Source organism: Alkalibacterium olivapovliticus, assembly GCF_003003275.1.
Classification (GTDB): domain Bacteria; phylum Bacillota; class Bacilli; order Lactobacillales; family Carnobacteriaceae_A; genus Alkalibacterium; species Alkalibacterium olivapovliticum.
In genome coordinates this window covers 1-57,671 of sequence record NZ_PVTO01000014.1, presented here as the reverse complement: position 1 = coordinate 57,671, position 57,671 = coordinate 1, and the positions used below count along the sequence as shown (strand labels likewise).

Genomic DNA, 57,671 nt, shown 5'->3' with positions numbered 1-57,671 from the left:
CTTGTCCAGAACTGACGAAGGCTTCAAGGTTGCTTAATTTATTGGATGCCATGTCACCATCTTGTGTGAAGGCTTCCTGATCTAATAAGCCTTCTTCATTTAACATGGTAAAGTACTCGACCATGTCACGGTAGCCTTGCTGCTGAGGTGCATAAACAAATTCATCCTGTTCTTCGTCAAACATAACACCACCGCCGAATCCCCATCCACCGACTGTATCAAACGATGCGCCTACAAAGTTAAATAGTGCATCACCTTGCCACCACAACGTCATCGGTTCCTGACCCGTTTCGTCTCTTAAAACTTCTAGTGCAGAAGTTAGTTCATCCCACGTCTCAGGTTCCTCAAGTCCATATTCATCAAACACTGTTCTATTGTATTTGAGACTAAAGTCAAAGTGAACATCTTCATTAATACCTGGAAGCACGTAATACTTCCCATCGAGTTGACGAAGGTTATCAATCTGCTGGTCAAGATCCCAGTCTTCAATACGCTGCTGAAAGTGTGGCATTAAGTGAACATAATCAGATATTGGCAGAACAACACCTGAAGAAGTGAAATCACCTTCATCTCCAGGCCAAGTATCTGTTACATAATCAGGCATATCCCCCGCTGCTATCGTTACTGACCGTCTTTCCTCAAAATCTGATAGAGGAACACTCATAATTTCATATGAGACGTTATGCTCATTTTCAAGATGTTCAAAGAATAACCAGTCGTTCTCCAGTGGATAAGCTGGAAGATCTCTATATAATATACCCAACTCTAACGGTTCGGTGGCCACAAAGGTGTCCCCAAACTCAAAGTCATCCATAGATCCGACTGTTCCGATATCATCTTCTGTAATTTCTTCTCCAGAATCGTCTGCTCCATCACCGTTTCCGCAAGCGGCTAATAATAGTCCACCGCAGATCGTAAGACTTAATAGTGCATTCTTTTTGTTTTGTAAATACATGTATACCTCCGATTTTTATTTTCCTAGTAATTTTACTGCTCTAGACTAAATGAAGCCAGACTAGGTCTTCCATTTCCATTATAGGTGAAGTACAAAGATTGAAGTCCATCAGGAATTACAATCTCGCTCTCGTACTCTGTCCATACGTTGGTGAAACCAACTTCTATTTCTCCTAAGGGTTCACTGTTCCACTGAGTCTTCACTTCGAAAACCCCTTTACAGTAACCCCTAACTTTGATTTTGACACGTTTAATGTCCTGACAATCAAAGTACTTGAAGCCAGCTGTTGAAGAATGTGTCATATTCATGATATAACCAGGTTCCTGATCACCATCTTTTCCGTCTTGAGTGATCTTGGGAAAGTGACTGTCCATCCATAAGTCCCCCGTGTAAGGGTTCTCATCTTCATGCAATAAATTGCAGGCAATATAAGCTGGAAACTCGCCTGTACCTTTAAATGGTTTCCGGTTGGGTCCACAGGAAGTCATCTCCACCTGAGTAATGGTCCCATCGTCATTGATAATGATTTCTTCCAAACATCCCTGTCTGCTGAAATTAGAGCCATTGGTATGTCTGTGATAGAAAATAAACCAGTCATTTTGTATTTGAATAATACTTCCATGATTGTTCCCACCATAATACATCGGTTTATCATCAGGTTTGTAAGAGTCAATATGCATATCGTTGTTACTGATGATAACGCCCTGATAGACGAAATCTTTCGTTGGATAATCACTGGTCGCATAGCAAAGTTCATGCATGGAAATGGACGAGTAGATTAAATAATAGACCTGTCCTATTTTTCTGATTGAAGGAGCTTCAAAAAACTCATACCCTTCAAAACCAGTTCCTTCACTATTTGTATCACTTGGAAGAACAAATACGGTGTCTTCTATGATTGTCAGCATATCTTCTCCGAGAACAGTCGCCATAGCTCCACTTCTTGAAAGATCCCCCTTGCTGCAGAATCCAGTGTATAGGTATGTTTTGTTCCCTTCTCTCAAAACACCAGGATCGAACTGTGGTTCGTCACTATCTCGCTCGCCAAGCAACTCGCCGTTCTGGTCTTTAACGTACCCGTAAAATTCAAATTTACCAGCAGGTGTATCAGATACGGCTACAGATACAACTGGTACTTTGTCCAGGACATAGTATAAATAATATCGCCCGTCTGGACCTTCTGTAACATCTGGAGCGTACAAACACATGGATCCATCGGGATTTAAAGGATCATCCGTTTTCTCATAGATAACGCCTTCATATTTCCAGTCGGTTAAATCGTCGACTGGTGCTGACCACGTCACATAGTTGTTTAGACAATAGACATGCCCGTTAAACTTGTCATGTGAGCCGTAGACATAAACTCTATCATTAAATACGTAAGGTTCCGCATCAGGTATATACTCCCATGACGGAAGATACGGATTGAATCCGGTCTTGTTTATAATAATCATCTCCTGAATAAATAATAAAAAACTGAAATTTGATATCATCTTAGCTGGAAACGATACAAATTTCAGTTTTTATGGGTTCACTACCTGTAAAAAAATACATCATAGCGTCTATACATCGTCCGTATGTTTGCTATATAAATAGGTTAACATTTAAGAAACATACGGTCAAGTGAAAAGGCGGATTAATTTTATTTTAACTTTCATCTGTTTGACTTTCTAAAAGACGTTCTTTAATATGACAAAAACGATACACAGCCCACAGAATTAGACTATACTTTTGATAGAATTTAATCCCTTGTTAACGCTATTCATTTACTAACGCTATTTCACTCAGCTTCTTCTAGACTTGCCTGATGGTCACGGTACGCTTCATTCACAATATCCAAAAGATCCTGTGCTCCCTGACTTTCAAGTTCGTCCATGAACTCGTCCCATCTGTCTAAGGAGTATTGTCCAGTAACAAATCTAAATGTATATTGATCAACTGTATCAATTAGTGGCGTTGATAGTAACGTGGCTTGTTCCTGTTGTATTGCGTCCATAGGATACCTGGGAGCTGGGTAAATAATTTCTACTTCTTCAGCCATATAGTCCTGAACAGCATATTCACTTTCTGACATTATAGATAACGCAATTTCATCTGGATCTCCATAAGCAAACCCGGGATTATTAAAGCCATAGTCTTCCTGTAAACTTTCTTCTCCATCGGGATTAAAATGCTCAAATCTAATATGGTCCATTGGTTTATACCCGCCAACCAACTCATCGGTTTTTTCAAATGTGACTCCTTCTACTCCCCAGTTAGCAAACTCAGAAGCCTCATCACTGTAATAGAACCAGTCGAGAAACTGTAAAATGGCTAAAAAGTCATCTCTTTCAGCAATATCAGCATTGAGCATTTTACCATTATGGAAGTTGCTATCGTGCAATCTTCTACCTGCTGATCCTTCTAAAATTGGAATTCTATCAAACTCATACTCTCCTTCTCCATATATTTCATTCATAGAATCATTCACCATATTGATTGTTCCTACATTTCCTGAGCTTACAAATGCTTCATGATTAGCCAGTTTGTTTCTAGCTGACTGATCATCCTGCGTCAACGCCTCAATATCAAGAAGACCATCAGCAGTTAGCTCTGAAAAATAAGTAATCATTTCACGATAACCATCTTCCATTGGGCCAAATTCAAATTCGTCAGTTTCCTTGTTATATAACGCACCATCGCCAAGACCCCATCCACCTCTTGTGTTAAATGAGCCTCCTGAGAAACTAAATAAGGAACCCCCTTGCCACCATAACGTCATTGGCGTTGTTCCAGTCTCATCTCTTAGTACTTCGAGAGAATCTCTAAGTTCATCCCAAGTCTGAGGAACGTCTAGTCCATACTCTTCAAAGATTGTCTTGTTGTATTTTAATGTAAAGGGCATTTCCGGACTTTCTCTTAAACCAGGAAGTACATAATATTCACCGTCTGAATACCGTAAATTGTCTAACTGTTCTTCAATTCCTTCCCATTCGTCTACTCGAGATTGAAAATGAGGCATATATTCAGTGTATTTGGAAATTGGAAGAAGTTGTCCTCCCGCGATGTAGTCTGTCTCATCTCCAACATGTATGTCAGTAGAATAGTCTGGTAAGTCACCTGTTGCCATAGTAATAGATAAACGCTCATCCCAATCAGATAAAGGCACTGATATCACATCAAATGAAACATTATGTTCTTCTTCCAAAACCTCAAATAAGAGCCATTCAGGATTATACGGATAGTCTGGATAGTCTCTATAGAGAATCTCAAGTTCCAGTGGTTCAGTTGCAACAAAAGTATCACCCGCTTCGAAATTTTCCATTGAACCGACTGTCCCTATATTGTCATCAACCTCTTCATCTGAAGCTTGATCATTTCCATTACATCAAGCGAGGAGCAAAGCACTACCTATTGCAACCCCGGTCATCAATTTTCTAGTACCATGAGATTTCATTAACTATTCCTCCTTGTTCTTTATCTTCCTATTTCCACATTAAGTGGAACAAACTACAATAAAATGTATTCGCTTACTTTTTATAAAAAAGGTAGCCTTTTGTATTATGTCTATACGCCCTTTCATTCATTTCAGCAATTGGTACGTATATATTCCATGATTTAAACTTACCACTTATCTCAATGCTCTTCAACACTATAATTAGTTTTTGTTTATATTATACTGATTATTACTACTTTGACTAAAACTATTTTAATTAGCCTATCACTATAAGAGAGATAGCGGAGTTATACTTCAATTATTAAAATTAATTAGACATTTCATTCTATTGTTGTACGCACCTGTATAAAAGTGTATCCTTAAATGTAAACGCGTTCTTATGTTTTATATTACATTATACAGAACACTCAGAAAGGACTATTTATATGAATAAACTGTTTTATCACTCTCCTGCATCAATTTGGGAGGAAGGCCTTCCTATAGGAAACGGGAAGTTAGGCGCAATGATTTATGGAGATCCACTAAACTATACCCTACAATGCAATGAAGACAGCATCTGGCAGGGAGACTTTAACGATCGTAACCCTAAAATAAGTAAAGATACACTTAACACCATTCAGTCTTTAATCTTTAAGGGGAAAACGATCGAAGCTCAGGAAATGATGAAACGCCATTTAACGGCAATACCGGAATATCAGAGACAATATGAGCCTGCTGGTGATTTACACCTGTCATTTGATCAGTCAGCCTCTGTATCAGACTTCTACCGTGAACTTGACCTTTCCACTGCTTTATATAAAGAATCTTATCAAATTGATGAAGCTAACATTATTGTAGAAAGTTTTTCAAGTTATCCAAATAACATTATAGGATGGAAATTATCGTCAACCACATCTCTACCCTACACATTTACGGTCTGTCTGAATCGCTTAAGAGGGAATTATCAGACATTTCAAGACTTCTCTGAAGATCGGCAGAATAAGTTGGTAGGCATTTCCGGTCAGACAGCCAACGATGGTGTTCACTATGCTCAATGTATGAATGTAGAGTCAGATGGTATCCTAGCGATAAATGGGCAATATATCACAGTTTCAGGTTTTAAAGAGATTACCCTTTATACCACAGCCTCAACGACTTTCAGAGAAGAAAATCCCGTAAAGTACTGTTTGAACAAGTTAAAAGAAGTGAGAAAAAATAGCTGGGATGAGCTCAAACAGGATCACCTTATAGACTATCAGAAATTATTTAATCAGCTTTCATTCACTATAAGCGCACCCTCTGAAATTAAGGCAGTCCCCGATCTGCTGAACGAGATAGGTCAGGGAAAAACAAATAACTACCTTACTGAACTGATGTTTCAGTACGGCCGTTACCTTCTGATTTCAAGCAGCCGTCCTGGTTCATTACCGGCCAACCTGCAAGGGATCTGGAATAAAGACCTGGTCCCAGCATGGGATTCAAAATTTACGATCAATATTAATACAGAAATGAACTACTGGCCAGCAGAAAAAACTGGACTTTCAGAATGCCACCTCCCTCTATTCGATCATATTAAAAGAATGTATCCCAATGGGGTTAAGACAGCTAAGAGTGTGTACGGTATTGAGGGCTTCACCGCTCACCACAATACGTATATCTGGGGAGACACCGCTCCTCAAGATGCCTACTTGCCTGCTACCTATTGGCCGATGGGCGCATTGTGGCTGTCACTACATATTTGGGAACACTATGATTACACTCTGGATAAAGGTTTTTTAGAAGACCATTTTTACTTACTGGAAGAATCATTAAGGTTCATACTACACTACCTCGTTGAATCTCCAGAAGGATATTTGGTGACAAATCCCTCAGTTTCGCCTGAAAACAGCTTTTATACTAACACGGGAAAAATTGGGTACGTCAGTTACGGTACTACTATGGATAACCAGTTGATATGGGAAATCATTCAGTGCTACCTGAAAGCCGTCAAGTTGACTGCTCATGATAAAAAACTAGTAGAAAAAGCATTTAAAACACTTGAAAAGCTCCCTCCCCATCAGGTCGGTAATAAAGGACAACTGATGGAGTGGATACAGGATTACTCTGAAGAAGAGCCGGGTCACCGCCATTTTTCCCATTTATTCGGCATTTTCCCGGGACATAAGTTAAAGCATGAATCAGAAAGTGTAATCGATGCAGCTAGAAGATCACTAGAATTAAGACTGGAGAATGGAGGTGGACACACGGGATGGAGCGCAGCATGGCTGATCAACCTCTGGGCTCATTTCAAAAATAATCATCAATTTCACGAAGCCATTCTTAAACAATTAAATGAATCAACTCTCCCTAATTTACTGGATAACCATCCTCCTTTTCAAATAGACGGAAACTTCGGATTTACTTCAGGAGTAATTGAAGGATTGGTTCAATACGACAATGATCGACTCGATCTATTTCCTGCATTACCTAAGAAGTGGACCAAAGGTGAAATAAAAGGGATCCACTTGCCTAATAGAGTTCAAGTAGATATCAGCTGGAATAACCATGTGCTTGAAAACATAACATTTAAAGGAACACTTCCTGGGAATCCAAAACTATATATAAAGAATGAGTACTATGGTCAGCTGAATGCTTTATCAGAAAAGGATGACCGTTTCTTGATACTCACTTAACAGCATACAAAAAAGAGACAGTCCTGGAGAGTATTAATCCAGGACTGTCTCTTTTAGAGGGTTACTTTGAGTATTTGAAGTGACTAAATCGGCTTTTACCACCGATATCCCTGGTTGCATAACTAAATAGCCCGTATCGGCATCCAGTAAAATGATCCAGTTTAAAATATACTTTATGCGCAGGCCCCATCTGCTTGTAGGTATTATTATCTTTATAGTAAAATGTCACTTCATCCCTACCATCAGTGAAATCAGCCACCGCTTTCAACTCTACTTCAGCCTGTACCAGCTCGATTTCTTCCCACTTTCTTTCGGGTAAATACGCTTCTACATGCACAGGATCCTCAGACTGGCTAACAGAATTCATCGTCAAATAACACTTACCTTCTCTTTTAGTTACCGCAATAAACCCATAAGCACCCTGGAGTGCGCACAGGCCAGTTATATCACCATCTTTTAGCCTGCTGAAGTCTACCGTTACTTCGGCACTGCTCTTAGGATATAGCATCCGCTGTGTCAGGGTATTTTTCGACTGAAGAAGCGAGTCAACCAGGTAGTGATTCGTCATTTCATAGTAACCTTTAGTATGATTCAGTATAAAAGATTCTTCATCCGGTTCGTGGTTGAACTGCCAAAAAGGGTTCAAACCATAATAACTCTCAGTCGATTCTTTAAAATCATCACTTCCGACTAAAGGATTATACTTACGACTCTCTGGTACCTGAACTGAAAACGAGTCGGGTATTTTCTCATCTTCCCCAATTACCGGAAAGTTATTATCCCACTTAAATGGTACAAGTATCGGCAGCCTGCCGACAGCACCCATATCCTGAAAGAGAACTGTATACCAGTCTCCTTGAGGGGTATCTACTATTCCCCCCTGTGCGACTCCTTGACCAGTATAGCCTCTGTCATCACTTAAAATATCCCTTCCTTTGAACTCCCCTTCAATTGAGTCGGAGGTAAAACAGGACTGCACTCGCATCCATCTGTCTGGTAAGGAACGTATTAAAAATATATAATAACGGCCATTGATTTTGTAAAAATGAGCACCTTCATGTCCAAGCATCGGATTTTTCTCGTTTATAATCAGACGATGTAAACCGTTTTTCTTCGGTCCAGAAAGCTCACTATTTAATTCGGTTAGCCAAATTTCTGTGTTGCCATAGACAATAAAAACTCGGCCATCATCATCAAATAGTAAGGAAGCATCATGATAGAACCCTTCTAAATATCGCTTATTCCATGCCTTAGTCAGATCATTTGTAGTAAACAGATACGTTTTCTGGGTATCATTTGCAACGAACAACACATAGAAAGTCCCATTATGGTACCTCAAACTTGCAGCCCACATCCCTTTACCATATATATTTTTATTATCACTCAACTTTTGAGCGTCAGTACTGTCTAAATGACTGTAAACATAACAAGCATGTTCCCAATGAACAAGGTCGTTTGATTTTAAAATTTCACATCCAGGGAAAAAATACATAGTGGTCGATACCATGTAGTACATATCTCCCACTCTAATGATATCTGGATCTGGGTAGTCCAAAGGAATAATTGGATTTTTTACTGGAATTGATTCCATGATAGTCTCCTCTAATAGAAAACAAAACTAGTTCACTGATAATCACTGAACTTGTTTTGTTTAGATTATATTTTTTCATGTCTAACTGTTTAGTATGCTAAACGAATCATGTTCCATGATAATGGTTTGAGTTGACCTGAAACAGTTATGCCATCAACTTCTATTCGATCGTTTTTCTTAAGTTCCATTGCATCATGTTTTTCTTGAGTTGTTAATTTAGGATCATAATCTGCAAGTTCAGTAGCCTCTATGATAGAAAGGTTCTCAAATCCTTCCAAAACAGTATTGATTGTCAGCGAAGAATCTTCCGATCGGTTAACAGCAAATATGACCACTTCATTATTTTCTTCATTGTGAATGACTGTCGATTCTAGATAAGGAACATCTTTAAACTCTACTGAGTCATATGTTGGCCCTTCATTCATCGCGCTCAATACTTTGCCTCTTCCAAAATTCGATGCCTGCATGAACGGGTAAAATGTTGGCTGTTTCCATACTTCGCCATCTTTGACTGTCATAATCGGTGCAATAACATTGACCAATTGTGCAAGACAAGCAATTTTTACTCTGTCAGCATTATTTAAAAGAGTAATCAATCCACATCCGACAAGCAAAGCATCTTCAAAATTGTAAATGTCTTCCAGCAACGGCGGAGCAATATCCCAAGGTTCGCGTTTTGCATCCGCATCTTTAGAGTGATACCAGACATTCCATTCATCAAAGGATAAATTGATTTGTTTGTCTGATCCTTTTTTAGCTTTCACTGAGTCGCAGATTGCTGCAACGTCTTTAATGAAGCGGTCCATTTCAACTGATTTTGCCAAGTAATTAGGAAGGTCATTTTCGAAATTTTCCCAATAAAGGTGCAATGAGAGGAAGTCAACTGATTCATATGAGTGATCTAAAACAGTATATTCCCATTCACCGAATGTTGGCATTTTACTTGATGAACTTCCGCACACAACGACTTCAATTGAATCATCGACTAATTTCATCACTTTAGCCGTTTCTTCTGCAAGACGGCCATATTCATCAGCAGTTTTGGCGCCAATTTGCCAAGGACCATCCATCTCATTACCCAAGCACCACGTTTTAATATTAAAAGGCGCTTCATCACCATTTTCTTTTCTCAAATCACTCCAGTAGGTACCCCCCGGGTGATTACAATATTCAAGCAGATTACGTGCTGCATCGATTCCTCTAGTTCCAAGGTTAACAGCCATATTGACCTCTGTATTGGATTCTCTTGACCATTCCATAAATTCATGTAGCCCTACTTCATTAGTTTCAATCGACTTCCATGCTAGTTCAAGACGTTTTGGACGCTCTTCTCTGGGTCCAATACTATCTTCCCATTTAAATCCAGATACAAAGTTTCCTCCAGGATATCTGACTAATGGAACATTTAGTTCGGTAATAACATCGATAACGTCTTGTCTGAATCCTTGTTCATTAGCAGTCGGATGACCTGGTTCATAGATTCCTTCATAAACCGCTCGTCCCAAGTGCTCAATAAATGATCCATATATTCTTGGATCTATTTTTGATACAGTTTGATTTTTATGTGTACTGATTTTAGCTTTCATTATTGACCCCCTGTGTAATTGTACGTACCACTAAGAATAATATAGCATGCCTTGTACCATGCTGCAAGCGTTTCCTTGAGTCGTTTAAACTATTCATACTTACCAGTTTGAAGAAACCTTTAGTTTCCGGGCTTTTTACCTTGCTATATATTATTCAAGTGGTAAAATTCTTCATGTACTTATTTTTTAGAACAACTAAGGATGATGAAAATTATGATAAAAGGAATTACTCTGGAGAACCCTTCTTCTGCCAGACGCTACATGTTTATGATCACTTGGCCAATATTTATAGAGGTATTTCTTCAGATGCTGATGAAGATGACGGATGTCTTTATGCTTAGTTTTGTATCCGATCAGGCAGTTGCTGCTATAGGAGTCGTTAATCAGCTGATGACGTTCATGTTCGTCATGTTCAATTTTACGGCTATGGGCGCTGGAGTGGTGGTCTCCCAATATGTTGGGGCCGGAGATAAAGATGGGGTCAGAAAAACAATTGCCAGTGCTATTTCAATCAACCTCCTTTTCGGATTGGCAGTGAGTCTGTTTGTCGGCTTTAACCGGCATTTCCTACTGAATCTGTTTGCTTTGGAGGCTGAATTATTTGCTTATGCAAACAGTTATGCCATGATCGTCGGATTCGCATTGTTCGCTCAAGCCTTAATCTTAACTGTCTCTTCTATTCTTCAAGCCATGGGATACACCAAAGATGTCATGATTTCAGTCTTGATAATGAATGTACTAAATGTATTCGGTAATTACGTCTTCATTTTTGGAGCATTGGGATTTCCTCGCATAGGAGTTACAGGAGTGGCTCTTTCCACGGCCGTCGTTAGAATTATTATTATGATAGGGATGCTGATGCTGTTGTTCAAGCGAATGCCTGTTAAAATACCGCTTAAGTCGTTCTTTAATCTGAAGAAAAAATATGCAGCAAAAATTCTGGGGATCGGTATTCCCTCAGCTGGTGAGCAATTATCCTATAATGTTAGTCAGATTGTATTAACTATCATGATTACGACGCTGGGTGCAACAGCCCTGGCCACTAGAGTCTATTCAAACACTTTCCTATCCGTGCTCGTGATATTTTCCATGTCGATCGCAAAAGGCATGCAGATTTTTATCGGTCAGCTCGTGGGGGCACGCAAACAGGATGAAGCTTATCACTATATGTTTACCGGTTTGAAGTTCGCTGTTATTGTGACGATTATAATTGGTAGTCTGTTCGCCATATTCGGTAGACAAATTTTCGGTTTCTTTTCTGACGATCCTGGCATCATTGCCTTAGGATCCTCCATTTTGTTTATTGAGCTGCTGCTTCAACCTGCCCGTACAGGTAATCTAGTCATCATCAGTGCGTTAAGAGCCGCTGGTGATGCAAAATTCCCAGTCATGATCGGCGTAACGGTCATGTGGGCTGTTATGGTCCCTCTCGCTTACCTCTTCGGTATAGTACTCGGTTTGGGTCTTCCTGGCATCTGGTGTGCCATGCTTATTGATGAGTGGATCAGAAGTCTTTTGATGTTCTTCAGATGGAAACAAAAACGCTGGATGAATAAGCGCCTTGTCAGTCCTTCATTATAAGCAAAAAAACCACTCGCATAGTTATCTGACACTAATTGTCTTTTAACTAACCGAGTGGTTTTTTCTATTCTATTTTATTCCATCACAGAATTATTCAGTTGCGGATTCTACAGCTTCCTGATAATCAGCGTAAGCTTCGTTCACTAATTCCATGAAAGCATCAACGTTCTGAGCTTCAAGTTCTTCCATGAATTCATCCCATCGGTCCATAGAATATTGTCCTGTAACAAATCTGAATGTATATTGGTCTACAGTATCTAGTAACGGTGTAGATAGCAATGAAGCCTGTTCCTGATCAGCCGGTGACATTGGACGTGGCGGATCCGGTAAAAGGATTTCAACTTCTTCATTCATGCGAGTCTGATAGTTGAATTCTTTTTCTTCCATGATTGATTGACGAATGTGTGCTGGTCCGGCGTAAGCAAAAGCTGCATTACCGAAACCATAATCTTCTTGCAACGATTCTGGAGCTCCAACATTCAAACGTTCATAACGGATTCCATCTACCGGTTTGTATCCACCGACTAAATCGTCAGTGTATTCAAATGTTTCACCTTCAACACCCCAGTGAGCGAATTCAGTTCCTTCGTCACTGTAGTACTGCCAGTCAATGTATTGTAGTAGTGCTAAGAAGTCATCTCTTTCAGCAACATCAGCACTGAGCATGATACCACTGTTCGTGTTTCCTCCACGCATAACCTGTCCGTTTGGTCCAGCCAGGATCGGTAATCTTGAAAATTCAAATTCACCTTCGCCATACTGATCATCAAGTCCTTCATTAACATCAGTAATTGTCCCAATGTTACCGGAACTGACAAACGCTTCCTGGTTGATCAATTTACCTCTAGCCATCTGATCATCTTGAGTCAATGCTTCTGGATCCATTAATCCATCTTCAGTTAAGCCAGCGAAGTATTCAATCATGTCTTTGTAGCCTTGTTGCATTGGAGCATAAACAAATTCTTCTGTATCAGGATCATACATAGCCCCATCCATTGAACCCCATCCACCTATAGTATCAAAGGATCCTCCACCAAAGTTGAACGTGGCATTTCCCTGCCACCATAGAGTAAGTGGAGTTGTTCCAGTTTCATCTCTTAGTATGACTAGTGCGTCTCTTAACTCATCCCAAGATTGAGGTTCTTCAATACCATATTCTTCAAATACAGTCTGGTTGTATTTCATACTGAAGTCAAATTGAATATTTTCATTGATTCCAGGTAATACATAGTATTTTCCGTCTAACTGACGCATGTTTTCAATCTGCTCATTAACACCTTCCCAATCTTCTAAACGCTGCTGGAAGTGAGGCATCAAGTGAGTATAGTCAGAGATAGGCAGTACAGTACCTGAAGGAACGTATGGCGTTTCGTGACCAGACCAGATATCTGTAGAGTAATCAGGTAAATCACCTGCACCCATCGTTACATTAAGTCTTTCTTCCCAATCTGATAGAGGGACACTAGTTATGTCAAAAGTAACATTATTGTTTTCTTCTAGCTCCTGAAAGAACATCCAGTCTGTTTCCAGTGGATAAGCAGGAAGATCTCTGTATAGAATACCAATATCTAATGGTTCTGTAGCCACAAAGGTATCGCCAACTTCAAAACTTTCCATTGCCCCAACTGACCCAATGTCGTCTTCAGTGATTTCCTCTTCGGATTCACTTCCAGTAGCATCTCCGTTACAAGCCGCCAGCAGTAAAGCGCCACATAAAGTTGCACTAGTCAGTAAATATTTTTTTGATAAAGATCTCATTAATTTCCTCCATTTTAATCATTAGAATGATTATAGTATTTTAGTGTTTAATTAGTTTGAAAAAACTGATTGATTCCGCTTACAATAGCAAGTTTTAATTGAGTAGAAATTTAATATGATAATCTGTATTCAAGCATCATCAATTAGAGATAATAATTCATGGTATAAATACACTGCACAAGGATTAATGTTTAGTAATCTGTGCAGTGCTTTATAATCATTATTTCATTTTAATAATTAAACGGTCTGTTACCCTTGAGCAATTGTCGTAACTAAATACTGATTCAAGATAGACTTGATGACTTCTACATTACCAGATTCGTTTTCAACTTTGTCCAGTTTAAGAGCGTAGTCCTGTAATTTTTTGAAGTCTGTTTTTCCGTCAACGATCTCTTTACCAATACCCTGATTGAACGAGCTGTAACGTTTTTCAACAATTGACTCAAGTGCTTTGTCATCAATTAAACGTTGAGCTACTTTAGCGCCAAGTGCAAAGCTGTCCATTCCTACGATATGAGCTTTGAATAAGTCTTCCGGTTTGAATGATGTACGACGAACTTTAGCATCAAAGTTCAATCCACCTTTTTCAAGTCCACCATTTTTCAGAATTTCATACATTGCTAGTGTTGTAGCGTATAAATCTGATGGGAATTCGTCTGTATCCCAGCCTAATTGAGGGTGACCCTGGTTGGCATCTACAGAACCCAGCATGCCGTTAATGCGTGCATAGTGTAATTCATGTTCGAAACTGTGTCCTGCAAGAGTTGCATGGTTAGCTTCAATATTGAATTTGAATACATCCTGTAAGTTATATTTCTGCAGGAATGCAAAACCGTGAGCCACATCAAAGTCATATTGGTGAGTTGTTGGTTCTTTTGGTTTAGGTTCGATCAGGAATTGAGCATCGAAGCCGATTTCTTTCGCATAGTCATTAGCCATGTGGAAGAAACGTGCCAGGTTGTCCAGTTCAAGACCCATATTAGTGTTAAGTAAGCTTTCATATCCTTCACGTCCGCCCCAGAATACGTAACTTTCTGATCCTAAACGTTTCCCAACTTCCAGGCCTTTTTTCACTTTTGCAGCTGCATATGCAAATACATCAGCATTGCTTGAAGTTGAAGCTCCGTGTACGAACATTGGATTAGTAAAGTTATTTACTGTATTCCAAAGCAGTTTCACTTTGCTGTCTTTCATGTAGTCTTCCATCATATCAACGATGACATCTTGGTTAGCTAATGTTTCTTTTAAGTTGCTTCCTTCAGGTGCGATATCAAAGTCATGGAAACAGAAATATGGAACGCCTAATTTATCAAAGAATTCAAAACTTGCATCAACGCGAGCTTTTGCTCTATCCATTGGATCTGAGTATTTGTCCCATGGACGTTCTGCAGTTCCAACACCAAATGGGTCAGATAGATCTTCCATGAATGTGTGCCAGTAAGCCACACCAAATTTCAGTGTTTCCTCCATTGATTTTCCGTTGATTTGTTCTTCAGGGTTGTAAAATTTAAATGCTAATGGATCTTTAGATTGTGGTCCATCAAATTTAATTTTACTAATATTATCAAAATATGCCATATAAGCTATTTCTCCTCTCATTTTATATATAAGTGTTAGTTGGTTTAACTTACTAACTAACAATACCCTATTCTGTAAACGGTGTCAATAACTTTTTCTGAATTATTTTAACTATTTCAATTTCTATTTGCAGTAAGCAGTATGAAAGCGTTATTGAACTCATTGTGATATACTGTTTTTATAAATTTAAGGGAGTTGATTAGTTTATGCAAAATGATCCGTCAATGTCAGGAAACCCTTCTCTTCCAGTAGATGCAGAGGCAGCTAAAAAGACTAAAAAGGAATTAGCTGATGGTGAAGTTGAAAAATCTGATGAAGAAAAAGAAAAAGAATCTCATCCAGATGATGCTAAACCATTTAATGTAGATAAAGTAGATGAGTTGGAAAAATCCAAGGATGAAAATAACAAAGAGTAACCTTATCACCCTGCTACTCTTTTTAGTGTAGGTTTCAATTGAAAAAGGGTCCGCACTGGTTTATAGCCACTTCCAGGTCGGACTCTTTTTATATCAATGGTTTGAAATTAAACTTAACCGCTCTTGTAGTACAAAACTATACCCTTAGAGCATTTTGTTAGCGCTGTCTATTTAAATATGATAGGCTGACTTTAATAATTGAAAGGAGTTTGCCCCTATGCAGAATGGACCTGTTCAATCGGGTAGTCAGTTTATGCCCATTGATATTGCTAAAGATATTAAAGAGGAAGACAACTCTACTGAAGAGAACAAAAAGGCTAAAGAAGCTGCCACAGAGGATGAAAAACCATTTAATCTCGATAAAGTAGACGATTTAGAAAATACTAAGCAGGAAAAAAAGAATAATGACTAGTGTTTACTAATCTATAATTGATGTAGTGAAAAATTAAAACGTCTGATTCGGCTTATAATCACCGAATCAGACGTTTTATTGTGCTTAAATTAGAGGACATGTAAAAGGTAAAAGAGGTAAATCAGATTCCGAATCATATAGATACCCTTTAGGATCATTACGCCATCCATACCTCACGCCGGTAATCGCATCTCTAACTGAATCTTCAACAAGTAGTTCAACCGCATTTGCTTTTATAGAAAATTCACTTTGCAGAACCCAAGCACCACTGATCTCTATTTCAATTTCAGGTGAAAGCGCAGATTGAATCAGATTCCCAGTCAGATTTTTGATGGTCAAGCGTATAAGATTTCCTTCATGAGAAATAGTAGATATTTCAATATTTTCATAGGGCTGGCCAGTTCCATAGTCTCTATATAAAGAAACGTGAGCTAATCGATGTGCTAACGTTTTTTTATCATGTGGATGAAGTTCATAAGAAATGCCACAATCATAAGCCGGCACCATTTCCACCTTGTCATTTTCGAAGCGGACACGGTCCTGTTCATATCTTAGAACCGCCCACTGGTGGTCATCACCATCTCCAGCAGGGTCAATATAATTAGCCAGCTGAACATAATAAAATGGGACGTCATCTTTAAAGAGTTCACGCCAGTCAGCAATCATCAGTTTCATCAAATCTTTGTATCCATTAGGTTGTCCCGTGTTGGACTCGCCCTGATAGAACAAAAATCCACGAACGGACACATTTCTTAACGGATGAAGTATCGCATTGTAGAGTACTGACGGTTTATAGTGGAGGAACAGCATAGGTTCGATCTTTTCCTTACGGTAGCCGATTTTATAAGACCAGCGCCCTTCCAGATCAATCGTTTTATGCCCTAATTCGATTTCGTAAGGAAAAGTGGGGATAAATCCACCATTTCCTGCATCGATCGACAGACGAACGACAAGAGTGTTCATTCCTGATTTCAAATCTAATGATTTTATAGGGTATTTACGCGGCGGATAGCGGTAGCCCGTCTCCCCTATTTTCTTTCCGTTTAAATAGGTCTCATCTCCGTTGATCAGTGAGCCTAGTCTGATCCTGAACGAATCAGATATCAAATCGTCTTCTGTCACAAAAAACGTTTTCCTGAACCAGACAACTCCAGAGAAGCTATACAAGTCCTCCACATCTTTAAACATAAATGGAACCGAAACAGCTCTCCAGGATTGATCATCCAAAGTCTCTTCATACCATTTGACCTCTTCGGTGTAGCCTAAATCGTTCTGATTCAAGTCATCATACCAGGTTTTTGTTATATCAGCATCTTTTATAATTTCTGCTTCAACATTGTTTGGATCTTTCCAGTAGTCCAGTTCGGCGTCATAACTGCCAAGGGAGCGCAGCGTCTCTTCTTTCATCCACGCTTCGACCGGTGTTCCCCCAACAGCTGTGTGAATAATGCCTACTGGTATATTTAGCTCTTCGTGTAACTTTTTCGCATAAAAGAATCCGAGTGAAGAGAAATCCTGAATGTTTTCCTGAACAGCTGACTTCCATTCTCCCTGTTCCATTACGTCTTTAGGTCCTTCAAAAGCCAGATCCGTTTCAACATGAAACTGGCGAATCAGAGGATAATGAGCTGCGTCTATCTCTTCTTTAAACTCATCGTACGTCCGGTTGATTGGCAATTCCATATTCGACTGCCCACCGATTAGCCATACTTCGCCAAGATACACATCAGAGATAATTTTTTCACTTGACCCTGATACTGTTACAGTAAAGGGGCCTCCAGCTTCCATAGATGGAAAAGATAGAGTCCAGTTCCCATGTTCATCCACAATGGTCAGTTCTTTAAGTCCATTAAACTCGACTGACAGCGTTAGACCAGCTTTATCTTTTCCTGAAAAATAAATCGGTTTCTGTTGCTGAATAATCATGCCATCGCTTAACGTATTCGGTAATCTGAGCTGATCTGTTATACTCATGCAGTTTCCTTCTTTTCATAAGATAATAGGTACTATAATTTTTTTCGTTGATTAGTTTTTCCTTGATTTCGTTTGCCTTTCATTCCTTGACGATCCATCAGCTCTTTCTCAAAGTCATCATAAGGATCTTCTACCGCAGGATGAGCTATAAACTGGTAAAAAGCTTGTTTTGATACCATCTTGTAAGGTTCGATGTATAGAGAAAACAAGAGTAGAACGAGTCCGATAATCAGAAGAAAGGCCAGTACAACTCCAAAAATCAGTTCTGCTCCTTCTTGTCCCATTTCCAGTCCCACTTGAAGTTCACTTCGGTTACTCCAGACGAAAAATGCGAACAGTCCAATCGGGACCACATACCACGGAGCGAAAACACCTTGGAGAATCGCATATTTGTAGCTGTTCCCTTTCATCAACTCTTCAGACTTCTTCAAAGCATCCATCGAACTTAATGTCGGATCGTCTTTCAGACAATTTGCTGCCTGACTGTAGAGATAAGCCTTCCAGATTCCTGGCAGGACAAATAGTAACGTCCACCCCAGCACAATCACTCCTCTTAGCGCGATCAGTGAAAACAGCTTTTTACCATTCTCTTTCTGGAAGCCTTGAAAGACTCTTTTGACGTCCAGTTCTTTGCCCATTAACAGATCCAGCCCAAACCAGCGGTAGCTCATGTGGAGCATATCGCCTAGTAAAAACAGAATAATAAGAAGAACAGGTAATAACAGATGAGTCCATGAAAAATTGTTCCATCCTTCAACGAAAAGATCAATTATAGAAAAGGCTCGGTCAAATCCAAAAATAGTAATGAAGATTTGAGCAGTCAACGTCCATGTTACCAATGATAGAACATAACCTACCATTAGAATTAATCGGTTTCCTTTCATTTCCGTTGAAGCGTGTCCTCTAAGCATTGCTATTGTCATGTTCTTCTTCCTTCCTTAATACCCGGTTGATTATTTAAAAGAGACGACTTTGTTAAAGCTCTCTTTCGGTTGATTGTTGACATCAAATAACATCGGCCAGTTCTTGCGTCCACGTACTGGGAAATCATCCAGCCAGTTGTAGCGATCACTTGCAGCCCATAACGTTACGGAGTCGATATGTTCGCTGTATTCTCTGAATAATGAGAAAAAGGCATCGTAACGTTCAGCTTGTTTCTCCATCATCTCATCGGTTGGTGAAGTCAAATCTGTACGCTTATCACCAAAGTTGAAGACAGACACGTCCATTTCAGTGACCTGCAGTTTTAAACCAAGTGATGCGTATTTTTCGATTGCGGCTCTGATATTATCCAGGCTAGGATCTTCAAGACCCCAGTGAGCCTGCAGTCCAACACCATCAATTGGTGTTCCCTTATCCATCATATCTTTAATCATAGAATAAATTTTATCTCTTTTAGCAGGATGAGATTCATTGTAGTCATTATAATACAAAGCGACATCAGGATTTGCTTGTCTTGCAAATTCGAAAGCCTTCTGTACGTAGTCGTCTCCAATTATAGAACGCCACGGCGATTCACGCAACAGGTCATTTCCTTCATCAGCAATCACTTCATTGATGACATCCCATGCATAGAAGGGTGTTTTAAAGTGATTCATCACCACATCTATGTGTTTCTTCATACGGTCCAGGGCTAGTTCACGGCTGGCAGCTTTATCTCCGTCTTTAAATACCCATTCAGGAGTCTGATTGTGCCAGACCAGAGTGTGTCCTCGCATCATCATATCATTGGCTTTAGCAAAGTCAACGATACTGTCAGCTTTATCAAATGTAAAAGTGCCTTCTTCGGGTTGTACTTCCTCAGGTTTCATGACATTCTCAGCTGTTAAGCTGTTAAACTGCTTGATGATCAGGTCCCCGTCTCTCTCAAGTGTTTCCGGACTAACGGCTACTCCTACTTTGAAGTAATCTTTATACGCATCTTTTAAAGTCAATAATTGCTTAGTCATTTTGTCATTTCTCCTTTAGTCTGTTTCATTAGTTTAAGGTCATTAACATATTAAACGTTCTAATCTGTCCAGTTCATCCGGTAGCGTCTACTCAGTGCTAATACTGTGAAAAAGTACAACCCGTTATCATAATAACGTCGGTTACCTTCTCGAGGAGCCGTATTGAAAAACTGTTTGACGATTCGGTCAGTCAGTTCTGAATGATTTAAAGCCAATGCTCCCATTGCATTAGCTGAAAGCAGTCCGATCGGATGAAGAGACGGTTCACTTGTTTCGGTTCCATCAATGACATATTTCTGATAGTCGTCCAGTTCCTTACCATCGAAAAAGGTGAGCAGATTTTCAATGATCGTACCATAATCTTCACGCTTACCAAACCATTCAGCATCCAAGCCTACGTTTGCCGCAAGTCTGTAAGCATCACTGTAAAAATCGCCATGGTCATTGACCGGATTAGGTGTACCGTCGTAATAAGAATATTCTGGATTCATTCCTGTTTCAGGGTGAGTTGATGTCGGTATAAACGCACGACTCGCTGCTGCAGCTTTACGCCAGAAGTCACGGTCTTCTTTATTCGCCCATTCTGAGAAACACTCATAAAAATGAGGCAGATGATAAGACGGGTCAGTAAATTCCCAGTCTGGAACAAACTTGATCAGATAATTCTCAGGGTTCCACATCGGATCTCCTTCTTCATCATTTTCCCCTTTGTGTATGCAGACAGATAATAGTTCTCTGGCTTGTTCGCTATAGTTGAAGGGTGTTTCAGTTTTATCTCCCCATCTTTTTGAGGCGAGAAATAAAGCCATGGCGAAAAATTCTTCTCCATCTGGTGCAGGTCCTTCACTCATTTTTTCTCCGTCTAAGGTTGCGTGCCAGCCAAAGTATCCTTTATATGGGCCATCGTGATTACGCATAAACGTATCTGTCCATTTCCAGATGCGGTCGAAAATATCCTGACGATCCATCTGAACAGCCATCATCATACCGTAAGACTGCCCTTCTGTCCTGACATCTGTATTTCCGGTATCAACCATGTAGCCCATGTCTTCACCGACATTAAAATAAAATTTTGTTTCAGGTTCAACAAATATCGCCTTCCAAGTTAACTGGATTTTATCTTCGATTTCCTGATCTGTGTATCCTGCTTCTTTAAATCGATTTCTGTAGGTTGTTTTCTCCAACTTTGTCATCTGCTTGTCTCCTCAATTAAAACTATTTAATGGTTGACTGATTGTGCGTGTGTTACCTTCATACTCTAGTTCTATAGTTAACCGTTCCGGTAGCGAGGCAGGATCGATGTCTTTAACAAAATTAACAAGGCGCTGCTCATCAGATTTTAAAGTGCCCCTTGAAGCCGCGATAAAAATCTGTCGATTCTCACTTAATAATGAAACAGTCAGTTTATACTCAATAGCTGACTCTCCCTGATTATGAAGCATTAAATCCACTATTATCTCATCGGCTTTTCCTCTGTGAATCCTGGAAACAGCTGCAAGCGAACTTTCCTTTTCAAGTACCATCTTATAAGATCCAGTTTCTGGAGATACTTCAAAGTCATGATACCCAGTGGTCAGATAGATTAAGTCAGATGAATCAGTGGGTTCTCCATCAATAGTCAGTGTTGATTTTTCCTTTGTCTCTGATACAAATGTATAAAAACCAGAGGTTGTCACATAGCCGATGCGAGTAATCAGTTCTCCTGGAACAAACGAATAGTCCTGCAGGCTAGCTGGTAAAGTGACTGAGTAGTTTTCCAGATAATCAGCATGCGGCGTAGCTTGAGGCCCAAGGTAAGTCGGTTTAAGACCACCGCAGTCAATAATGATTTTCTGTATGACGACTTGAGGATCAGCTAACGTCACATGAAGGGTATGTTCCCCAGCTTCGACTTGTTTAAACGCTTTCCTGTAATGGTGACAGTTGTAGATGACGCTCTTTTGCCAGTCTGGTGAATCATGTTCCCCGTTTTGCGTCAAATCACCCGGATGTAAAATCTCTGGCTTAAGTTCGTCTATAGATAAACCAAGACGCATTCCTCTGTCAGGATCAAACGGGAGGGAAGGTGCTGTGACAATGATCACCTCGATATCACTGGATTCAGGTAACATGATGTCATAGGATAGTTTAGGGCTTTCCTCTAAAGTATAGTCGTGTTGACCGTTGACTGGGTATATAGCCATAGATGATTGTGTTAGCCCATAATCAGGAAGAACTGTCCATTTGTGATCCTTGGTTTCCTGTTTACCTGTAAAATCCTCAGCTTCTATAGCAATTTTTCCATCTATCGGGATATATCCGCCTGAAAGAGGAACCTCAGGATTATCAACAGAAAATGTGACTGATTCTGTTTGATAGTCCGACCCTATGAAGGTAATCTTAACATCAGCGATTCCTTTCGGTGCCTTCTCCCAATCAATTTTTATCTGCAGGCGTCTTTGAACAGATAGTATAAAGGCTGAACACTCAACATCGGCCCATTCTTTGTCAGATACAACTTTTATATCAACAGATCTCAGACCTTTGTTGTAAATATCAACAGTTAGCGGGGTCTTTGTGTAGTAGTCGGTTTGATCTGATCCAACGACCTTAACGCCAAACTCCTCTTCTAACATATCGTCTCTGGAAAGTGTTGCAACTTCCGGCATAATCAGTTCATCTGGCTGCTGCCAATAGGTATACCCAATATGAAGCTGATCCATCATATGGTCCCATTTCCCATTTGATATCCTCTTGTTGTATTCAAATGTCAGCAGTTTATCTTCTTCAAACAAACGTTTTGCTTCGAGTGCAGCTGAATTGGCAGCTACTCGACCTTCTGATTTATACAGTTTGCTCAAGTTGGCCATCAGCTGTAACTTCAAGACTGTAAACGAGGCTTTTGCCGGGTAGTAGCCCACCTGATAAAATACATCTTTTAAATTGTCAGGTAACCTGTTCATGATCGATTCAGCGAGATCAATACTCGCGCTGAACTCTTCAAGTATACGCTCAGCTTCATATTCATTTTCCCAGCTGTACTGTTCTACAAGATTATTGACTTCGGGTTTTATACGCCCATTAAATTTCACGTAATCTCTTATGACCTGAGCTATATCATCACCGTATTCTTCTCCAAATGTATAATCTGCCCATTCTTTGCTGTAAATGTCCAGATTATCTGGTGTGAATGCATTGACATCCCAGGCTAATCGAAGGAAGAATTCAGTTTGGAATTCCATCGGCTTTAAATCACCGACATTCACAATCCACAGTTTTTTTGCATCGTAAGCATAGGCTTTCTGCATCTGTTCATAAGTTTTCTGTATAGGAACGGTATTGACCCACTTATACGAACGCGGTCCACCGACGTAATCAAAGTGATAGTATATACCAGCCCCACCTGTTCTGGATCGTTCTTTGCTAGTAGGTAATCGTCTGATATTCCCAAAGTTGTCATCCCCCCACAAAAGGGTGACATCATCAGGTATAGCCATTCCTGAGTCATAATACTCTTTGACTTCTTTATAAAGCGCCCACATCTGAGGGACGGCTTCTACAGGACTGTCCATCGTTTCCTGTATGATCTGACGTTGATCAGCAATAATTGTTTCCATCAACTCGATTTTTTCCTGGAAAGACAGATCCCCGCCCATTGGCTCATCTCCATCTCCACGCATCCCCAAATTGATAATCGTTTCAAATGGTTTAGACCGTTCTATGCCTTGCGCCCAGAATTCCTGTAAGTAGTCTTTATTCGTTGCATAGTCCCACGGCCCTTTTTTGTGAGCTTTCCAGTCTCCATGCGGTCGATTCATCGGTTCATGATGGGAAGTTCCAATGACTACACCGTATAAATCAGCTGTTTCGATATTTTTCTCGTCATCTTCATAAAATGTACTGTCCCACATAGCCGGCCAGTGGTAATTAGCTTTCAGACGTAAGGTCAATTCAAATATTTTTTCATAAAATTCGTGAGTGAAGTCTGGAAAATGGCTCCTGACCCAAGTCATTAGGGAGGGCCCCTCATCATTTAAAAAGAATCCTCTGTACTCCACACTGGGTTCTCCCTTCACGATTCTTCCTTCTTTGAGATATAATGCATCATGGGTCTTAACAGGTACATCCATCCACCAATGCCATGGTGAGACCCCTATTTTCTCGGTAAGGTCATACACGCCGTAAATAGCTCCTCGATTGTCACTTCCCAGTATCAGGATACTCGGCTCTGACTGATCGGGTAAAATGAGTGTTTGAATGAGAAAGCTTTCCCACTTCCCTTTTAGTTCCTCCACATCCACATCAAGAGTGTTGAGCAAATCGTCATTATCAACTGTACCCACGATAATAGAAGGCGTATTAAGGCGTTCAGTGTTGAATGCAGGCTTATGTCCAGTGACTCTTTCAATATCGTTCTGCAGATCGCCCGCTGCTCTTTTAACACTTTTATGCTCAGTGTCCAGTACTACTACCGGCAATGTCTGAGTGGTATCTGCAATCGTGACCGTATGGATATCTTTATCGAATGTTATATAATCTGATTCAAAAAACATAGAGTCCTCCAACTTATCCGTTTTCTATTTTTAAAGAGTGGAAATCTAAAGATCCTTTTCCTGCAAATTCGAATTTAAGCGCAAACGGTGATCCGTGCTCGCTCAGTGGACAACTCAGTTCCAGCCAATCTTCAGAATACAAATCGATTGGTATGATGGTTTGAGTCGTCTGCCCTCCTGTTTGAGACACAAGCAATTCTCCCGAAGCCTCACCACGTAAACTGAGAGTAAGATTGACTGTTTGGTCGAATTCAAAGTACTTGTATTCTACAATCGAACTGTCTTTTACTGATTTTATAATGGAGACTGCAGTATCATCTCCCTGATGTTGTGTAACATATGGTGGGTTCGTTGGGTCAAGAGTATTAATCAGTTTGCAGGCCATTCCAGCCGGGTAGATTCCTTGCTCATTAAATGGCTTTCCTCTTAATCCCTGACTGGTGTATTCTGTTTCCTTAAACAGGCCGTTTTCTTTTCTTTCAACCACATCTCCTACAACTTGTCTTGAAAAATGACTGCGGTTAGTATGTCTATGATTAAAGACAAAATAGTGATCGTTGATTTTTTCGAGACAGCCATGATTATTTTCAATAAAGTGATCTCCATCAGAGTGAATCGATCCGTTTAGGACATAAGGGCTAGTTGAATGGAGTCTTCCTTTATACTCAAACTCTTTGTCTGGATAGTGACTCATTGCATAATGCAACCCAGTTAAATCTGTGGACATATAGACCAGCACGAACCACTCGTCAAATTGTCTGATTGACGCGCCTTCAAAAAAGTTAGGAGCTGATCTGTCGTCATCTGCCGGCATCAGAATCTTTGGGCAAGTTTTTGTTGTCAGCATATCCGGTTCCAGTTCTCTGACGAACAAACCCACGACAGGATGACCATTCTTTTCATTTGTTTTCTGACCAGATCCTGAATACAGATAAATAGAACTCTCTGTCACAATAACAGCAGGATCAAATTCGAAGTAATCGTTTAGAGATTCTCCATAAACATGTCCCTGTTCATCTTTCACATCACCGTAGTACTCGAACGGCCCTGCTGGCGACTCACTCACTGCTACTGACATGACGCTAGAATCGGCCATTGAATAGTACAAATAATATCGGCCATCTGGTCCTTTGGCCACATCAGGTGCATACATGTAAGGTTTCCCTTTTTGTAAAGGAGAATCATGCTGGTCCTTTCTGTAGATAACGCCTTCATATCTCCAGCTGGTCAAGTCCGTGACAGGAGCAGACCAGGTGACATAATCATTTTCGCAATACATTTTTCCATTAAACTGATCATGACTGCCATAAATATAGACCCGATCGCCAAAGACATGGGCTTCAGGATCTGGAATATACTCATCAGCCGGTAAAATAGGATTTCCGAAGAATGCGTTCATCTTTTCCTCCATTAATTTATGTTAATCGGAATTAGCTGATCAAAGATTGGGTTTTAACTGGATTGCATTTTCTTCTGCGATGAGACTCAGTTCCTGTGCTTTAAATATGTGGTCTTGAGTCATGGCTTTTTCAGTTCCGTGAATACAGTCTAAAATCATTTCTCCAAAGAAAGGATAGCCTACTTTTCCGTTACAGTCGATATGCTGCTCCCCTTCTTCTGTTACGAGATAAAGATGATTCCCAGATTCTTCTTTCGCCACATCAACGTATTTGCGCAGTTCGATGGTCCCTTTTGTGCCGGTGATAAATGTTCGGCCATCTCCCCAGGTAGAAAGGCCTTTCGGAGTGAACCAGTCTACTTTGAAATAGAATGTAGCGCCATTCCCACCTACCAGCGTGGCATCCCCAAAATCTTCCAGACCGGGTTTGTCAGGATTGGCATAATTGGCTACTTTACTGTGTACCACTTCGGCTTCGGTATTATTTGTATAATACAAGAATTGCTCGATCTGGTGACTTCCGATATCGCATAAGATCCCGCCATACTGTTCCTTGTTAAAGAACCAGTCTGGTCTATTCCCTTTACCCAGTCGGTGCGGACCAAAGCCGGTGACTTGAAGAACATCTCCTATTACTCCCTGGTTAATCAGTTCTCCTGCATAAATCGCACTTTCAACGTGAAGGCGTTCTCCAAAATAGACAAAGAATCGCTTGCCTGTTTCCTGGACTACTCTCTTGCTTTCATCCAGCTGCTCAAGAGTGGTGAAAGCAGTTTTGTCAGCAAAGTAATCTTTTCCTGCGCGCATCGCTTCATTCCCGATCGCACTTCGTTCACTGGCAATGGCAGCTGACAGTACCATGTTCACTTCTTCATCGGTGTAAATCTGCTCTTTTGACTCAGCGATGTTTACCTCCGGATATGCCTGTTTAAATTTATCCGTTTTTTCAGGATCTTTATCATAGACCCACTTCAATGATGCACCAGCTTCCACACAACCGTTAACCATCCCGTAAATATGTCCGTGATCTAATCCTATTGCAGCTATAACAAATTCACCTTTCGACACCACAGCTTCCGGTTTGCCTTTTGGTGCATGATTCATTCCACTTACTTCAGTCATTTGATTTCCTCCGTTTGGTTATGATTTAAAAGACTTAGGTAATACTGTAATGGGTTCGACTACTGTTTTTGATGACTCGGCCATCATTTCTATAAGGTGGATCGATGGTAAAGCATCTTCCACAGAAACATAGTCATCTGTATCTTCCAGTATGGCTTTATAAAATCGGTCAATCAGCAGCTTATGACTTGCCCCAAAGTAAAACTTGATGCCTTCCAGTGTATCATCTACTGCCAGCTGCTCTTTTTCACCTTCACTATTCAGTCTATATAGTCTACTGTCTTTGATCGTAAACGTTTCGTTTTCAGTATTGACCTGAAGTTCAACTGATGAATTATCGACATTGGCATTTGTGGCATGAAAATAACCACGTGAACCTGAACTGAAAGTGAACACAGCACTTGCTGTATCTTCCACTTCACTGTCAACATCCAGTAATTTAGATAAAGTTGCTTTTACTGAGGTCACTTGTCCTCCCAGTAATTGAACCAAGTCCAATGTGTGGATCGACTGACTCATGATATTGCCATAGCCAACTTCCGCTTTGGTCCGACGCCACGGCTTAGTCTTGTAATAACTATCTTCTCTATACCAGGTCACCAGTGCTTTAATACCCGTCACCTTACCAGTTTCTTTTTTATTCAGATAGTCCTGTAACTTTAAGAAAGTCGCATTATAGCGATTCTGAAAACAGACACAAATCTTCAGACCGGAATTATCCTCCAGTTGTTTCTGAAATTTCCCTTCTTCATAACTAATGGAGACAGGTTTTTCCAGGAAAACGTGAACGCCTGCTTCAATACACGCTTTAGTAACAGGGTAATGCAGGTGATGGGGCAGGCAGTTGTGTACAACATCTAATGCCTGCTCACTGAGCATCTCCTTGAAATTACTATAAAAGGGCGTGCCTTCGACTACTGATTTCAGCGATGGATCTGTGTCACAGGCAGCGACAAGTTCAGCGTGTTCACTCATCTCAATGGCCTGAATATGGATAGGTGACACATCTCCAAGTCCAATAATTCCGACTCTCAGTTTTTTATTATCATTCATTACGTCTTATCCCCCCGAAATAAAGTTAAGTTGTAATATCAGTTTGATCAAAGTTTTCAACCGAAGATGATTTTTCGTAAAAGCGTGGCGCATGTTTCATTACGCCCTCTTTCGTATAAAACGGATGAGATGGGTCCAAAGGCAAACTGACTGTTTGACCTGATTGAGAAGCCGCGTATATCGCCATGATCAGCTCAAGTGTTTCTTTGCCCTGATACCCATCGACCACTAATTCCTGTTGTTCAAGGATATGCTGAATCACATTATTCAGCTGACCAGTATGTCCTTCATAAGGCAGGTCTTTCATGTTGGTGTACATTTCTGAGATCTGCTTCATTTTATCTGTATTTTCCTCAGGGAACCCGTTTTCCTGAGAAGTAGACGCGTATACCTTGAATGGTGCAGAAATCCGTCCGTCTTCTCCCTGAAAAATGAGCTGTTGTTCCTGTCCATGATGGACCACTGAACTCGTCAAAGTAGCCAGTCCCCCATCTTTATATTTTCCGATGGCAATTGATATATCTTCTACTTCAGCATTGTCATGTGCGACGTTACTCATCATGGCTGTAATTTCATCAGGCATGCCGTTCATCCATTTAAAAATATCCAAGTGATGGACCGCGTGATTAAGCGTGCAGCCTCCACCTTCTTTTTCCCAGGTTCCACGCCACCATAAATCATAGTAACTGTGACCTCTCCACCAGAAGGAATCCACTTGCGTATGCAAAACTTTCCCTATGACTTTATCCTCCAGAAGCTGTTTGAGTTTCATCATGGGATCTGTAAAACGGTTTTGCGAAATAATCGACAGTACTCTTCCTGTTTCTTCAGACACACGATTCATATCATCACACTCTTTAAGAGAGGCAGCCATCGGTTTCTCAACCACTGCATGAGCCCCTGCCTTCATCGCATTTATAGCGATTTCTGCATGAACATACGGTGGAGTACAGACAGAAACCAGATCGATTGCTTCTTTTTCCAGCATCTCTTCGTGATTGTCATATATCGCTACATCGAGTCCAAATTTTCTGGCCAGTTTTTCTGCTTTTTCAGGGTATATATCACACAGCGACACAATGGTCACGTCATCTTTAAACTTAAGGTACCCTTCTAAATGAAGGGGTGATATAGCGCCTGTTCCTACTATTGCTACATTAAGCATATCAGTCTTAATCTCCTTCTCAGTTTTATTGGTATCTACATTTATTTAGTTCAGACAGTCTTTGAAGGCTGAACTGTCCTTACTTTGCACTTTATCAAGTTTAGATCGCCAACTAGAGGCTGAACTATATTGGAAACACTATACATACAGTTTAAACAATTGTCATACGACTGAACTCTATTTCATCGTTACTATCTTTAGTTCAGAACTGTAAATCTTATTAAACTATATAAAATGACCTATTGACATTTTTTTGAGTAACCTAAAAGCCGACTTATTATGTGCATAGAAATTCTGGTTAAATTCAAAGAAAAGCTATGACAGAAAATATCATAGCTTTCTCTTTAATTATTTAACCGTTGTCTGTTACCAATTTATGAGACAAGTCTTTTATAGTCGGATAGACTTCTTTGTAGTTAGCATAAACTTTTTCATATTGAGCAACGGTATCCGAATTCGGTTTAACTTCAGATTTATAGTGAACAAATTCTTTTGAACAAGCCTCGAAATCGCTGAACCAGCCTGTTCCGACAGCCGCTATCATAGCCGCTCCCATAGCAGGACCCTGTTCTGTTTCCAATGTCACTACAGGCGCATTGAAGATATCTGCCTGCATTTGCAGCCAGTCTGGATTTTTAGCGCCTCCGCCAACAGAGACAATTTGTTTAAAGTCTTTGTTGGAATGTTTTTTCATTAACTCATACGAATCTTTAAGTGAAAAAGTAATTCCTTCCAGTACGGCACGTGCAAAATGATCACGTGTATGTGCAATATCCATCCCCAGGAAAGTTCCTCTTATGTTACTGTCCGTGTGCGGTGTGCGTTCTCCCGAGATATAAGGTGCAAATAATAAACCGTCAGATCCAGGCTTGACGTCTTTCACCCCTTTCAATAAATCTTCAAAGCTTTCTTCAGGTGCGAAAGTTTTCTTAAACCAGTTTAAACTGCTTCCTGCAGCCAGAGTAACCCCCATTGTATAATAGGCATTAGGGACCACATGATTGAAGTAGTGAAGGTGTCCATTATATGCTTTGTCTCCCGTTTCTTCGTAAGACAAGAATACACCGGAGGTTCCAATACTGGCCATACCCTGATCTGGACGAACAATACCAGCACCTACTGCAGCACATGGATTGTCTGCTCCACCAGAATACACTGGAACATCCACAGTCAGTCCAAGTTCTTTAGCCAGATCTGTATCCAGTTTTCCGATTTCATCATTTGAATTCACAAGAGGTGGACATATAGAAGTTGAAATATCTAATGCCTGGCCGATTTCCTCGCTCCAGCTTCTCTTTTCAACATCTAAAAACAGAGTGCCTGCTGCATCTGAATACTCCATTTGCTTGTTTCCAGTCAAACGGTACCCAAGGTAGTCTTTAGGAAGTAAAAACATATTTACTTTGCTCCAGACATCCGGTTCGTTTTCTTTGACCCATAGTAATTTCGGTAAAGTAAATCCTTCTAACGCTTTATTCTTCGTGATATCGATCAGGTTAGCCACTTTATCAGTGATCGTGACACACTGTTCAGTCGTACGGACATCATTCCATAAAATCGCTGGACGGAGCACCTCGCTCTTTTCATCCAGCAAGACAAGCGTATGCATTTGTCCTGAAAAGCTGATACCTTCCAGCTGGTCTTTTGCATCTGGTGTTGATTTAAAGATAGCTGCCATGACCTCTTTAGCCGCTCTGAACCATTCTGCAGGATCCTGTTCACTGTGCCCTCTTTCAGGTGTCAGTAACGGGTACTCAGAAGAAGCTTCATCAACTATTTTACCGTTTTTGTTTACGAGTATTCCTTTTAATCCACTTGTTCCCAAGTCTAAACCTAATACATAACTCATATAGACACGTCCATTCTCTGATTTTATAAAAAATAGAGGACCAGCTTTAAGGGAAGCTCCAATCTAGAATCGATCAATGCTTTCCGTTGAAGTCGGTCCCCTCTATTCAATTCGTTTTAGTTTACTTATTTAGTTGTGCCGGACTGGCCCACAACAGATTTGCTTTTACCTTTAGATCCATTTCCATAATGACGTGTCTGAGTCCAGTGGTCACGGTCATCCGCTTTTTCTTCATATCGGAAATAGTCAAAGTCAGCAGCCAGACGCATACCACTAGTATCGATACAGCTCATTCCAACGAATGCGCCGGTAAAGAATCCGGATTCCTGAATATACTCATCAGACAGTTTCCATGAATCGAATACTGCCGGGATCTCTTCCCACTTCTCGCCGTCAAATGAATAACTGAACTGATAATGGTACTGATCGACTTTAACTTTAAACCAGACTGCTTCTGCCTCATCCGGAACAGGGATAACATCACTGCCTAAAGGATTAGACACGTTGTCGCGTTCTGAAGCGTATAGATCGATCACTTTTCCTTTATCTTCATGCCAGGTGACATGAAGACTTGTCCAGTTTTTAGTGTTGTAATAGTTGACCAGACCAGCCTGCTGCTGGAATGACACCGGGTCAACAGATACTTTTGTTTCTGCTTCAAATTCGAATGCCTGCCAGCGACGGGCGACAAGTGCTTGTTTATGCAGGTTAGAAAATGCCCCTGCACCATATATTCTCAATTTTCCAGGCTTATCAGTCACTGATGCAAACTGAGTATAAGGAATGCGCAGTGTCTGCCATTGACCCCCTAGTTCCTCAGAGTCAAACTGGTCGACAATAGGGAAGTCAGCATCCCATTTCTGTTCAGGAAGATCTGGTGCCTCAACAGATACTTTAGGGTAATTGCCATCTACTACATAAGGCCAGCCCTCTTTCCATTCCAGTTTCTGAATAGCCGTTTCACGACCAAGCTGGCTGTATCCGCGGTCCATCAGTAATACGTCTCCAGGTGCTTTAGTCGGACGAGCAGTCAGATGAGCCAAATACCATTCGCCGTTTTGAGTTTCAACTAGTGAACCATGTCCAGCTTTTTGAAGAGCTAAACGTGGATGTCCCCAAGATGAAATCAACGGATTGTCAGGATGCGTTTCGTACGGTCCATCAATCGTTTTTGAACGTGCAATCGTGGCGTGATGATCATACATCGTACCGCCTTCAGCAGTCAGTAAATAGTAGTACTCATTGATTTTGTATAAATGCGGTGCTTCTGTCAGCCCAACATCTGTCCCTGTGTATATGATTTTACGGTCACCAATCAGTTTTTCCTGATCAGCATCATATTCCTGAAGAACGATGCCACCAAAATCATGCTTCCCGTTACGGTGATCCCATACCATATTAACGAACCATTTACGTCCATCTTCATCGTGGAATAATGAAGGGTCAAATCCAGACTGATTCATATAGACCGGGTTGCTCCATTCACCGTCAATTGTGTCACAAGTAGTCAAATAATTGGTCACATCTTTCCAGCTGCCAGATGTCACTTTGACATCTGAGAAAATAAGGTAAAATTTCCCATCGGCATAACTTAATTGAGGTGCCCAGACACCACCTGAGTCAGGGTTTCCTTTCATATCCAATAGTTCAACTCTGTTTAATGGTCGCGCCACTTGACGCCAGTTTTTCATATCAGTTGAGTGATAAATAACAACGCCCGGGAACCATTCAAAAGTGGACACTGCGATATAAAAATCATCTCCTACTCTTAACATACTTGGGTCTGGATTGAATCCTTTTAATACTGGATTTTGAATCATTGACATATATATAGCCTCCTATAAATTTTACTAATAAAATAATATAATTAAATCATTCGTTCTCTTTAACGAAATTAGCTTTTACATCTCTTACAGTACTATAGTTGTACAGTGTCCAGATATAAGCCAGAACAGCTGGTATAGCCAGTAATAACCACTCTGAGACAGCTAATAGAAGAAAGACAACAATGAATATGATCAGGAAATTACCGATAGTCAGTTTCAGTTTCATGAAAAAGTAATACCATCCTAATTTCAGTAAATCTTTGTACCTGAATTCAAATTTGATTTGAATCAAAAAAACAGGGATAAAATACAAGCTCAAAATCATTATAAGCAGGACAAACAAGTAGCCAATAAGAATGTACTGACTGTCTGCTATATTAATATAATAATTGATATTTACTGAAAACAAGTAAATCAGCAGTAAGTACGGCATCCAGATTTTTAAACTATCTAGACTATTCAACCGGTAATACTTCCTGAAATCTTTGCCTGGTTCAGAAAAGTCATCATTCTCCACTACATTGATCGTTGAACCAAGCAATCCTCCTATTGCGGGACCTAATGGGATGATTCCGATCAGGTACCAGACTAAGTTAGCCAGTGTCGCTTCTACGAATATAAAGAAGAAAAACAGCGGAATCAGGTTCAAATTAAACCAAAGGGTCGTAATGAGAAACCATGAAATATTTTGAGAAATCTTATACAGTCTTCCTTCACCAATATCTTTATTAAAATCGCCTCGCATAAAAATCCCTCTCACTCTTCATATTTGACAGTTATCTGCCTTCATATGGGTTGGTCACTATGAACAGCTGACATTTAATCACCGTTATAAATACTAACCCGTACGCTAACTATTTTACAGAAGCAAGGTCATTATGTCATGTCAGATCTGTAATTTAATAGAACAGACTGAACGTCTAATGTCAGCAAAAAAAGTCTAAAGACTAACTAATATAATCACTATGTAAACAGACAGAAGGTTACCCTCTGACCGTGCCTGCATCAAAATCATTTCAGCCGATTTTGATGCTCACACTTACTTGAGCAGTCAGCAGTGTTTTAACACTACGTTGTCTCTTGTATATCCAGAGAATAACCTTTGTCCGCGGAAAGACAGCAAGGGTCTAAAACTGTTTCTTTCCAAAATTTATTTTCATCCGGTCAGAAAGAGTGATCTAAAACGGTTCAGATTACTCAGCCTGATTAGATTGGAAATCTTGGTATGCAGTGTTGACAATATCAAGATATTGATCGACGTTCTGATTTTCTAAATCAGCCATAAATTCATCCCAACGATCAAAGTCGTACTGGCCAGTGATGAAACGTAGAGTATACGTTTCTGTTGTATCTTGTAAAGGCGTTCCGATTAATGATAGTTGTTCCTGATCAGCTTCACTCAATGGATATGGAGGAGCTGGAGTTATAACTTCTCTATTCGCATTTGTTTCATTCTGGAATTCGATTTCTTCTTCGTCCATTACGGATTGAAGAAGTTCATCTGTACCACCAGAAGCAATGATTCCGTTACGGAAACCATGATCTTCTTGTAAGTGTTCAGTTCCTTCAGGATTCAGTCCTAGATAAGTGATTGGATCAAGAGGCATGTATCCACCTGGAGCTTCTTCTGAACGCTCGAATGTTTCGCCTTCTTCACCCCACCAAGCTAGTTCATTTCCTTCTTCACTGTAGTATAACCAGTCAACGAATTGCAGTAATGCCAGGAAGTCGTCACGTTCAGCAACGTCAGCTCTCAGCATAAATCCGGCTACAAAGCGGCTTCCGCCAACATATGGGCCAGCTGGTCCTTCAGGAGACAATATTTTTCCGATTTCATACTCGCCTTCACCATGGATTTCCGCCATTGATTCTCTCTGTCCAATAACGGTCTGAGAGTTAGCAGAAATGACATACGAATTAGCATTATTGAATGAGTTTTGAGCCGTTTCATCTTCTTGAGTGAACGATTCTGGATCCATTAATCCATCTTCAACTAATCCTGCAAAGTACTCTACCAATTCACGGTAGCCATCTTCCATAGGCGCATAACTGAATTCATCGGCACCCTCGTCAAAGACAACTCCACCGCCGTATCCCCAACCAGCTACAGTATCAAATGAAGGGGCTGCATAGTTGAGTAAGGCTTGACCTTGCCACTGATCGTTAAATGGAACGTTCCCAGTTTCATCAGCTAACACTTGTAAAGCATCTCTTAATTCATCCCATGAATTTGGTTCTTCTACACCATATTCATCAAATACTGTTCTGTTGATCATAAGCGTATAGTCATGACGAACGTTTTCTTCAATACCAGGTAAGATGTAATATTTACCATCAGCCTGACGGTTCTGGTCTAATTCTTCTGAAAGATCCCAGTCTTCAATACGCTGAGACAGGTGAGGCATCAAGTGAACATAATCAGACAAAGGTAGAAGTGCACCCGATCCAACAAATTGTGACTCATCTCCAGGATATGAGTTTGAAATGATATCTGGAGCATCCCCTGCAGCAATCAATACTGATCTACGTTCAGGGAAATCTGATAAAGGAGCAATAACGTTATCAAATGTAACGTTCGTTCTCTCTTCAAGCATGTCGTAGAAAGTCCAGTCTTCATCCAGTGGATAGTTCGGGTGATCTCTGTACAGGAAAGAGAATTCTAAAGGCTCTTCAGAATAAAACGTATCTCCCACACTAAAATCTTCCATTGCGTGTTCAGTTCCAATATCGTCTTCAGTTACGCCAGCTTCGCCTTCCTCTGAAGTCCCATTATCTCCATTAGAATCTCCGCCGTTGTCAGTTGTATCGTCTCCTCCACAAGCAATCAGTAAAGTTGCTGTAGTAAGAGTTAAACCAGCTAATAATTTTTTCTTAAGTGATGAACCCATTGTTTTCCTCCTTATATTGTGATGCTTGAAATCAATAAAATAATACCTTAAAGCATTTGTCAAACTGATCGTATGGCATCGACCCCTTTTAGTTTTTTCCATAGAAAAGTTTTTGCAGTAAGTTCCATAACCTCTCACTAAAGTGATGATTGTGGAATCAGTAAACAGTTAGCCCTATCTCATTACTTCTCCTGCTGCAAAATTGACAAGGACCGTTTCTGTCAAGCGTTTACACTATTTTAGTTTTATTAACCGGGAATCATTCAGCACCCCCGGTCAATAATTTAAACCCTTTATTCTTTAACAGATCCCAGCATGATTCCTGTTACGAAGTACTTCTGAACAAATGGATAAACACAGATGATCGGTAACACTGTCAGGAACATGGATACTGAACGTACATTGGAAGCGATTTGTGCCCCACCAGCTTCAGCTGCGGCAGCTTCACCAGTTGCTGTTGCTCCGGAAATCAGATTTCTCAGGAACAGGGTAACTGGGAATAATGTCCAGTCGTTCAGGAACATGAATGCCTGGAACCAAGCATTCCAGTAAGCTACTGCATAGAACAGTGTCATTGTCGCTAAGATTGGTTTTGATAACGGCAGTACGATTTTCATGAAAATACCGTATGTTGACATCCCATCAATAGAAGCTGCTTCTTCCAATGAAGGCGGTAGATTCTCGAAGAATGCTTTCATGATCAACATATTGTAAATACTCAGCGCCAGCGGGAATACCACAGACCACATTGTATTAGTAATGTTCAAAGTGTTGTTATACACGATATAGGTAGGAATGATCCCTCCGGCAAAGAACATCGTGAAGACTGAAAAGCCGACCCAGAATCCTTTCCCTTTTAAGCGTGTTTTCGGTTTAGCCAATACGTAAGCGAGTAAAGTTGTTAAAAACATAGCCAGCGCAGTTCCGACAACTGCATACACGATTGTATTTCTGTAGTGAATCCAGAAGCGCTGATTACTTAATACTGCACGGTAGGTTTCAATATTGAACCCTCTAGGCAGAAGGAATACTTCTCCTGCAGTAATGAAACGCTCACTACTGAAAGACTGAGCAATGATATTAATGAACGGTACAAAAGTAACAATAACAATTAATATCATCGTGATAATATTAAATATGCGAAACGCTTTATATCCTTTAGTGTCATTTAAATGCATGATTTTCTTCCTCCCTTTACCATAGACTTCTATTAGTCAGTTTTCTAGATAATAAGTTCGCGCTCATAACCAGTACAAATCCAACGACCGCCTGAGCTAAACCAATAGCTGTTGCGTATGAGAAGTTTGCACTACCTAAACCGATACGGTATAGATAAGTAGAGATAACATCTGCTGTTTCATACGTTAACGGATTATAAAGTAGGAATACTTTTTCAAACCCAACGTTCATGAAGTTACCGATATTCAGAATGAGCAGTGTCATGATTGTTGGTAATATACCAGGTATCGTAACGTGCCATGTCTGTTTCAGTCGGCCAGCCCCATCGATGGCAGCAGCCTCATATAAGTTTGGATCGATGTTCGTTAAAGCAGCAAGGTAAAGGATTGCTCCCCAACCAGTCGTCTGCCAGACACCAGATGCGACGTAAATTGTACGGAACCACTCTGCTCGCTGAAGGAAAATGATGCTGTCTCCTCCAAAGAATTGGATCATCTGATTGATGATACCATTTGCAGATAACATTTCCATGATCATACCGGCGATAATAACCATCGAAATGAAATATGGCAGGTATGATGCAGTTTGTACAAAACGTTTGAATTTCATACTCTTAACTTCATTCAGTAACAGTGCAAATATGATTGGAATCGGGAAGTTGAACAGTAGTGTCAACCCACCAATAGTGAATGTATTTCTGAAAACTCTCCAGAAAGTACGGTCATTCCAGAACATTTCAAAATACCGAAGTCCAACAAAGTCTTGTCCAAGCATGCTTCCACCTGGTACGAAACGTCTAAAAGCAATAACGTTACCAATCATTGGCAGATACTGGAATATTACAAGATAGATGACAGGTAAAATAAGAAACGTATACAACTGCCAGTCTTTTTTCAGTGATTTGCTTGTTGATTCCCATTTGGATACTTGGGTCTGTTTCAGTTTCTCTTTGTATGCTTCAACATCTTTAACGCCGCCTTGAGCAGATGCAATGCCTGTTTCAGGATTGTTTCCGGTCGGTCCGGTTCCAGTTCCTCCGGGTGTTTGGCTATCTAATTCCATTGGGTTTCCTCCTCAAATAGATCCATGATTAGTGAGTTTCTGTCTTTTGTTTTTCAAGCATGTCCCAGGCACCCATCATGTACATGATACCCAGCGCACGATCGTACAGGCCATATCCTGGTCTGCTTTCTTCTCCCCATAAATGTCTCCCATGATCCGGTCGCATATACCCTTCGAATCCGATTTCATGATACGCTTTCATTATTTCAAGTATAGGAACTGATCCATCCTGTTCCCTATGAGAGGTTTCAATAAAGTCACCATTCTCAAACACCTTTACATTACGAATATGAGCGAATGGAATTCGATCTTTGAATGTACGGATCATATCCGGTACATCGTTTTCAGGATTTGACCCTAACGCCCCACTACATAATGTCAAGCCGTTCGAAGGACTGTCAATAATGTCTACAATACGCTGCAGGTTATCTTTACTGCGTACAATACGTGGAAGATTGAATACGGGATAGGGTGGATCATCTGGATGAATTGCCATTTTAATACCGTTTTCTTCTGCCACAGGAACAACTTCTTTCAGAAAGTGAGCCAGGTTGTTAAACAAATCATCTTCTGATACTGTTTCGTAAGCTTTGAATAACTCTTCTATTTTCTCGAGTCGTTCTGGCTCCCATCCTGGTAAAGTCATTCCTCTGGAAGATTTCTTAACGTTTTCGACTAACTCGTAAGGGTCGACCCCTTCGATCTTATCGACTTCATAAAATAAAGCAGTGGAACCGTCTTCAAGTTCTTTAGCCATATCTGTTCTAACCCAGTCAAATACCGGCATGAAGTTATAACAGACGACTTTAACACCACCGACTTTTCCTAAATTACGAAGTGTTTCTTTATACTTCACAATGTATTTTTCTCTTTCAGGAATCCCTAATTTGATCGATTCATGAATATTAACTGATTCGACCACATCTATCCCCAGTTTGTACTCTGCTGCCTGCTCTTTCACTTCCTGTATACGCTCAACTGGCCAAACTTCACCAGCCCGTAAGTCATGAAGCGCCCAGACTACGCTGTGCATCGATGGAATCTGACGAATATCTGAAAGTGATACTGTATCATTTCCAACGCCGTACCAGCGAAAAGTTGTCTTCATACTGTTTCCCCCTTTTTCATTATTTCCTTTTATTACAAGGCGGGGAATTCCCCGCCAGTTTTTAAAGACTTATCTGTAAATCGTTCTGCCCTTCGCATCTTCAACGCCTGATTTGCGGAAGTAATAAGTGTTTACCTGATCCCGCCACTCTCTGGCTGATCTAAGCTGCTCTTCCAGTCTTTCTTTAACGTTGCGATAGGATGCTTCGTCCACTTCACCTTTTAACGATTCCCACTGTTTCTGATAGTCCAGAACTTTGTCGTAACCCTCAAAATGAGTATCGTAAATGTGCTGGATGATTGTTTTTCCTGTTTTAAGCTCGTAACTGTAAGGTAAGTGATGGAAGAATAAAAGCAGTTCTTCCGGACACGTCTCTACGTTTTCATACATAGCATAATTTTCGTCGTAAAATTGTCTCGTAAATCCGGTACCTGATGCAACTGTTCGGTCAACGCCCAATCCATCTCGATCTGAGAAGTGGTACGTTCCCCACATATCGTACTCATACCCGTCAATATTAGGTCCATAGTGATGATTTGGTTGAACCATCCATCCGATACCAAGTGGAGATGTGTATTTTTCATATGTGTCCCAACTGCTCATCAATATATCAAGGAGTGTTTCATTTCTTTTTTCTGATAAGGAATACGTTGCTTCGATCCATTCTTCAGCAATTTCTTCTGCACTCAGACTTGGATCCCAGATCAGACGTCCATATCCGAATAGATTAGCTTGTGACAATTTGTGACCTGTCCAGTTCTCGTCCATTCCAGTGTTTACTACTGCAGTTATACCGTTACGTTCTGGATTTTCAGGAAACTTAACCAGTACGTCCTGAATGGTTGTACCTGGCCCATCTGCATAGGTGTCGAAGTCTAATACTTCTTTCCACATCGGGATCAGATAACAGATATGTTTCTGCTGCCCTGTATACTCCTGTGCAATCTGGAATTCCAGCACCTGGTTCGTATTACGCAAAGCTCCAAATAATGGTGAAACAGATTCACGAACCTGAAAGTCCATCGGTCCATTTTTGATCTGAAGAACGACATTGTCAGCAAAATCGCCATCAGTCGGTGCGTAATAATCATAAGCAGCCCTAGCTCTGTCAGTCGAACGGTCACGCCAGTCCTGATGATTATCGTAAACGAAACATCTCCAGAAGACTGTACCGTCAAATGGTTTAAGGGCTTCGCCCAGCATGTTAGCTCCGTCAGCGTGAGTCCGTCCATAAGTAAATGGTCCCGGACGGTTTTCTGAATCCGCTTTAACGACAAATCCGCCAAAATCAGGAATATGATCATAAACCAGTTCAGCAGTTTCTTTCCAGAACGCTCTTACTTTATCATCAAGAGGATCAGCTGTATCTGTCCAGTCTACTTCGATCGGCGCAGCATAGTTTACGCTTAGGAACAATTTCAGTCCGTAGGTTCTGAAAATATCTGCCAGTTTTTTAACTTCTCTTATAAGTGAATCTGTGATGAAATAACTTTCTTTTTGATGAACGTTCACATTATTAATGGTCAATGCGTTGATTCCAACAGAAGCCAGCATCTTGGCGTATTGCGCAAAGCGCTCGTCTTGCAGTCTGAATTCATTATTACTGTAAAACAAGGACCGTCCTGCATATCCACGTTCGACGGAGCCGTCGAAATTGTCCCAGTGGTTGATCATTCTTATTTTGTTTTTAGGATTTGATAATATGGCTAGTTCAGGTTTCTCATTTTTTTGATACGCTCTCACAATATGGAAGAAACCGTAAATCAGTCCTTCTGGTTTAAGTGCAGTTACGTATACTTTGTTGTTTTTTTCTTCTATCTTGAAACCGTCTAATATGATAGAGTTATCTTGTATAACTTCAAATGACAGTATGTTCTCGCCTTCTGGCTGAGACTCTTTATATAGAAGAAACTCTTTTTCAAGTGTGCTTTCTAAATGTTCGGCACCTTTTATTTCTATTTTACTAAATGGCCATGCTATCAATGTAGAGGCTGAAAGCCAGCTCTCATCGAAGTCAAATTTAGTAGTCATGCACAATCCCCTTTTAGTCTTTTTTTAGTTAACGCTAACATTTGTTGCAAAAAAAAATCATTTATGTCAAAGTCAGCCTCTATCTCACTAAATTGTAATGTGAAAGAGAAAGAAAACCTTTACATTTTATGTTTTTTTATAATAAGATATATGATACACTAGGTGTACTGATAGTTTGTTAGTTGAATTAACTAACTCCTGATATAACTATAGCGAAACTGCTTTTTAATGTCAAGCGCTTCCAGTCATTTTTTTGATTATACTTATGAATTTTTAGTGATTTTAGGTTGACCATTCAAGGGAAACCGATTAATGCCTTTAATATAAACCATATTGAGAAACGAGGAAACCATCATGTTTAGAATGAAAAATTCAATCAGAGAAAATAACAGTATTTTAGTCTTATCTGAAATCATTAATCAGCCGGAAATTTCACGGGCAATGATTTCTGAATTAACCGGTCTTAACAAGGCTACAGTATCAGAAATTGTCAGACGACTAATCGATGACGATTACGTGATTGAAATCGGTCCTGGTAAAAGTACCTCTTCTGGTGGAAGACGCCCCATCCAGCTGACAGTCAATAAAAAAGCAGGTGTCTCCATTAGTTTCGAAGTTCGTTACGACCGGATCAGTTATCTGATTACATCCCTGGACGGCGAAAAACTGGATTACACTATAGAAGAAAGTGAAATGAACAAAGATAACATAGTAGACTTCATTACTGAAGTTGTAGAAGAAGTGAAAGCCTCCATTGGAGACATTCCCTTCGGTATTATCGGGGTTACAATCTCTATACACGGTATTGTTCATGAGAATAAAATTGAGTTTACCCCCTATTTCGACCTGGATCAAATTGACCTGGTCTCATTATTGAGTGAACGGCTGGACATGCCAGTTTATATAGAAAACGAGGCGAATCTTTCTGCATTAGCTGAAGCTGCTTTCGATAATGAACATAAAAGTCTGGTCTCTTTCAGTGCACATACCGGAATTGGAGCGGGTATTATACTAGATGGAAAACTGCATCGCGGGTATAAAGGGCGTGCAGGAGAAGTCGGTCATACTGTACTCTATCCTAACGGCACCAGTTGTCCCTGTGGCAATCAGGGGTGTCTTGAACAATACTGCTCAACTAAAGCTGTTGTCCGTAAATTTCAAATATTAAAAGGCGACCCTTCTTTGACCTTTGATGATCTTATAGATTCATACCATCAGAAAGACTCCTCTACATTGAACATGATTCTTCAATTCGCCAAGGATTTCGGGATCGGTCTGATGAATGTGATCGGCAACTATGACCCTGAAGTTGTTTACATCAACTCTGAACTCCTAGAGGAAATACCAGAACTGATCAGTCTTCTTCAGCATTACTTGAGCATGACCATTTATAAAAACGTCCCATTAAAGCAATCCATTTTAGGTAAGAAAGCCAGTTTGTATGGTGCGACTGTCATGAACCTCCAGGAATTCCTGCATGTTGAAAATGTTGAATTCAGTCTGAACATGGAAAAAGTACTGGAAGTTTAATCTAAGCTCATTGCTTTACAATAAAGAACTCTCCCTATGATGAACGAGTCAGCTCGTCGCTCATAAGGAGAGTTCTTTATTTAGTCGGTTAGTTACATTAGTTCAGTGCTTTTTTCAACGTCTCTCTGATTGCGCCTGGTCCTTCAGTCAACTGATACAGATAGTCCACTACAGTCTCTGCAAGGCCTGATTCATACAGGTCGACAGCAAATATATCCTGCCGCATCAATATCGGTTTAACCACTTTATTTAACGTTTCTTTGTCCCTTTCTCCCAACTTGACTGCACTCAGGATTGGCGTCAATTCTTCAAGCAGTGGGTCCGGACTTAATTCCAGCTCATTCCCTTCATCATCAACCTGCATCAGGTAACGCAGCCATCCTGCTAATACAAGGGGGATAAATGTCAGCTGCGTGACGTCTTTATCCTCAGCGTCTATATAGGACTGCATAGTCTTACCGTAACGGATCGAGAGTTTCTGAGAGGTGTCAGTTGCAATCCGTTGAGGTGTATCAGGCATAAATGGATTTGGGAAACGGACATTGATGACCTCATCAATAAAGGCTTTAGGATCCAGTATTTTCGGATCGACGACAACCGGCAAACCTTCATCGTACCCTATTTTTCTGATTAAAGCCGTCAGTTCATCATCTTTCATTTCTTCATGTATGGAGGTATGACCCAGTAGACAACCATAAATAGCTAAAGCTGTATGAAGAGGATTCAAACACGTGGTGACTTTCATCGTTTCTGCTTTATCCACCGTTTCACGGTCAGTAAAGATCACGCCTGCTTCTTCCAAAGGAGGACGGCCATTTGGGAACGTATCTTCAATAACTAAATACTCTGCTTCTTCAGCATTGACGAATGGAGCAGTATAAGTGTTTTTTGAAGTGATAATCGTCTCCGTATCTTCAAATCCTTCTTCCTTCAAGATGGCTTGAACATCCTGGTCTGGTCGAGGCGTAATTTTGTCAATCATGCTCCACGGGAAAGACACTTTATCTTTATCGGCTACATAGTCTTTAAACCCGTCATCGACTAGTCCTTCTTTTACCCAGACATCGACAAACTCAGTAACAGTAGCCTGCAGTAATGCCCCATTATGGGAGGCGTTATCCATAGAGACTAAAGCAATCGGTGCTGCAGACTGTTTATACCGCTCGTAAAGTAAGGCTGTTAATTTACCCATATAACTTACAGGTCTAGACGGCCCATTTTTAAAGTCATTTTGAACATCCCCCATGACCTCTCCGCGGGGATTGACCAGACTGTATCCTTTTTCAGTGATTGTAAAACTGACCATCTGAAGAGAAGGCGCTTTAAAGATGTCTTTCAACCGGTTAAATTCAGCTTCGTTTTCACTGTCCATTCTCAGCGATTCTACAACTGAACCGACAACTGTTTTATCAACTGATCCATCTGCTTTAAGCGCGACCAGTAAACTGAGTTCATTATACGGTCGGTAGGCTTTTTCAATGATTTCATAGTCAAACCCTTCACCTACAATAATCCCTTTATCCATTTTCCCTTCATTCAGTAACCGGTGATTCAGCATAGCCGGGAAGGCTCTGAAAATATTACCAGCTCCCAGATGCAGCCACGTCGGATTTTTTTTAGTCTCTTTAGTTACTTTTTCACGGTCATAGGTAGGAACTGCATACCCTTTTTCTTCCCAAACTTTCGTAGTAGTTAACCCATTATTTGATAATTTCATATTCTTTCTCTCCTTTTTTAGTTTGCTAGTAATTGAAATCCTTCAAAGTTGAACTGACTTCCCGGCAGAAACACAAAAGTTACTGTTCCTTTACCTGTTAGTGCGGTCAGATCATACAGTTTACTTTCTGTGTCAGCCGTTTCAGTGAACTCTACAACTTGATTGACCGATTCACCTTCCTCGTTTTCAAAGCGCACGTGAATCGTATTCTTATCGATTGGTGAATGACCGATCAGTCTGATTCGTCTGACTGACTGATCCTTAAAGTCCATATCTTCAAATACGAGGGAGACATTGTTTCCAATATTCTGAACCTGGGTATCTGTTTTGTTGAAGGCATCTCCATATATCGCGTCTGCGGCTAAAGCAGCATTATAGGCAAATGCACGACTGACTTCTTCAAAGTAAAACCCTTTTAAATGGACTTTCGCCTGCATGACAAAATACAAAGAGGTGATGCCTCTGAGCGTTTTATTCAGTTTGTACGTTTCTTCCTGATATACATTCCACTTGGATTCTTTCTGGTAGACTGCATTGGTTAGGTGAATGCTATCTTGTTGTGAAGGATCCCCCTCCCATATTTCGATCGTGTACTCTTCACTGCTTAATGCAAAGATCGGTAGTGTGATCCTGTCTGATCCGTATTTCCCGAAATCAATGTCGTGAAAACCGATGACCGTTTCTCCGTCACGGCTTGTGGCCACTCCACGTTCGTTCCCGTTTGAAACGTCTCCTTTTGAATCATCAAATAATGACCCGGAGATCAGTGCATACGGATTTTTATAGGCTGTTCCCATACCAGTCACTTCCATGTCCAGCTCGGAAATAAGTTTGATTTTGTCCGTCCCATTTTTTGAAGTACACCTGACTCTGAATGCCCCATCCCCTTTTGCAGAAACATGAGCTTTATTTCCGTTGAAGGTCAAGGAAACGTTTGTCGCTTCTACTCCTGCATCATTGACAAGACTCCACTCTAAATCAGTATAGGAAGTGTCAATGGGAAAAAGGTGTGCATTTACTGTCAGATCGGTGTTTTCAGGCGATAGAATCCTTCCTGAATCACTTAACAGTTCTAATTTTCGAACCGGTATTTCATCCAATAGACCTGTATTGATTGGCTTATTGGTGTTCGATTGTAAAACCTCACGTTCAATCGGCTGATCTGTTTTGATAGCTGACAACTCAAGATGCGAAGTCTCAAGCCCTTTAGATTCTGCTTTAAGGGTAATGGAACCCTCAGCACCTGTTGCCTGAATGATGGCCATGGCTTTCCCACTGAAAAGGCGGCGGGATATCCCTTTATACTGATCATAATCAGTACTGTCTCCATTGTCATAACCCACCAGACGGCCAGAACCCGAAACAGTGAGATTCACTCTGTTCACAGCATTTTCTACCGGATTGTCATCTCCATCCACTGCACTGATCTCCACAAAAATCAGATCCTGTGCATCTGCCAAAAGTTCTATTTTATCAGGAGTTAACTTGATAGAGTGTGCATCCTTGAATGACTGCCGAACCTGTTCTAAAACTGGCTTACCATCATGATCGTAAGCAATTGCTTTAAGTTCACCCGGTTCATATGCAACCTGCCAGGTAGGTGTGATGTTTTTATCCGTTTCATGGTTTATTTTTTTGTCACCCATTTTAGTTCCATTTAAGTACAACTCGACTGCTGGTGCATTGGTCGCGACTCTGACATCGATTGTCTGACCCGGATTAAAATCCCAATAAGGGAACAAATGAAGAAGAGGTTTTTCTTCAAACTTGACCCAGGCAGACTGGTAAATAAAGTACGAATCTTTTGGAAAAGTCGCTGTATCGATTTGTCCGAAGTACGCGTTTTTCGTATGATAGGGAGTCGGTTCTCCAATATAGTCAAATCCGGTCCAGACGAACTGCCCCATTGAGTATGGACGGTCCCGTTCTCCTGTTAAAATAGCTTCAGGTGATTTCGCCCCCCAGCTTGTTGAACTGTTGCCCAAAGCTGAACACTGCTCATCATCATCTGCCAGTACGGATTGATGATAGGGAAAATGATAAATCCCCCTACTTTGAACGACAGAACCTGTTTCACTTCCATAAATTACCCAGTCCGGATGTTCTTCATGCTGTTCATCATAGTACTTCTCACCGTAATTGTATCCAACGATTTTTACGAGATCAGCACATTTTTGTGCGTTTTCCCATGGCATGTAATTGGATCCCAAAGTAACCAGTGCATTCTCTTTAGGGTCAAATTCAGTTACCCAGTCAGTCAACTGTCTAGTCAAAGTCAATCCTCTTTCATCTGCATGGGTATCGTAAATTTCATTCCCGATTGTCCACAATAGTAGACTCACGTGATTACGGTCTCTTTTGACCCAGCTTTTCACATCAAGGTAAGCCCAGTCTTTGAAAAAACGTGCATAATCATAGGCCGTTTTTGATCGTTCCCACATATCAAACGACTCAGAAGCAATCAGAAAACCAACTTCATCTGCCAGTTCCATCAATTCTTTCGCCGGCATATTGTGCGAGGTCCGAATAGCATTGACTCCCATTTCCTTAAACAGTTTCATACGGTGGCGCATAGCGTTTGGATTAAATGCTGCACCCAGAGCCCCCAGATCGTGATGCTCACAAAACCCTTTTAACTTGTAGGCTTCACCATTTAATAAGAGTCCCTTATCCGGTAGCATTTCAGTTGTTTTAAACCCGACATTTCGAGACTGTGATTCAAGTAATTCGAAGGTATCTTCTAGTTGAATCAGCGTCTCCAGTGAGTATAGCTCTGGAGATTCCGGTGACCATTCATTCACGTTCAGATCCGTTAACAAAGACGTGACCGTTTCACTTTTTGTGACAACCGCACTACTTTCAGCTACTACTTTTTCATTTTTACTGAGCTTATGAGTCAATATAACAGGATATGATATATCACTCCCCATTACAATATCCGTATCAATTTCTAGTGTATACATCTGGCCTGTTTTAGTGGTCGACACATAGATACCATCGCTTTCTATATATGTAGACCCTCTTTGAATCAACCAGACGTTTCTGAAAATCCCTGCTCCCGTGTACCATCTGCTATTGGGTGCCTGATGAACTACTTTCAGTTCAATACTATTCAGTCCTTTTTTCAGATGTTCGGTGAGATCGAATTCGAATGCCGAATAGCCATACTTCCATTGGCCAACTTCATTCCCATTTACATATAAAGTAGAGTCCATATAAACACCATCAAAGCGAATGGCAACATGGGGTGTTTTTCCATCGTATTCCAGTTCTTTTCTATACCACCCAACACTATCCTGGTATAAGTCCTTCGTATCTTCTATTAACCAGTCGTGAGGTAATTCTACTGGTTCAAATGTGTTCGGTTTAGTGTGACTTATTCCTTTTACTTTTGAAAAAGTCCATCCTTTCAAAAGTAGTGTTCTAGTATTCAATAAACTGCCTCTTTTCTGTAAAATAAGGTACTTAAAACTTACTGTTTGTTCAGTTTTTAAACAAACTCTTCTTCAATAAGAGTAGTCTTTTTTGGAAACGATGTCAATAGAAAAAGTCGGCAATGATACCGTCTCCAATGTGCGGTAATTCTCAGTCAGCATGTCTTCATAAGATAGTGATAATGACTATAAAAGCATGGTTCCTTTCCTTTGCTTAACTTGGTATGGTCCAGTTTTACTATCCTATAACTAAGAAGGATATGGTAAACTAGTTTAAAGGAGGGTGATGATCCATGAAAATTTTAGTCGATGCAGACGCCTGCCCGAGAAAAGATGACATCATAAAAAAAGCCAACGAGTATCAGCTGTCTGTGTTGCTGGTGTCCAGCATTTCCCATTATTCTACTAAAGAATTACCTGACAGGGTTGAACGCATATGGGTAGATAAAGGAAGTGATCAGGCAGATTTCAAAATCATGCAGATGGCTCATCCAACTGACATCATTGTGACTCAGGATTATGGCTTAGCCTCTATGCTGCTGCCGAAAAATTGTCGTGTCCTGCATCATGAAGGATACGAATATACGATTAGTAGTATTCAGAAACTAATCGACGGTAGACATTTAGCAGCTCAAATGAGACGACAATCTAAAAAAAATAAAGCGAAGAGTTTGAATCCGTTCGCTGATGAGACACAATACCCATTCGATGAACTGTTACGAAAAGTGATTGAGGAACAACTAGAACTTAGTGAAAGGATCGATCAGTAAAGTGATTACCATTGGCCTAACGGGATGGAGTGACCATGAGCTGATACAGAGAACCCGGTCGAAAAAGCTGGAAGATTACGCCAGTCACTTTCCTGTCGTTGAGCTGGATACCAGTTTCTATGCTATTCCGTCTGAAAAAAATATAATGAGCTGGATCCAGAAAACGCCAGATGTCTTTACTTTTATTCCGAAAGCGTATAACTTGATGACATTACATAAACCTTTCTATCCGGATTTTCCATCCATGGATGATGTGTTTGATGCCTACAAATCAGCTCTCAGAGCTATGACCGAGTCTAATCGGGTTAAGGCTTTCCTTTTCCAGTTTCCACCCGTGTTTGACTGTACGCGAAAACATGTCACCTACTTGAAGTATGTAAGGCTGCATATGGATGACTTGCCTATAGCTGTTGAGTTCAGGAACCAGACCTGGTTCAGTGAGTCGAATAGTGAAAAAACACTTGACCTGCTGAAGCAGCTGAAGTTCGCTCATGTTGTCGTTGACCAGCCTCAAACCCCTAACAATAGTGTGCCAAAAATTGTTAAGTCCACTCATCCAGACTTAAGTGTGTTGAGACTTCACGGACGAAATTACGAAGGCTGGTTAGGAGAAAACGTCACAGACTGGCGGGCAGAACGCACGCTCTATGATTATACTGAGGAAGAACTGTCTGAGTTCAGGCTGATCTGTGAGACGCTCAGTCAAGAATCCCGAGAAGTTTGCGTCATCTTTAATAATAACTCGGGCGGTCACGCAGCGAAGAACGCCAAACGTCTTCAGGAACTTTTGAACTTGGACTACGGCTATCTCGGACCTCAACAGCTGGATTTATTTTAATGAAGGATTCAAATTAATAGTGAACAGATAGTTACGTGTTACTTAACCGTGAGACTTCTCTTTCGTATTGGGAGGACTCACGGTTTTGTCATTGGCAATGAGGGGTATTCTTGTCTATGACAAGAATAGTCTTAATAGATTCTATAGATCCAATGAATAGACAGAAATCGTGAGGACCCTTGCTTGAAACCTTTTAATTGTAGCACTCGATGTCTATTAGGTGAGTGAGATAGACTTATATGGTGCTATTTGTCGGTCTCATGCTGCTAAGTCTTGGTGAGCACTACATATCCCGGTGCTATTTGTCGCTCTCGGTGTCAATTAGGTGAGTGAGTTAGACATATATGGCGCTATTTGTCGGTCTCGTGCTCCTAAGGTTTGGCGAGTGCTACATATTACGCCTCTATTTGTCGCTCTCGGTGTCAATTAGGTGAGTGAGTTAGACATATACGACGCTATTTGTCGCTCTCATGCTCCGTAGGTTTGGTGAGTGCTACATATTACGCCTCTATTTGTCGCTCTCGGTGTCAATTAGGTGAGTGAGTTAGACATATACGACGCTATTTGTCGGTCTCATGCTTGTATGATTGGTGAGTGCTACATATTACGCCTCTATTTGTCGCTCTCGGTGTCAATTAGGTGAGTGAGTTAGACATATACGACGCTATTTGTCGGTCTCATGCTCCGTAGGTTTGGTGAGTGCTACATATTACGCCTCTATTTGTCGCTCTCGGTGTCAATTAGGTGAGTGAGTTAGACATATACGACGCTATTTGTCGCTCTCACGCTCCCAAATCTCGATGAGCACTACATATCTCGGCCCTATTCTTTGATCTCGTTTAAGATTAACATCTAAATGCCTTATGTATCTCATAAAAGAAAAAAGATCATGCGGAAAAGTGCGATTTAAGGTTAAGACCAAAAACGACAAAAAAGGACTACTGTGATGAACTTTAAATGTTCAGTCAGCAGCAGTCCTGTTATTTCGATTTACATTTAAATCAGATTTTTCCTGAAAAATCATCTTCTTCGTTTTGTACTAGGTCCTTGGTCGCTTTTTCCTGATGAGTTTCATCAAAGCATTGGAAGCACCATATAAAGCAATACCAACCGATGCCCCAGCCGTATCGATCACGACATCTAGGAAGAGAGCGGTCCGCCCGGGAACGAAGTACTGATGGAATTCATCAGAAACAGCATATAAAAAGGACACGACTACAGCAATCCCAAAGGCTTTCCATCCTCTGATATTCGACAAGGTCAATGCGTTCATTAAAAAACTACCGAGAAATAGGTAGACAATAAAATGAGCATATTTCCGTAAGTAGAGATGGATAACCCATCGATTCATTTCGAAAATTCCGAATGCACCGATACGTGGTCTAACCATTGTGTAAAGAACATATACGATTACTGCACTTAGAGCCAAAAACACTGCAAACAGCAGCACTTTCAATAAAACGTGCGATTGTATTTTAACCAGCCAAACCAAAAAGAGGTGATAAAAGATAACGAAAGCTATGATTCCGACGAGCTGCCAATTGGATATGACTTCTCCGCCCAAGCGCATGACGCCGATACTTAATCTTGCAGAATCCTGTGCCGGTTGAGATGAGAACCAGAATATAACACCCATCCAAAATATAACCATCAGCCAGGAAAGAACTTGAGCTAGTCTCAGTTTAAATAATTGCCGATTATTTGCCACCCTATCTCCCCCATTAGTCAAGTGTCTTGTATCAGTAAATCATCAGAAATTAATCAGCCATTTTACCGAACGCCATGATTTTTTTGCCATCAATCCAGACGGTCGGTTCTTTGACCACACAATCAATATGAACGCCTGCTTCTGTCACTCCACCAAACGGTTTGTTAGACCCGAAAGCGATATGAATCGTTCCATACACTTTTTCATCTTCCAGAACGACTCCCGTGAGTTGAGCTGAAGGATTTGTCCCAATACCAAACTCGGCAATGGTGCGCCCATCTTTGTCGCCAAGGATATCCAGTAATTCTTTCCCCTGATGTTCAGTCGCTTCAGTTAAGCGTCCATTTTCGATCGTCAGGACGACTGGTTTTTTCACCATGCCAATTTGAGCGATGGACCCATCGACCACTAACTTACCATTAGCAGAGGTTTCCAGAGGCGCAATGAAAGCTTCTCCAGAGGGGACATTTCCAGCCTGTCCTTTTTCACGGAATACGCCTGTACTGGGAATCCCTTTTCTGTCAGCTACTGAAAAAGTTAACGTCTCATTGTCCTTTTCAATAATGACTTCCGATGCTTTATCCAGCAGTTTCGTAAAACGAGCTGTCAGTTCCTGAACAACTTGAGGGTCAGCTTCGATAGCCCCTTTTTCAAGCATTGACAGGGTAATGCCAGGCATTGTTCCAATTCGGGTGCCACCAGCTGCTGCTTCTTTTTTTGCACGTGTATGCGTAATACTGGCCGTTGTCACACACAAAGCAACATCTGCATCTTTCATAGCTTGAGCAACAACCAACGGCGGCTCCTCTCCAGACTTATAATTTGCAGGAAATTGCAGGAAAACCGTTTCGTTCCCTTTAATACATGCCGCTTCATAAAAAGGCATCGCCACTTGTTTCATATGATCATCCGTTATGATAGCCACACGCTCGTCTTTCTTTAAATCAAAATTATTTTCAAAAACCCTTATAGCATTGTCTATATAGTTTGTCATTTTCTCATCTCCTATAATTCAAAGAATTTAGCTTACCTCTATTCTACCAAAATGAGCCGATTTTAACATCCTAATTCATTATAACTGATTCCCGTGACTATTCTTTGAAGAATAGACTCTTAGGGTGTACACTGAATGAAAGAATATGAAAGGGTGTTAGTATATGTCAGATAAAATGTACGCTTATGGATTCAGTGATCCAAAAAAGGATCAGGAACTTCCCGATTTTGAGCGAAGAGAAGTTTCCATGCCTAAAGCTAAAGAGAGAGAAATTGTAGTAGACGTTAAAGCAGTTGGAATCAACCCTACTGACCTGGCCACTCGACTGATGAAAAAATCGGATGACGACTCCTTTACTGTGCTGGGACGAGATGTCTCGGGAGTCGTAGTAGCCATAGGAGAAAATGTTTCTCTCTTTAGTGTTGGGGATGAAGTCTTTTACCCAGGAACCAGTAATATTCAAGGGGCACAAGCTGATTACCATAAAGTGGATGAACGAATGGTCAGTCTCAAACCTAAAAACCTGACTTTTGCTGAAGCTGCAGCTCTACCGTTAACTGCTTTAACATCATACGAAGTGATTCATGACCGCCTGCACCTCTTCACTCAGACTGAAGATCCAAGTGACGTCACTTTACTTATTGTGGGTGCTGCGGGTGGTGTCGGCTCTATTGCGACCCAACTGGCTCTAAACTACGGCTTTAATGTGATTGGCACTGCTTCTCGAGACGAATCAGAAAAACACCTGAAGGAGTTAGGTGTCAAGCACATTATTAATCACTCTAAACCTTATCAGGATCAGATCGAAGCGTTAGCAATCGGTACTGTCGATGCTGTTTTTCTGGCTGCAAAGTCCGATGAAAATATTGAAGAAGCTGCAAAAGTGGTCAAACCACAGGGACGTCTTTGCTCGTTACTTCCAATAAACAAACCTCTACCGATGATCTTCTTTTCAAAAAGCCTCACAATCAGTTATGAATTGATGTATACCCGTTCCATTTATGAGACTGCTGACTGGATCAAACAACACGAATATTTAACCGAGCTGAAAAATCAGGTTGAGCAGGGATTCATTCACTCTACCCTCTCTAAACGATTCGATAAGCTAAATGAAGAAACGCTAGCCGAGGCCTACTCTTTACTTCAAACAGAACACACAATAGGTAAAATAGTGTTGGAACATAATTAAATCAGTTACTTTTAATGCAGACTGATATAAGAACAACTAATTAAACCTGTTCTATAAATCAATTATAAAAGAAGAGATACCCCGTTTAAAACAAGGGTATCTCTTCTTTTAGTTTTTAGATTTCTGATCGATCTTATGAACCGCATATAAAAATAGAAAAAAAGGAAAGCTCAGGCTGAAAAAGAAAAACAGCGGGACAAAAAACAATGATAAGCCCAACTGAGCAATGAGTATGATGACGATTCCTGCGCTGTAATGTGGCTGCTTAATAGTCGTTAAGAAAGATTTCATAATCCGTTGTCTCGCATTTAAATGGGTCATGACCAGATACGAATAGGAATAGAAGCAGATAAACAGGGTCAAAACGGACAGAACCGCTAAAGCACCCATTAAGATCGGCCTGATTATTAGATCATCAGGCATTTGTATCAAAATCATACCGTCTACAATCAGCAGTGTAAAAATAATCAGAAACGGCCATCCTCGTTTGAAGCTTCTCAACATATTGTTCTTTACATACCCCATATAATCTAAGCGCCAGCTGACTGTCCTACCCATGAGCTTTCTACTTATACAATAAAAGACGGCTTCAGTGGCAGAAAATATGGGGAAGACTAGTAGTGAAGATAAAATCCATAAGCTATTTAAAACAGCCAGAAATGAAAAGTAATCTGTAAACACGACGATTGCTGATTTAGGTTCCTTACTGATCAGATGCTCCTCAGAATACTGTTCTCTCCCCATTATCCTTTAGTGCCTCCCGTTAAATCCATTCCATCAATAAAGTACTTTTGAGCAAAGAAGAACAGTAATACAGTTGGGATCATGACAAGAGTCGCTCCAGCCATTAAATAGTTCCACTGCGTAGTCGACTGACTTTGAAAACTTTGCAGACCAATTTGCAGAGTGTACCGTTCTTCTCTTGTGATGTATAGTAATGGACCAAGGAAATCATTCCATGCCCCATTAAATGACATAATGCCAACTGTAATGAGTGCCGGTTTGGTCAATGGAAGCATCAGTCTGCTCCAGATATATAAATGGTTGGCCCCGTCTATTTTTGCAGCTTCCACTAACTCATTACTGATCGACATATAAAATTGCCGCATCAGGAAGATAAAAAATGCACTGCCGAAAAAGGATGGCACAATTAGAGGCAGGTAAGTTCCGACCCACCCGATTTGAGTGAATAAAATGTATTGAGGAATCATCGTGACAAATCCCGGTACCATCATCGTCGCCAGAACAAGAGCGAACAGAATGTTTTTACCTGGAAAACTGATTTTTGCAAATCCATACGCTATGAAAGAATTAGATAATACATTCCCTGCAACTACAAAGACCGTTATCAGCATGGTATTGCGCATGTATCTGAAGAACGGAAAAGCCTGTACAGTCTCAATATAATTGCTCCACTGAATTGTTTCCGGAAAAATGGTCGGTGGGAATCTCACGATTTCTTCCATTGGTTTGAGTGAGGTACCTAGCATCCATAATAAAGGTGCGAGTAATACCAGACTGACAGTAATTAATAATACATAAACCAGTACTTTACCGAGAAACTGTTGTCTCTTTCTACTTTTAAAATAATTCCGATGCCATTTAGCGCGAGGTTCTTTTCTAGGTAATACTTTTGAGGTAGCGATAAGCTCTCCTCCTTTCTAAAGATTTAATTTTAATAGTGAACCCATCTTGGAGCCAGCTTCAGATTGATGAATGTGAGGCTCAAAACGATAAGAAAAAGAATCATAGACATCGCCATTGCATATCCCATATTGTAAGCCACAAATGCCTGATTCCACATATGAAGATTATAAAACAGAAGTGAATTGGCCGGCCCTCCGGTTCCACCTTCAGTCATGACATAGGCTTCCTGGAAAATCTGGAAGGCCCCTATTGTAGACGTGACGACATCATAAAATATGATGGGGGTGATCATCGGCAGTGTGATATGGAAAAACTGTCGGGTGAATCCTGCACCATCAACCTCAGCCGACTCATACAATTGCTTGGGAACATTCTGCAGCGTTGCCAGATAAAGGAGCATCGCACCTCCGACACTCCAGAGTCTCATTAGAATAAGTGCGGGCTTGGTCCATTGAGGATCGAACAGCCACGAAGGCCCACTGATGCCGACCCAAGATAAAATTGTATTGATCAAACCTGAGGAAGGTGACAGCAGCTGCATCCAGAGGACATAAACGGCCACCCCTGAAAGGATAGCTGGAAGATAAAAGATAGTCCGGAAAATTCTGATTCCTCTTATTTTTCTGTTCAGCAAAACGGCTAAAAACACACTGCCGATTGCTGTCAACGGTACATTAAACGCCACATAATAAGCTGTATTGTATAGAGACGTCGTAAACAGTTCATCCTGAGTGAACATCCGTCTGAAGTTTGTCAGTCCGATAAAATCCATTCGAGACGTGACATTATAATTCGTAAAACTTCCCACAAATGAGAACAGCATAGGCAGGAACATAAACCCAAAAAATCCAATGATAAAAGGCGAGACAAAAAGTAGTCCCCACCAGGCTTCTTTCTTCTGACCTGCTGTCCACCGCTTCTTTTTTAAGTGTCTCGCTTCCTCAGCTGCCTTCTTGAATCCTGACTGTTTTTCTGTTGCTTTCATTATATTGCCCCCTATCATAAAAATGAAAAAGAGAATGAGGTCATTCCCTTTTAATCATTAATATTAAATCGTTTAACTACTTTGTACTGCTACTGGTTCTGTTCAACCAGATTTTCGACAGAATTTTGTGCATCTTCCAGTGCTTCCTGTGGTGTCTTTTCACCTAAGAACACTGAATCAATTTGTGTATTGATCAGTGAGTGATAGTCCGGCGCCTCAAGAGGAACAGGTGTGATCACTGTCTGTTCAAGGTTCAGATGGGCCATATCGTAAATCATTTGACCCGCTTCATCCAAATCAGGATGCTCCGCCAGATTTTCATTATCCTCAATGTTTGCCATAATATCAAAGCTGTTCATTCCAAACTGTTCCTGAACCTCAGTTGACGTCAAGTAGCTGATGAACTCATACGATTCTTCTGGGTGTGCTGTATTCTCTGGAATCTCCAGAACGAACCCTCCGCCCCAAGACCAGTTCCCGCTGCCTTCTTCTCTTTCTGGAAGTGGCGCGACTCCAAACCTGAAATCATCTGGTGCATTTTCTCTAAGATTCGTGTAGTAATTAATATTCTGTCCTCTCATAGCAACCAGACCCGATATAAATGGATCCGCTACTCCAGAGCCAAATTCAGCTTCGTATTGTGTCACTGTTTCTCTTCCATAATACTCCTGCCATTCCAGTAACCACTCCAATGTTTCCACTTTTTCAGGAGTATTGATCGTGACATTCCCCTCTTCATCAAACCAGGACGTCCCATCATCCGCGTTAAGTGCCCAGACATCAGCCCCTATGTTCCATCTTGGATAAAATCCGATTTGCTCCCAGGCGTTATTAGATCCTTCATCTAGAACACGTGCCATTTCCTCTAACTCATCCCATGTTTGAGGTGGACTGTCCGGATCGAGGCCAGCTTCCTCAAAGGCATCCAAGTTATAAAATAGAACCTGAGTATCTGTATTGAATGGAACGGCATACGCTTCGTCTTCGAAGATTACCGTCTCCCAAAGCTGAGGATAAAACTGATCCGATATGTCTTCTTCATCAATGAAGCTCTGGAGATTAGTTGCCTGATTAGCATCAGCTCTTTGTCTGACGCTGTTGATGTCCTGAACAATGATATCAGGCGCATTACCGCCAGCAATTGCCGCCAGCGATTTGGTCCAGATATCTCCCCATGGTTGATAAACGTACTCCACTGTAATATTATCGTGAGTTTCATTAAATTCTTCCACAATTTCTTCTATTGTATCTCGACGAGGACCGGATCCCCAGAAAGACCAGAATTCAAGCTGAACCTGTTCCTGATCGCCTGATTCTCCATTAGACGCTCCTGTGTCATCGGTAGTCGCCGTATCTCCATTCCCGCAGGCAGCAAGAATCAGTGGAGCTGCTCCAACAAGAGCTCCTCGAGAAATTAGTTTTCTTAAATGTGTAGTAAACAATGGTAGTTCCTCCTTTTATGAAGTCGATGTGAAAAAGTTGTGAGTTAAGTGTGGCACTTGTTCAATTAAATAATAGCCAACTTCTCGTTACTATTCAAATAACACATCTTATTTACTGCTAATTATATTGGGTTTTTCCATAAACATTTGTTATCAAATCAGCCTTTTAAGAATAAAATCGGCCATTTTTAGCATTTTTTTAACCGAACACTTCAATCGGAAATCGAGTAGGAGATAAATGATTAATTCATTTATCGTCCTCTCACACCACCGTACGTACGGTTCCGTATACGGCGGTTCAATATCTTAAGTAAGC

40 protein-coding genes (1 of these 40 running past the window's edge) are annotated in these 57,671 nt (G+C 40.7%); 8 read left to right on the top strand and 32 right to left on the bottom strand.

Going from position 1 to position 57,671, the window contains the following annotated elements:
* The 3 genes from CLV38_RS08210 to CLV38_RS08200 all read right to left on the bottom strand — a co-directional run.
* Positions 1-955, bottom strand: partial view of an extracellular solute-binding protein gene (locus CLV38_RS08210; protein ID WP_106193909.1) — the 5' portion only. It extends 707 nt beyond the left edge of the window; 955 of the gene's 1,662 nt are visible here — the first part of the coding sequence; the start codon lies at positions 953-955; its stop codon lies beyond the left edge, outside the window.
* 32 nt (positions 956-987) lie between these two features.
* On the bottom strand, positions 988-2,409 hold the full coding sequence (locus CLV38_RS08205) for a family 43 glycosylhydrolase (RefSeq protein WP_211295443.1): 1,422 nt from the start codon (positions 2,407-2,409) through the stop codon (positions 988-990).
* Positions 2,410-2,735: 326 nt separating this feature from the next.
* Entirely contained in the window at positions 2,736-4,259 is a 1,524-nt protein-coding gene (locus CLV38_RS08200) for an extracellular solute-binding protein (protein ID WP_106193906.1), read from the bottom strand.
* 557 nt (positions 4,260-4,816) lie between these two features.
* Between CLV38_RS08200 and CLV38_RS08195 the strand changes: the two genes are divergently transcribed.
* Entirely contained in the window at positions 4,817-7,042 is a 2,226-nt protein-coding gene (locus CLV38_RS08195) for a glycoside hydrolase family 95 protein (RefSeq protein WP_106193903.1), read from the top strand.
* A 61-nt stretch (positions 7,043-7,103) separates the two neighbouring features.
* Here the strand turns inward: CLV38_RS08195 and CLV38_RS08190 are convergent, their stop codons facing one another.
* On the bottom strand, positions 7,104-8,633 hold the full coding sequence (locus CLV38_RS08190) for a glycoside hydrolase family 43 protein (RefSeq protein WP_106193901.1): 1,530 nt from the start codon (positions 8,631-8,633) through the stop codon (positions 7,104-7,106).
* 89 nt (positions 8,634-8,722) lie between these two features.
* Positions 8,723-10,219, bottom strand: a complete 1,497-nt coding sequence (gene arfA, locus CLV38_RS08185) for an arabinosylfuranosidase ArfA (protein ID WP_106193898.1) — start codon at positions 10,217-10,219, stop codon at positions 8,723-8,725.
* 213 nt (positions 10,220-10,432) lie between these two features.
* On the opposite strand from arfA, the gene CLV38_RS08180 reads away from it, so the two are divergent.
* A complete protein-coding gene (locus CLV38_RS08180) occupies positions 10,433-11,800 on the top strand; it encodes an MATE family efflux transporter (protein ID WP_106193895.1) in 1,368 nt (455 codons plus the stop codon).
* Between the two features lie 90 nt (positions 11,801-11,890).
* Here CLV38_RS08180 and CLV38_RS08175 read toward each other — a convergent pair whose 3' ends face one another.
* A complete protein-coding gene (locus CLV38_RS08175) occupies positions 11,891-13,558 on the bottom strand; it encodes an extracellular solute-binding protein (RefSeq protein WP_106193893.1) in 1,668 nt (555 codons plus the stop codon).
* 249 nt (positions 13,559-13,807) lie between these two features.
* A complete protein-coding gene (gene xylA / locus CLV38_RS08170; RefSeq protein WP_106193890.1) occupies positions 13,808-15,136 on the bottom strand; it encodes a xylose isomerase in 1,329 nt (442 codons plus the stop codon).
* A gap of 206 nt (positions 15,137-15,342) precedes the next feature.
* Between xylA and CLV38_RS08165 the strand changes: the two genes are divergently transcribed.
* Together CLV38_RS08165 and CLV38_RS08160 are read left to right on the top strand one after the other, a co-directional pair.
* Entirely contained in the window at positions 15,343-15,552 is a 210-nt protein-coding gene (locus CLV38_RS08165; RefSeq protein ID WP_106193887.1) for a hypothetical protein, read from the top strand.
* A gap of 217 nt (positions 15,553-15,769) precedes the next feature.
* On the top strand, positions 15,770-15,964 hold the full coding sequence (locus CLV38_RS08160) for a hypothetical protein (RefSeq protein WP_106193884.1): 195 nt from the start codon (positions 15,770-15,772) through the stop codon (positions 15,962-15,964).
* An 84-nt stretch (positions 15,965-16,048) separates the two neighbouring features.
* Here CLV38_RS08160 and CLV38_RS08155 read toward each other — a convergent pair whose 3' ends face one another.
* The 17 genes from CLV38_RS08155 to CLV38_RS08075 all read right to left on the bottom strand — a co-directional run bounded on the left by CLV38_RS08155 (position 16,049) and on the right by CLV38_RS08075 (position 41,101).
* Complete coding sequence (locus CLV38_RS08155) at positions 16,049-17,938, bottom strand: sialate O-acetylesterase (RefSeq protein ID WP_106193882.1); 1,890 nt, start codon at positions 17,936-17,938, stop codon at positions 16,049-16,051.
* 32 nt (positions 17,939-17,970) lie between these two features.
* Positions 17,971-18,861 carry a DUF975 family protein gene (locus tag CLV38_RS08150; protein ID WP_106193879.1) on the bottom strand — a complete coding sequence of 297 codons (891 nt, stop codon included), beginning with the start codon at positions 18,859-18,861 and terminating at the stop codon, positions 17,971-17,973.
* Between the two features lie 30 nt (positions 18,862-18,891).
* Positions 18,892-19,887, bottom strand: coding sequence for an endo-1,4-beta-xylanase (locus CLV38_RS08145; RefSeq protein WP_106193876.1), 996 nt, complete (start codon positions 19,885-19,887; stop codon positions 18,892-18,894).
* 59 nt (positions 19,888-19,946) lie between these two features.
* Positions 19,947-21,080: a family 8 glycosyl hydrolase gene (locus tag CLV38_RS08140; RefSeq protein ID WP_106193874.1), complete on the bottom strand. Its 1,134-nt coding sequence runs from the start codon at positions 21,078-21,080 to the stop codon at positions 19,947-19,949.
* A 12-nt stretch (positions 21,081-21,092) separates the two neighbouring features.
* Positions 21,093-24,419: a glycosyl hydrolase 115 family protein gene (locus tag CLV38_RS08135; RefSeq protein WP_106193871.1), complete on the bottom strand. Its 3,327-nt coding sequence runs from the start codon at positions 24,417-24,419 to the stop codon at positions 21,093-21,095.
* A 13-nt stretch (positions 24,420-24,432) separates the two neighbouring features.
* Entirely contained in the window at positions 24,433-25,818 is a 1,386-nt protein-coding gene (locus CLV38_RS08130) for a family 43 glycosylhydrolase (protein WP_170068849.1), read from the bottom strand.
* Between the two features lie 39 nt (positions 25,819-25,857).
* Entirely contained in the window at positions 25,858-26,940 is a 1,083-nt protein-coding gene (locus CLV38_RS08125; RefSeq protein ID WP_106193865.1) for a Gfo/Idh/MocA family protein, read from the bottom strand.
* An 18-nt stretch (positions 26,941-26,958) separates the two neighbouring features.
* Positions 26,959-27,993, bottom strand: a complete 1,035-nt coding sequence (locus CLV38_RS08120; RefSeq protein ID WP_106193862.1) for a Gfo/Idh/MocA family protein — start codon at positions 27,991-27,993, stop codon at positions 26,959-26,961.
* Positions 27,994-28,018: 25 nt separating this feature from the next.
* A complete protein-coding gene (locus CLV38_RS08115) occupies positions 28,019-29,158 on the bottom strand; it encodes a Gfo/Idh/MocA family protein (RefSeq protein WP_106193859.1) in 1,140 nt (379 codons plus the stop codon).
* 352 nt (positions 29,159-29,510) lie between these two features.
* The gene (gene xylB / locus CLV38_RS08110) at positions 29,511-31,007 is read right to left on the bottom strand and encodes a xylulokinase (RefSeq protein WP_106193856.1); all 1,497 of its coding nucleotides are present in this window, start codon (positions 31,005-31,007) and stop codon (positions 29,511-29,513) included.
* A gap of 125 nt (positions 31,008-31,132) precedes the next feature.
* The gene (locus CLV38_RS08105) at positions 31,133-32,827 is read right to left on the bottom strand and encodes a glycoside hydrolase family 43 protein (RefSeq protein ID WP_211295447.1); all 1,695 of its coding nucleotides are present in this window, start codon (positions 32,825-32,827) and stop codon (positions 31,133-31,135) included.
* 52 nt (positions 32,828-32,879) lie between these two features.
* Positions 32,880-33,578 carry a YesL family protein gene (locus CLV38_RS08100; RefSeq protein WP_106193850.1) on the bottom strand — a complete coding sequence of 233 codons (699 nt, stop codon included), beginning with the start codon at positions 33,576-33,578 and terminating at the stop codon, positions 32,880-32,882.
* Between the two features lie 448 nt (positions 33,579-34,026).
* Entirely contained in the window at positions 34,027-35,721 is a 1,695-nt protein-coding gene (locus CLV38_RS08095) for an ABC transporter substrate-binding protein (protein ID WP_170068848.1), read from the bottom strand.
* 293 nt (positions 35,722-36,014) lie between these two features.
* Positions 36,015-36,899, bottom strand: a complete 885-nt coding sequence (locus tag CLV38_RS08090; protein WP_106193845.1) for a carbohydrate ABC transporter permease — start codon at positions 36,897-36,899, stop codon at positions 36,015-36,017.
* Between the two features lie 16 nt (positions 36,900-36,915).
* Positions 36,916-37,962 (bottom strand): ABC transporter permease, encoded by a 1,047-nt coding sequence (locus CLV38_RS08085; protein ID WP_106193843.1) that lies wholly within the window; start codon positions 37,960-37,962, stop codon positions 36,916-36,918.
* A 28-nt stretch (positions 37,963-37,990) separates the two neighbouring features.
* Positions 37,991-39,070 (bottom strand): mannonate dehydratase, encoded by a 1,080-nt coding sequence (gene uxuA / locus CLV38_RS08080; protein WP_106193840.1) that lies wholly within the window; start codon positions 39,068-39,070, stop codon positions 37,991-37,993.
* Between the two features lie 69 nt (positions 39,071-39,139).
* Complete coding sequence (locus CLV38_RS08075) at positions 39,140-41,101, bottom strand: alpha-glucuronidase (RefSeq protein WP_106193837.1); 1,962 nt, start codon at positions 41,099-41,101, stop codon at positions 39,140-39,142.
* 354 nt (positions 41,102-41,455) lie between these two features.
* On the opposite strand from CLV38_RS08075, the gene CLV38_RS08070 reads away from it, so the two are divergent.
* Positions 41,456-42,631: an ROK family transcriptional regulator gene (locus CLV38_RS08070; protein WP_106193835.1), complete on the top strand. Its 1,176-nt coding sequence runs from the start codon at positions 41,456-41,458 to the stop codon at positions 42,629-42,631.
* A 97-nt stretch (positions 42,632-42,728) separates the two neighbouring features.
* On the opposite strand, the gene CLV38_RS08065 is transcribed toward CLV38_RS08070, so the two are convergent.
* Positions 42,729-44,348 carry a mannitol dehydrogenase family protein gene (locus CLV38_RS08065; protein WP_106193832.1) on the bottom strand — a complete coding sequence of 540 codons (1,620 nt, stop codon included), beginning with the start codon at positions 44,346-44,348 and terminating at the stop codon, positions 42,729-42,731.
* Between the two features lie 17 nt (positions 44,349-44,365).
* Positions 44,366-47,782 (bottom strand): DUF4982 domain-containing protein, encoded by a 3,417-nt coding sequence (locus CLV38_RS08060; protein ID WP_106193830.1) that lies wholly within the window; start codon positions 47,780-47,782, stop codon positions 44,366-44,368.
* A 293-nt stretch (positions 47,783-48,075) separates the two neighbouring features.
* On the opposite strand from CLV38_RS08060, the gene CLV38_RS08055 reads away from it, so the two are divergent.
* Together CLV38_RS08055 and CLV38_RS08050 are read left to right on the top strand one after the other, a co-directional pair.
* On the top strand, positions 48,076-48,552 hold the full coding sequence (locus CLV38_RS08055; RefSeq protein ID WP_106193827.1) for a YaiI/YqxD family protein: 477 nt from the start codon (positions 48,076-48,078) through the stop codon (positions 48,550-48,552).
* A gap of 1 nt (position 48,553) precedes the next feature.
* Positions 48,554-49,390 (top strand): DUF72 domain-containing protein, encoded by an 837-nt coding sequence (locus CLV38_RS08050; protein WP_106193940.1) that lies wholly within the window; start codon positions 48,554-48,556, stop codon positions 49,388-49,390.
* Between the two features lie 1,039 nt (positions 49,391-50,429).
* Here the strand turns inward: CLV38_RS08050 and CLV38_RS08045 are convergent.
* Together CLV38_RS08045 and CLV38_RS08040 are read right to left on the bottom strand one after the other, a co-directional pair.
* Entirely contained in the window at positions 50,430-51,098 is a 669-nt protein-coding gene (locus tag CLV38_RS08045) for a VanZ family protein (RefSeq protein WP_106193825.1), read from the bottom strand.
* Positions 51,099-51,147: 49 nt separating this feature from the next.
* The gene (locus CLV38_RS08040; RefSeq protein ID WP_106193823.1) at positions 51,148-52,092 is read right to left on the bottom strand and encodes an aminopeptidase; all 945 of its coding nucleotides are present in this window, start codon (positions 52,090-52,092) and stop codon (positions 51,148-51,150) included.
* Between the two features lie 163 nt (positions 52,093-52,255).
* On the opposite strand from CLV38_RS08040, the gene CLV38_RS08035 reads away from it, so the two are divergent.
* Positions 52,256-53,281, top strand: a complete 1,026-nt coding sequence (locus CLV38_RS08035) for a zinc-binding alcohol dehydrogenase family protein (protein ID WP_106193821.1) — start codon at positions 52,256-52,258, stop codon at positions 53,279-53,281.
* A 108-nt stretch (positions 53,282-53,389) separates the two neighbouring features.
* Here the strand turns inward: CLV38_RS08035 and CLV38_RS08030 are convergent, their stop codons facing one another.
* The 4 genes from CLV38_RS08030 to CLV38_RS08015 all read right to left on the bottom strand — a co-directional run bounded on the left by CLV38_RS08030 (position 53,390) and on the right by CLV38_RS08015 (position 57,355).
* Positions 53,390-54,025, bottom strand: coding sequence for a DUF624 domain-containing protein (locus CLV38_RS08030; protein ID WP_106193819.1), 636 nt, complete (start codon positions 54,023-54,025; stop codon positions 53,390-53,392).
* A complete protein-coding gene (locus CLV38_RS08025) occupies positions 54,025-54,771 on the bottom strand; it encodes a carbohydrate ABC transporter permease (protein ID WP_211295442.1) in 747 nt (248 codons plus the stop codon). Before CLV38_RS08025 ends, CLV38_RS08030 begins: the two co-directional genes overlap by 1 nt.
* A 185-nt stretch (positions 54,772-54,956) precedes the next feature.
* The gene (locus CLV38_RS08020; RefSeq protein ID WP_245920565.1) at positions 54,957-55,763 is read right to left on the bottom strand and encodes a carbohydrate ABC transporter permease; all 807 of its coding nucleotides are present in this window, start codon (positions 55,761-55,763) and stop codon (positions 54,957-54,959) included.
* A gap of 239 nt (positions 55,764-56,002) precedes the next feature.
* Positions 56,003-57,355: an ABC transporter substrate-binding protein gene (locus CLV38_RS08015; protein WP_106193812.1), complete on the bottom strand. Its 1,353-nt coding sequence runs from the start codon at positions 57,353-57,355 to the stop codon at positions 56,003-56,005.
* Between the last annotated feature and the right edge of the window lie 316 nt (positions 57,356-57,671).

Excerpts from the sequence above, each read along its gene's own strand:
- CLV38_RS08205 (WP_211295443.1), bottom strand. The coding sequence starts at position 2,409 with ATGATTATTATAAACAAGACCGGATTCAATCCGTATCTTCCGTCATGG.
- CLV38_RS08200 (WP_106193906.1), bottom strand. The coding sequence starts at position 4,259 with ATGGAAAATTTCGAAGCGGGTGATACTTTTGTTGCAACTGAACCACTG.
- CLV38_RS08195 (WP_106193903.1), top strand. The coding sequence starts at position 4,817 with ATGAATAAACTGTTTTATCACTCTCCTGCATCAATTTGGGAGGAAGGC.
- CLV38_RS08190 (WP_106193901.1), bottom strand. The coding sequence starts at position 8,633 with ATGGAATCAATTCCAGTAAAAAATCCAATTATTCCTTTGGACTACCCA.
- arfA (WP_106193898.1), bottom strand. The coding sequence starts at position 10,219 with ATGAAAGCTAAAATCAGTACACATAAAAATCAAACTGTATCAAAAATA.
- CLV38_RS08180 (WP_106193895.1), top strand. The coding sequence starts at position 10,433 with ATGATAAAAGGAATTACTCTGGAGAACCCTTCTTCTGCCAGACGCTAC.
- CLV38_RS08175 (WP_106193893.1), bottom strand. The coding sequence starts at position 13,558 with ATGAGATCTTTATCAAAAAAATATTTACTGACTAGTGCAACTTTATGT.
- xylA (WP_106193890.1), bottom strand. The coding sequence starts at position 15,136 with ATGGCATATTTTGATAATATTAGTAAAATTAAATTTGATGGACCACAA.
- CLV38_RS08165 (WP_106193887.1), top strand. The coding sequence starts at position 15,343 with ATGCAAAATGATCCGTCAATGTCAGGAAACCCTTCTCTTCCAGTAGAT.
- CLV38_RS08160 (WP_106193884.1), top strand. The coding sequence starts at position 15,770 with ATGCAGAATGGACCTGTTCAATCGGGTAGTCAGTTTATGCCCATTGAT.
- CLV38_RS08155 (WP_106193882.1), bottom strand. The coding sequence starts at position 17,938 with ATGAGTATAACAGATCAGCTCAGATTACCGAATACGTTAAGCGATGGC.
- CLV38_RS08150 (WP_106193879.1), bottom strand. The coding sequence starts at position 18,861 with ATGACAATAGCAATGCTTAGAGGACACGCTTCAACGGAAATGAAAGGA.
- CLV38_RS08145 (WP_106193876.1), bottom strand. The coding sequence starts at position 19,887 with ATGACTAAGCAATTATTGACTTTAAAAGATGCGTATAAAGATTACTTC.
- CLV38_RS08140 (WP_106193874.1), bottom strand. The coding sequence starts at position 21,080 with ATGACAAAGTTGGAGAAAACAACCTACAGAAATCGATTTAAAGAAGCA.
- CLV38_RS08135 (WP_106193871.1), bottom strand. The coding sequence starts at position 24,419 with ATGTTTTTTGAATCAGATTATATAACATTCGATAAAGATATCCATACG.
- CLV38_RS08130 (WP_170068849.1), bottom strand. The coding sequence starts at position 25,818 with ATGAACGCATTCTTCGGAAATCCTATTTTACCGGCTGATGAGTATATT.
- CLV38_RS08125 (WP_106193865.1), bottom strand. The coding sequence starts at position 26,940 with ATGACTGAAGTAAGTGGAATGAATCATGCACCAAAAGGCAAACCGGAA.
- CLV38_RS08120 (WP_106193862.1), bottom strand. The coding sequence starts at position 27,993 with ATGAATGATAATAAAAAACTGAGAGTCGGAATTATTGGACTTGGAGAT.
- CLV38_RS08115 (WP_106193859.1), bottom strand. The coding sequence starts at position 29,158 with ATGCTTAATGTAGCAATAGTAGGAACAGGCGCTATATCACCCCTTCAT.
- xylB (WP_106193856.1), bottom strand. The coding sequence starts at position 31,007 with ATGAGTTATGTATTAGGTTTAGACTTGGGAACAAGTGGATTAAAAGGA.
- CLV38_RS08105 (WP_211295447.1), bottom strand. The coding sequence starts at position 32,827 with ATGATTCAAAATCCAGTATTAAAAGGATTCAATCCAGACCCAAGTATG.
- CLV38_RS08100 (WP_106193850.1), bottom strand. The coding sequence starts at position 33,578 with ATGCGAGGCGATTTTAATAAAGATATTGGTGAAGGAAGACTGTATAAG.
- CLV38_RS08095 (WP_170068848.1), bottom strand. The coding sequence starts at position 35,721 with ATGGGTTCATCACTTAAGAAAAAATTATTAGCTGGTTTAACTCTTACT.
- CLV38_RS08090 (WP_106193845.1), bottom strand. The coding sequence starts at position 36,899 with ATGCATTTAAATGACACTAAAGGATATAAAGCGTTTCGCATATTTAAT.
- CLV38_RS08085 (WP_106193843.1), bottom strand. The coding sequence starts at position 37,962 with ATGGAATTAGATAGCCAAACACCCGGAGGAACTGGAACCGGACCGACC.
- uxuA (WP_106193840.1), bottom strand. The coding sequence starts at position 39,070 with ATGAAGACAACTTTTCGCTGGTACGGCGTTGGAAATGATACAGTATCA.
- CLV38_RS08075 (WP_106193837.1), bottom strand. The coding sequence starts at position 41,101 with ATGACTACTAAATTTGACTTCGATGAGAGCTGGCTTTCAGCCTCTACA.
- CLV38_RS08070 (WP_106193835.1), top strand. The coding sequence starts at position 41,456 with ATGTTTAGAATGAAAAATTCAATCAGAGAAAATAACAGTATTTTAGTC.
- CLV38_RS08065 (WP_106193832.1), bottom strand. The coding sequence starts at position 44,348 with ATGAAATTATCAAATAATGGGTTAACTACTACGAAAGTTTGGGAAGAA.
- CLV38_RS08055 (WP_106193827.1), top strand. The coding sequence starts at position 48,076 with ATGAAAATTTTAGTCGATGCAGACGCCTGCCCGAGAAAAGATGACATC.
- CLV38_RS08040 (WP_106193823.1), bottom strand. The coding sequence starts at position 52,092 with ATGACAAACTATATAGACAATGCTATAAGGGTTTTTGAAAATAATTTT.
- CLV38_RS08035 (WP_106193821.1), top strand. The coding sequence starts at position 52,256 with ATGTCAGATAAAATGTACGCTTATGGATTCAGTGATCCAAAAAAGGAT.
- CLV38_RS08030 (WP_106193819.1), bottom strand. The coding sequence starts at position 54,025 with ATGGGGAGAGAACAGTATTCTGAGGAGCATCTGATCAGTAAGGAACCT.
- CLV38_RS08025 (WP_211295442.1), bottom strand. The coding sequence starts at position 54,771 with ATGCTAGGTACCTCACTCAAACCAATGGAAGAAATCGTGAGATTCCCA.
- CLV38_RS08020 (WP_245920565.1), bottom strand. The coding sequence starts at position 55,763 with ATGTTCCTGCCTATGCTGTTCTCATTTGTGGGAAGTTTTACGAATTAT.